This is a genomic window from Desulfogranum japonicum DSM 18378, from assembly GCF_000429945.1.
Taxonomy (GTDB): Bacteria; Desulfobacterota; Desulfobulbia; order Desulfobulbales; family Desulfobulbaceae; genus Desulfogranum; species Desulfogranum japonicum.
The window spans coordinates 57,672-113,027 of the sequence record NZ_AUCV01000020.1 but is presented as its reverse complement, the minus strand read 5'-3'; the positions used below and the strand labels follow the sequence as shown (position 1 = coordinate 113,027).

Below are 55,356 nucleotides of genomic sequence, written 5' to 3'. Positions count from 1 at the left end.
CTTTTTGAGTGCTGTGCACTCTTTGGCCCGCTTGTTTACTATTCAGTTTTCAAAGATCAAAGCCTCAACGAGGCCGTCCACGCTATGCGTTTTTGTTTCGGCAAGGAGTGTCTCTTGTAGAAAGATTGTTGATATTTGTCAACGTTAAGAGATCACTTCCCGTTGCTGATGTGAAGGGTTTGTTTCTCCGTCACCGTCAGCAACGAGGCGAGAATCTACAGGAGAGTCGTCTTCCTGTCAATAAAAAATATTTGGTTTATGTCATTTTTTGATTAGGGAGTGATGGGATAGGGGGTAACCGTTGAATAAAAAAGGTATTTTTCACTTTGAACACGAAGCCGATATATCAGTCTATCCATTCCTGGAGTGCTTCAATAATCTTTTTGGCTTGTGCAGCGCTTGAAATGTTGAATTTGGATTTGGGAAGATACTGGCCATTTCTTTTTTGGTAACGGCGAATGGAATATTTGTCAGGGCCATATTCCCCTGAGGTCTTGTTGAGGTCCTGATAACGAAATAATATAGTAGTCCAGGCACCTTTAGATAAAATGACTTTATCCACCTCTTTTACGATGAGTGTGCCTTCTTCTTCGTAATTCAATGTTATTTCATCGGGTGTTTCAGCCATGACTTCTCCTCTTTGGACAATGATTAATTATGAATTGGCGCAGACGGTATCGTAAATGGAAAGAAAAGGCAATCTCCTAGCCTCGATTTCATTTGGAAGTATTTTTTGAAACTGCTCACAGTGCACCTGAGCTTACCGCAAGCAGTCTGGATTATATATGACACAATTCGTTGCGCCAGCGCGTTTGTAAGATCCTTGGGTGTTTGTAACTGTCTGTAAATGTATGGAAGTTGTTGGTGTGGGTCACTTTCCCTATGAGCAGTTATTATTTTTTTTTCCAACCAGGAGATGGGCATGCCATTGTCGAGACCGGTTATACATACCGGGTTCTTTGTTGAACCCGGTATTTGCGTTTTTTCTCAATAACGAGTTATTCTAATTCGCGCCGAAATTGAAGACCTTCAACCGGGCTGCGATCAACCACAATTTGATCTCCATGACTGAAGTGTCCTTCAAGCATTTCCATTGCCAGGGGATCTTCGATATAACGTTGAATGGCTCTTTTCAATGGTCTTGCTCCAAATGTAGGGTCATACCCGGCGTCGACTAGGAACTGTTTTGCCTCTTCTGTAAGGACAACACCGAAATTTTGTTCTTCAAGTCGTTTCCTCATGCGTTTGATTTGAATATCAACAATTTGCAGAAGATCTTCCCGACTCAAACTATGAAAGGTAATAATTTCATCTACACGGTTGAGGAACTCTGGTTTGAACTGTCTGCGCAGGAGATCATGAATCTGCCGATCCATTTCATCAGGCGCGCTTTGACCCAGTTCCATGATGATATGACTTCCCAGGTTAGAAGTCATAATTAAAATAGTGTTTTTGAAATCAACGGTACGTCCTTTGCCGTCAGTCATGCGGCCATCATCAAGGACCTGGAGGAGTACATTGAACACGTCGGGGTGAGCCTTTTCTATTTCATCAAGTAAGATGACAGAATAGGGACGTCTACGCACGGCTTCTGTCAACATTCCACCTTCATCGTATCCCACATAGCCTGGAGGGGCGCCAATAAGGCGTGCCACTGAGTGCTTCTCCATGTATTCAGACATATCAATACGGATCATGGCTGAATCCGAATCAAAAAGAAAATTTGCAAGACTTCGGGCCAGTTCGGTTTTGCCAACACCTGTTGGACCAAGAAAGATAAATGATCCCAAGGGGCGGTCAGGGTCCTGTAATCCTGCACGTGCTCTCCGGACTGCGTTGGAAACGGCCTTTATGGCTTCTTTTTGGCCAATAACCCTGGTGCCGAGTTCCTTTTCTGCCTGAACAAGTTTTTCCTTCTCTCCTTCCAGAAGTTTGTCGACAGGAATACCTGTCCACTTTGCAACTACCGCTGCCACGTCCTCAGCAGACACTTCCTCCTTGAGCATTTGATTATTCTCTTGTATTTCGCCGAGTCTGGCATTAGCTCCTTCCAGTTCTTTCTCTAATTGAACAATTTGACCATATCGAATTTCGGCAACCTTACTCAGTTCACCACGACGTTCGGCCTGTTGCTCAGCTATCCTGGCTTCATCAATCTTGGCTTTGATGTCGCGAATTGACTGGATGATATCTTTTTCCAGGGTCCATTGACCCTTCATGGCATTCAGGGTGTCATCCAGATTAGCCATTTCTGCTTTGAGTTTGGCCAGTCTTTCCTGTGATGCCTGATCTTTTTCTTTTTTCAATGCCTCCTGTTCAATCTCCAGCTTGATTCTTTTTCGTTCAAGTTGGTCAATTTCCGTAGGCATTGAGTCAATTTCAATACGAAGTCGAGATGCCGCTTCATCAATAAGGTCAATGGCTTTGTCTGGTAAAAAACGATCAGTGATGTATCTGTTGGATAGCGTTACTGCTGCTACCGTGGCCATATCCTGGATACGTACCCCATGGTGCACTTCATACTTTTCTTTAATGCCTCGCAATATGGCAATGGTATCCTCTTCAGTTGGTTCCTGTACCAGAACAGGCTGGAATCTTCTCTCTAGGGCAGCGTCTTTTTCAATGTATTTTCTGTATTCATCCAGGGTTGTTGCTCCCACGCAGTGTAATTCCCCCCGCGCAAGTGCTGGTTTGAGCATATTTGAGGCGTCCATGGAACCCTCTGCGGCACCGGCACCAACCAATGTATGGATTTCGTCAATGAAAAGGATGATTTCTCCTGCCCGTTTTTCCACTTCTTTAAGCACGGCTTTAAGGCGATCTTCGAATTCACCCCGGTATTTGGCTCCGGCGACCAAAGAGCCAAGGTCTAGAGAAATCACCTGCTTGCCCTCAAGGGTTGCTGGTATGTCGCCATTGACAATACGTTGGGCAAGTCCTTCGACAATGGCTGTTTTCCCTACACCGGGTTCCCCAATGAGTACCGGGTTGTTTTTCGTTCTTCTTGAGAGTACCTGGATAATCCGTCGAATCTCTTCGTCCCGTCCAATAACCGGATCAAGTTTTCCTTGTCTCGCTACATCGGTAAGGTTACGGGCATATTTTTCCAAAGCCTGATACTTTTCTTCAGGATATGGGTCTGTCACCCGCTGGTTGCCTCGAATGGATGTGAGCGCTTTAAGGAACCTGTCGCTTGTTATACCAAGTCTGCTAAGCATGGAGGTGACTTTAAGACTTGACGTACTGAGCATGGTTAGAAACAGATGCTCCTGGCTGACATACTCATCCTGCATATTTTTTGCTGTTTTAAATGCGTCTTCAAGTAATTTCCTTAATTGCTGCGACGCATAGGTCTGATTGGCCGTAGAACCTGTTACCTTTGGAAGATGCTCTATCAATGCATTGGTTTCAGCCAGTACCGTACTCGGCGTAACGCCCATTTTTTGTAAAACCGGGACGACTACACCATCTGGTTGTTCAAGGATAACCTTGAGCAAATGTTCAGGCTGCAGCTCCTGGTTGTTAAGGTTTTGCGCAAGATTTTGCGCAGCTTGAATTGCTTCCTGTGATTTGACTGTGAATTTATCTATTTGCATGCTTCTCTCCTTTCTCCCTTTTGGTGTGCTACTGCACTGCGGGGATGTGCTTGTTCACATGAGAAGATAAGAATTTTGCAATGTGTGTCAAGATTTTGGCACAAGTGGTTTCGGAATTTTTTTACCTGTGCTCGCCGGGGTGAATGAATAAGGAGAAGGCAGCATGCATTTGCATGCATCAGGGAAGTTGTTATTGAAACAAAAAAGCCCCTGCTGTGATAGCAGAGGCTTGCAGAATGATGTGCTTCGATTCAGCCACACGAGCCTGAAGAGCATGATCCGGAACTGCATCCGCCGCCACCCACAGGATTAGTGGAGGTTATGGAAAATCCAGAGCGATATCCTGCTTCTATAAAATCAACTTTGATGGTACCGCAGGAGGTTAAGAGGCTTTCTTCGACCAGAAATGTTAAAGAATCTTCCTCAAAAGTTTTATCGGTGTCTTTTGGCTCATCCAGAGCCAATCCCAGAGAGGGGCCTGCTCAGCCACCCTGCATCAAAGAGATGCGAACAGCAGAATCGATGTTATTCTGCTCAAAATATGATTTGAGATTATCAATTGCCGTAGTCGTTACTTCAAACATTACAACCTCCTAGGTGTTCATCTCAACCATCAAGTTTGATGGAATGTTGCTGAGTTATACAACATAAATTAAGGACTGCTTGTACGATGTCAATGGTGAAGGTGTGCTCTTCTCCTGCATAGAGAGACATTATCACAAGCGAATCTCTTATCAGGATAGCATATATGACTGCAAGAAAAAAGAAGCTAAAATTGGAAAAACGTGACTTCTGTACTATGTTGTGAGGATTTTTAATAATAATTTTTACAAGGTGAGCCACGCTCTCTCCCGTGCTATTGGTCTGTAACTGTTCTCCTAAGGGTCGCGGAAAAGAATAAATAAACAAGATTGCGTAGGATATCGGTTTGGTAGCGTCATGGAGTCAATTGTTCCATACTGGCCGTATTCAGCCATTGACGCGACGACGTTACCGAGTTGAGAGACAAGCAAGATTGGATACTTTATTTTTTCCATAACCCTAAGGTAAAACAGTGAATGTTTCTTGTTCGCCGGCTTGTATCTGTAATTTGAATTGACATGCAAACAGGAAGCTTTGGTTGTATACCGTATGAACAGGATGAATAATTTTGATTTTATATTGTGGAGAAGAGTTGTGAGTGATTCGATTGATGTAACATTAGGAAATATTTATGCAAAAATGCATAAACACTTTGGGCCGCAGAACCGGTGGCTGGCAGAGACTCCACTGGAGATGATGATTGGAGCCATTTTAGGACAGAATAGCAGTTGGGTTAATGTTGACAAAGCTCTTGCCTCGTTAAGGGAAGCAAAGCTTCTTGAGGTGGAAAAAATTCTGACAACCCCACTGGACAGACTGGCTGACTATCTTCGTCCAGCAGGCTATTACAATATCAAAGCCCAACGATTACGTAATCTCTGTCAATGCATTAATGATCTTACTGGCGGTAATGTTGAGAAGTTTCTTGCTTTTGATCAAGTAGAACTCAGGGAGATTCTTGTATCAGTAAAGGGAATTGGACCAGAAACTGCCGATTCCATCCTTCTTTATGCGGCAGGGCAGCCTGTTTTTATAGTTGACAGCTACACGTTTCGAATCTTTTACAGGCATCAGTTGCTTGCAGATTCCGTGACCTATTACGAACTGCAGGAACTCTTTATGGATAATTTATCCCACGATGTGCAGACGTTTCATGAATATCATGCGCTCCTGGTACTGGTTGGTAAAAAATTCTGTCGTAAGTCTCATCCCTTGTGCAGTAAATGCCCATTGCAGGAATATGCAGGCTGGGTTCCTTCTGTGGAAGAGTGAAGTAACACCACTAAAATCTACAGTATTGCCCCATTAGCCTTTTGTTTTCTCATTTCCCTGATTAGGAAGAGAGCAGCTGGTCTGCCTGACTTGAGAAGCGTGCCAGAGAAATTTTCTACAGATTCCCCTAATCATACTCGCTTCTTTCTTTTTGATTCTGATGCGACTAAGAAACTGGCGCATACTGCGCATCCAGTATTCCTTATTCGTGCAATGAAGAAAAGTCACTTCGTCGAGGGCTTCCTCAATATGTTCATACATACCTTCCAGGTCAAAAGAATTGGCGTAGTCCTGAGCTGGTGCATGCCGGGGCAGGGCATGGGGAAAAGCGGTGTACAGTTCGTAGCAATGAATCGCTACGGCCTGGGCAAGGTTGAGCGATGAGAAACCTGCGGTTGGGATGGTTGATGTATATTGGCAAAGGTCTACGTCCTCATTGGTTAGCCCTGTATTCTCTGGCCCAAACATAAACGCCACATTGTTACTCGTAATCAGTGGGGTAATTTCCGCCATGACTTCCCGAGGAGTCTGTTCAACTGGTCGCTGTTTACCCTGCCTGGCAGTTGTGGCTACAATGAAATGAAAAGGTTCGGCTGCTTCTCGTGTGGTGGCAACCTGCTTCATTTCATGGATAAGGTGGGCCGCCTTATGGGTAGCCATTTTTACCATACGTTCCTTATCATACGGTTCTTCACTTACGACAATGAGTTGGTTTATGCCAAAGTTGAAAGCTATTCTTGCCGAGGCTCCTATATTTTCCGGATAACGGGGACGAACGAGAATAATGCCTGTGATGCCCGTGGTATTGGTGTGTATTGTTGAACTCTGCATGTAAGGTAACTAAGATGAGTTTGGGTGAACATAGAGTCAATTTGTCCTCATTTGATGAATCTTTCTGTTCTGCCTGCTTTTCAGACAAATTGACACTATGTTGATGAAAAATATCTGGGGAGGGATACCCTCTTCTGGAGACAAGAGCGAACTATTCGCCAGTGGATTGCTCCAACTCAAGGTGTTTTTTATCTGTCATGGAAGAAGAGCTTGACGTCATACGTTTAAAAAACGGAATAATACCTCGTTCAGCCTTCTGCATCTCTTCTTCTGCCTCTTTCAGGGTAATTTGCCAGGCTGGAGCAAAACCAGGAGATTTTTCAAACATTATTTCTACAGCTTTCTGGTACACTTGAATTTGACGCAACTCCTGGCGGCCGGGTTTTTGATTGAGCACCTGTACCATATTACGAAGGTTATCACGCTCTTGTTTGAGTTGATCTGTTTGTGCTTTGCGGCGTTCAGTCTCCTCGGCATCAATTTCCAGCTTGGTATGCAGATGATCTTTAAGTTTTTTGTAATTGCTGCCAAGTTGCCGTGCTTTGACAGCACCCCGAATCCAGAGGAGCAAAGCAACAACGAGTCCTATGAGCAACCCACGGTAAAATGGGTTGGCAAGAATATTGCTGATCCAGCTTGTATCTTCCATAACTGTACCTCAATAGAGTTTATCTTCCATCTGTGAAAAACAGGAAGAATCTGTTTTCCTCGGTTGTCAACAGCCGTTAAGATTTTGCAAAAGGCTGAAGATGGCTGCGGTTTTTACGTATTTTTTTTCGGTTAGTCTGATATTGATCGATCATCCAGATAGAGCCTGTTCATAAATGGTCTTTTCGGTGTCTCGTTCTTCGCTTATCTGTCTATTTTGTGCATTATGCTCAATGTGTTACCCTCGAAGCTAATAAGCGTAGACTTCGATATCAACTATATGCCTGCGGTGAAATGTATCGTATCTCCCGGAGTCTGAGCCAACCTCAACTTGAAAAATCCTCATTTATGGACAGCCAGATATCCATTTTTCTGAACAGAGCAGTTTTTTATTTGAAAAGGTGATGTTCGTCAAGTGAAACAACCTGCCTTTCAGTTGTTGATATCATTCAGTCAGGGGAAGTATGGTCTCTGGCAGGATAAAATTAATCCGTTTGCTGAGAATATCCACCCTGTCCAGAATGACCTCGATTTCATCTCCCAACTGGTAGAGTTTATTCGTTCGTTCTCCTATGAGACGATGTCTACGTTCATCATAAAGGTAGTAATCATTGGTCATGTCCTTGACCGATATTGCACCGCTGATATAGTAGTCTTGCAGTTCAACAAAAAGGCCAAAAGAAGTGACACCGGAAATGACCGCAGTAAATTGTTCACCTATTCTGTCATGAAGAAAGAGAACCGCCATTCGAGCATGGACATTCCGCTCGGTATCAATGGCTGTTCGCTCACATCGGGAAAGCTGCGTGCCACTCTCTTCCAGTGAGGGTACCGTTTCACCTTTTGCCAGAAGAGCAGGCGCATCCTCTTTTAACAGTAAGGCATGGAGAGCACGATGAGCAATGATATCCGGATACCGTCTGATGGGGGAAGTAAAGTGCAGATAGTATCGGGATGCCAGGCCAAAATGGCCACTGTTATAGGGCGTGTAGCGTGCCTGCTGCATAGTGCGCAGCAACAGATTATTGATTACGTATTCCCTGGGTTCTCCTTTGGCCTGTCTGAGTACTTCAGCGAACCATGCCGGAGAAAGTTCCCCTCTTGGCAGGTCAACTCCTAAAAGTTTACAGACTTCTCGAAAACTTTCCAATTTTGCCGAGTCAGGATCCTCGTGGATTCGGTACAAGGTTTGTCGTCCTGCCGAGTCAAGTGTTTCCGCAACAGCTTCGTTGGCTGCAAGCATGCATTCTTCAATCAGTTGATGGGCCTGGTTACGTTCTGTGAGCTTGATAGCAACAATCTGGTCCTCTTTGATGGAGGTTTTTGCCTCAGGAAGGTTAAAATCAAGGCTGCCTCTGTTCAGTCGTTGTTTTCGCAGGAGTGCTGCCAGCTGTTTGGCTACTGATAGCATTGGGAGAAACTCGTGATATTTCTCAAGTAGTTCCTGTTCGGGTTCATACAGTATTTTGTTCACCGTTTCGTACGTGAAGCGCTGCTTGCTGAGAATTAAACTTTTACAATATTTTTCCTCTGTTCGGTTACCCTCATCGTCAAATGAAAGTATGGCTGTAAAAGCAGGTCTGGGCTGGCAGGGTACGAGGCTGCACAGATTGTTGGAAAGCCTCTCAGGCAGCATGGGAAGGACTCTGTCTGGCAGGTAAACACTTGTTCCCCGCTGTAGCGCTTCACAATCAATTGCAGATCCTGGCCGAACGTAATGGGTGACATCTGCAATGGATACATAAAGAGTGTACCCCTGTTGGTCCCGTGTGACGCAGATGGCATCATCGAAATCCCTGGCATCTGCTCCGTCTATGGTCACGTGTGGCAGATCTCTCATATCTCTGCGATGTTTTTCGCATTGAGTTATGGGAATCAACTCCTCTGCTTCCTGCAGTACGTTTTCCGGAAAAGTGTCTCGTAATTTAAATTGTTGAATGGCCATTCGAATTTGAATTGCCGGATCTAAGGGATTTCCCAGAATTTCAAGAATTTTACCTTGAGGGCCGGAACGTTCATTACCGTAATCGGTTATTTGAGCCAGCACAGCCATTCCATCCTCACAACCCAGGGTGTCGTCCCTTGATATACCAAGGGTGTACGGGAGTTTTTCATTGTCCGGAGTTACATAGCCATGTTTCCCACTGCCATGGTAAATGCCGCAGAGCTTGCTGACAGCCCTTTTGACAATGTGGACGACGCGGCCTGTGCGTCTGCCCCTTGAATGCCCTGTCAGGGCAACCTGAATCAGGTCACCGTGGGAGGCGCCTCCCAACTCTTCAGGAGCAATAAAAATATCTTTTTCCGTATCTTCAGGATTGGTAGTCATCGCAAATCCAAAACCTTTTGAGGTTACATCCAGAGTAGCTTCTACGGTTTTGGTATGAATGTTCAGTCTGTATCCCTTACCTTTTTTCTGTATTTTGTTTTGTTCTGTTAATAGAGCCAGACTTCTGGAGACTGGTCCGCGCTCCTTTCTGGATAAGTGCAGCTCATTCATAATCTGCGGCAGCGCAATGGCTTCTTTGTGTGTGGCGAGTAATGCAAGAATTTTGTCTCCAAAGGGCGATACGTATTTTTGACTTTGTGTTGTGCGTCTGGAGCTTCGTGAAAGGGAACGTTTTTTCTTTACCCTGCAGTGTTTTTTTCTGGTCATTGTCATAAAAGAGGCTAATTATAGTGTTTATGCTTCCATAGCGGAAGATGGTTTGAGCCGGTTGTAAAGTGTTTTTTAAGGTATACTGGTCTGTCTAATGCGACAGCAAAAGCTTTTCACAGCGGGTTATTAGGGCCTGCAGGTGTAGAATGAAGTCTGTGAGGAGCCCCGCCGTTGTACTAAAGTGTCCATGGTTTTTGCCGTGTGCTACCTGATAAAAGGTAGATAGGTGTACCGAATTCGAGAATCTGCACATGGTTGCGGAAAAGACAACTACATATGTAAGTTGCCACAACATAGAGAGCAATGCAATATTCAACATTTGATCTGGATGCCTATAAAAAGGTGATGGCGGATTTTATAGGCCATGATGAAGCTTCGCAAGTGTTTTGGAGTGCACTGGATTTTGCCTTTGCCGCCCATGGAAATCAGTGGCGACGTTCAGGTGACCCTTATATCATGCATCCGTGCAGTGTTGCCCGGATCCTTGCTGAGGAGTTGGATATTCTGGACTCTGAAATATTAGCTGCCGCCTTGTTGCACGATACCATTGAAGATGTGGAGCGCGTAACAAGGGAAGGCTTGGTTAAGCAATTCGGGGGAAGGGTAGCAGCCATTGTTGATGGTTGCACCAAGGTAACTCATTATTCGGGTGACAGACAGAATTTTAAAAAAAGGGTGCATCGCAAAATTTTCAGTGGCGCGGCTGCACGTCCTGAAGTCATGTTGGTTAAACTGGCAGACCGTCTCCACAATTTGCGAACCCTTTCCTCCATGCCTAGACATAAGCGGCAGAAGATAGCCGCAGAGACGCTGGATATCTATGCTCCCATGGCCACCATACTGGGCTTGTTCGATATCAAACGGGAGTTATACAACCTTGCCCTTGCCTATAAATATCCCCGGCAGGGCGCTAAGTTACAGTCCAAAATCGATAAACTGCAAAAAGACCCTGAAGCTAACGAAATCGTCGAAAAGCTGCATGCTTTTTTTTATCAAGAAGGGTTGAAAACTACCGTAAATTTGCGCACCAAGGGGCTATGGGGATATTATGATTTCAGAAATCGTATTTTGATTAAAGAAATTGAGACCCCGCAGGAAGTGCTCATCCTGGTTGAGGATCGTAAGGACTGTTACAGTGCATTGGGAGCGCTCAATAAAATTTATCCCCCCATCCCCAGAACCATTCGTGATTTTATAGCCAACCCTAAACCTTCTGGATACCAGGGACTGCATGCACGGCACAATATTAATGGTCGTAAATATCTTTTCAAGATTCGAACCAAAGAAATGGCTAGACGTGCGCAGCGGGGATTGGTGAAAGATTGGAGTACAGACAGCAAGGCCCGTGGAAGGTTTGTTCGTGAAATTAAAGAGATGTTTGATATCCTCGGGCATGAGGAATCGGTGAGTTATCGAGATCTCATTGCTGCCAGGGGAAGAAAGGAAATTTACACCTATACTCCTCAGGGGGATTTGGTCTGTCTCCCTTTGAATAGTATAGTTCTGGATTTTGCCTTTCGTGTGCATACCGCCATTGGGCATACATGTACAGGGGCTATGATTGGTAACCGTCGGGTTGCCTCGGATGCTGTTCTTCAGGATGGGAGTGTTGTGAAAATTTTACGACAGGCAAAGCCTGTTAAATTTGCAGCCAGAATCCAGGGCAAGTGTCAAACACCTAAAGCCAGATCAGAGTTGGCTAAAACTTTTCGTGTGCGCCGGGAGGCTATAATGGCGGACATAGGGGCAGCCATTCTTCGCCAGGAGATGCGAAGGTATGGCGTGCCCTTTGAAGTATTGGAAAAGCCCGGAATGGAAGCGATTTTAGCATATTTCAATATTCCCGATCTGGATGCCCTGTTTTTGGAGTTAGGCATCGGCAGGCTTAGGTTACGTGAACTGATTTATGAGATCCGCAACGGGCTCTACGTTGATAGGCCGACCCTGTATCAGCCCACAGGTGTGTTTAATCGTGTGGACTTATCTACTCTGGATCCGGTGGTTATGAAATCATCAGCTTGCTGTAAACCGAGCCCGCTCGATAAAGGTATCATTGGCTTACTGAGTGAGCGGGGGCTTTCGCTTCATAGAAAAGATTGCGGACAGCTCCAGAAGATAACTTTTCAGCGGGAGGATGCTGTGGAGGTCCGCTGGAAAAGGAAACAGACAAAAATTGATAAACCGCAGAAACTGATCGTTATGGATGTGAATCGGAATCGGCTTTTTATGCTGCTCTCAGTCGCGCCGCAGGAAATGAAGGTGCTGGACACTATTTATCTTGGCAAGGGCGCTTCTGTGATAGGGGATTGGGAAGTTAATTTCCAGGTTCTTGATCTATACGGTTTGGTGAAAATCAATCGCCACCTCAGGCGGTCATCTCTACGTTACGATTTTGATTTGGAGTTTTAAAAATATTGTAAAAAACCCCTTGAACTTCCACAATGTGGTACTTATGGTAAGAGGTATGGTTGGGAATAATGATTTTTTGAGCGTAGTAACTGGCTCTCTTTATTGCCAAACCTATCACTCCTTGAAACGATATGTTGAAGGGTGTGGCGTATGTCCTTCCTCTTGGCGCCTTTTGTGGCAGGTTCCTCCTTACCTGATTACAAGGCGCCATTTTTTTTGTGGTAAACAGGTGTCGATATGCTCTTCAAGTCGCGACATAAACTCGGTCCGGGAAAGTTCTCTGGCTCCCATACTGAGAAGATGCGGCGTGGTCATCTGACAGTCTACCAGACGGAGGTTGAGGTTGTCGGCGTTCAGCATCAATGTGGCCAAGGCAACCTTTGAGGCATCAGTTACCCGCGTGAACATTGATTCTCCAAAAAATATTCCATCCAGGCAAACACCATATAGACCTCCTGCAAGTTTATTTTCAAACCAGGATTCGATGGAGTGGGCAAAACCAAGTTGGTGCAGTGTAATATAGGCCTGTTTCATTTCATCTGTAATCCATGTACCCTTTTCACCATTCCGCTCCGTTTCAGCACAGGCGGTTATGACCTGGTTAAAGGCTGTATCGGCTGTGACAAGAAATTTTTTCTGCCGCATGGTTCTTTGCAGCCGTTTTGAACAGTGAAATTCCGAAGGCAACAGGACCAGACGTGGTGATGTGGACCACCAGAGAATTGGATCACCTTCATTGTACCAGGGAAAGATACCCTGGGAATAGGCACTGAGGAGTCTAACGGGAGAGAGATCTCCTCCTATGGCCAGAAGACCATTGTCGTCAGCGAGTTCCGGAGCAGGAAAAATCGGGTCATCAATTAAACGAAAAACAGGCATTGAGTTATAGGTGTATCTGAAAAAATTGAGATGACTGTTCAAAGGTGTTTCTTGGCATGCTTTCCAGCCATTGGAATTGAAGCCTCAGTGCAGTTCAGGCCAAGACATCACGGGTAAAGAATTGGTCGTTGTACCGTCTTACCAAAAGCAATTATCCGCTTTATACATCAGGTCCCCAGGAGCCTGCCGGATAAAAATGAAGTTTTGAACTCTGCTCGCAATATTCGCACGCTTCCAATACTGGTGTCAGATATCGCCAGGATGCTTCCACCCCGTCCTGACGCCAGAACAGCATATGGTCACCGGCAATGCAGTCGTAGAGAACCCGGGCATAGGCATCTGGTACTGGTTTAGGATAATGCTCCTGGTAGAGAAAGTCCATGTCCATGGTTCGTAGGCACAGCTGAGGTCCGGGGTTTTTTGTTTGAAACGAGAGACGGATTGCTTCCTGGGGAAAGGTTTCAATAATAAGGCGGTTGGCCTGTATAGTATCTCCTATCCCTCCCTGGAAGATACGATGGGGAACATCTTTGAACTGAATGGCTATCTGGGTTTTCTTTTCAGCCATTCTTTTTCCCGATATCAGGTAAAATGGAACACCCTGCCAACGCCAATTGTCTATATAGGTTTCCAGGCGGGCATAGGTAGGAGTCTGACTGTTGGGAGCAATATCTCTTTCTTCACGATAGCCCTGCACAGCTTTTCCATTGATGGTTCCGGCTGTGTATTGTCCCAAAGTGATTTTACTTCCTCCACTGGGATTGAAATCCCGTAATGAACGGATAACCTTAACTTTTTCATCCTGAACATGTTCGGCAGAAAGGCGTGCTGGCGGTTCCATGGCTGTCAGTACCATCAGTTGCATGAGATGATTTTGAAACATGTCTCTGACAACACCAGATTTTTCATAATATCCGGCTCGGGTTTCCACGCCCAACTGCTCTGCCGCTAAAATATGAACTGAATCTATATAACGGCGATTCCAGACTGGTTCGAATATGGTGTTTGCAAAACGAAAAATTAAAAGGTTTTGGATGGTTTCCTTGGCCAGGTAGTGGTCAATGCGAAAAATTTGTTTTTCTCTGAAATGCTCATGGAGTTTCATATCCAGATTCAAGGCACTTTCCAGGTCATGGCCAAATGGCTTTTCCACCACAATACGCGACCATCCCTGTTCTTCATCTGCCAGTCCTGCAGTCCCCAGCAGTTGGGCGATGGTGGGGTAGAGCTGTGGAGGAACAGCCAGATAGAAAATTGTATTATTCCCGGTTTTCTGGTTCAGAGAGAGCTCATCCAAAAAAGTTTTGAGCAGAGAAAAATGTTTGGGTTCATATTCAACTGCATGATAATGAATCTGGTTCAGAAACTTTTCCCACTGAGCATTTTGGGTTACCTCTTCTGGTGCCTTTTGGGTGAGGTGAGCTCTGTACCTTTGGTCATCGAGCTGGGTTCTACTGACACCGACAATACGGAATGGAGGGGAGAGGCGCTCTTCACAAAAAAGGGAAAATAACGAAGGGATCAGTTTTCGACTTGTCAGATCTCCTGACCCCCCGAATATTACAATGGTGCATGGATCAAGGGCGGGTACGTGGAGAAGGTCACATGCATGGGTTGTCATTGGTTTCACCGAAAACGAAAGTGGATAGTATTGGGTTACCATTTGCACAGTTTTGAAGCAAATTTTAGGGAATTGCAAGTGCTATTCTGCTTTACAGCCTTCTGTATGCTTTTGCTCATGGCTGTATTTTTCATTGCTTCTTTCAGGATGGTGGCGATTAACTGGTTGAATGATCACCTTTTTAAGGTTTCTGGGGAACCTTCGTTTATTCAACCCAGTTTAACAACAGTAGCCTGTTTGAAAGGTGTTTTTTATAATGTATCCGAGTCTTTATCATGTTTCTGCATGGATATCTATACCAGCATGGCTGACGCTGTACATATAGAGCAAAACGCACTCTTGAAAAATACGGGCTTGGTTATCCTGATTGGAAAACCGTAAAAAAAGTCTATTACCTGTCAAAAAGAGGTTGCCAGGAGGGGCTAACTTATTGATAATCCCCAAGCGTATGTTACAATCAGTTCATAATTGTTTGCTGCAAGCAATACCAACCTTAGCCGCTAAGATAAAAAAACAATGTATCTGGAACATTTTCAGCTTAACCATTCGCCCTTCATGGAAGAACTTAATGCCCATATCTTTTATGGAGGTGGAGGGCGAGATACCGTCTATCAGGCGTTGCTTGATGACGTCCTGGGCGGTAAAGCCCTGATAAAGTTAACAGGGCGCGAGGGGTCTGGCAAAACTCTGCTCTGCCATCTTGTTTATGAAAATTTACCTGATGATTATGATGCGGTTTACATTGATAACCCCATTGGCTCCTTTGATGATCTGCTACGTATCGTCTGCCTCGATCTTGGAATGCATCCCACCAGTGGTGATGAACAGGTAAACTTTGTTGATGAATTGAGGCAACTGGTTGAACAGCGTCGTGCAAAGGGGCGAAATGTTCTCTTAGTGATCGATGAGGCCGAAAAACTGTTTCTTGCGACCTTGGAGCGTCTGGTACGGACAATATGCAGTGATGAGGCAAATGATACACTCAGCATTCTTTTATCCGGTCGGCCTGGGTTGGATGCCAATCTCGAGCAGTTGTCCATATTCTGTGCCAACGTCGATATCAATGCGGGATATACATTGCTGCCTCTTACCGAGGAAGAAACCATTGAATATATGATGTTTCGTCTCGAAAAAGCAGGGCTTTCCCGTGAGAAACATGCAGAAATTTTCTCAGAAGGAGCCCTTGGGAAGATCTTTACATCCTCCCGGGGCAATATGCGGCTGATTAATATCCTTGCAGAGGAATCCCTGCAGAACTCTTTTTCAGATAAATCCTTTATGGTCCTGCTTGATCATGTAGCAGTGGAAGAGGATGTCGCTCCAAATGTTACTGAAAACAAGGTGGAGCGTATCAAAGAGGGGTGTGCTATTGCCTTGGATTTTATACGTGCAAATAAAGTTTTGTCAGGAGCAATCGGTGCGGCCGTAGCATTGATTATCATCATTGGACTGCTCCTTACCACAGGCGGAAGCGAAGACAAACTGGCTCAGAAAAAGAAGCCGGCGGTAATTATAAGTTCTTCTGAATCTGCTGAACAACAACCTGATCCTCCTGTCTTTATTCAGGAAACAGCTGTTCAGGATCAGGATGAAAGTATAATGGTTTCTGAAGAACAGGATGTTTCAGTGCCAGAAGAGCCAGAAGATGCCATGCTTGAAGCAGAGGTTGTTCCTGAAATCATCGATCAGACTGAAGAGGTTTCGTTACAGCCTGTTGAACAGCCTGTAACAGTTGAAACTGAAGATGATCCCAATATAATCATTGAGCCTCTGGATACTCCGGCTCCTGAAGAAAACCAAACGTTTAGTCTCGCCCCCCAAAAAGAGCTAAAGCTTATTACTGTGGGGCCGGAAGGACGAAAAAGAGCGTATGGAGAGCCTCTCCCAACCGTTGAAATTCAGGCCAGCCCACCCGTTTTGGAGGTAACTACCAGTAATTCAAAAAAAACAGTTTCTTCCCATGGGCCAGCGCCGAGAAAAGTGAAGGAAGAGCCGGTAATCATCAATGGGCGAGACGGGCAACAACTCTTTCGTGAGAGAAGACGGGCAAGTGCGACATGGCTGGCCGAAGCATATCATGGAGCGTTTACCGTACAGTTGATGATGCTTTCTTCCAATCAGGCAGAGATGAACCTGATGAAAATGCTGACACAGAATGAGTATTTTGAAATAAAAAATAAGCTCTATATTCTACGCAAGAAAACCACACCACCAACGCTCTTTGTCTATTATGGCATTTATGATTCCATGGATCAGGCAAGAGACGCTCGAAACTCAATGCCTGTTTTTCTCCGTAAGCACCATCCTTACGCCCTGTCCATTAATGATGCTTTGAAGAAATCAGAAGATTGATACCTTCATCCAAGGGCTCTGTACTTAAGGTGAGAATACAAGAGCCCTTAGCTTCTTTGTGTACTAAGGGAGTTTTTTCCGGAAAAAAACCGGTTGCAGTCAGGGTCAGATACCTTTAATAGGCCATGTAACTCAATGATTTCAGTATCAGTGCAAAGCCCATGGCAAACATACCTGTCAATCCCATGCCACAGCTGAAACCTGCAAGTAGAACTGGGGCGTATTGTCTCCACATGGCGCCATATTTTTTGTGAAAATAGAATTTTCCAAGCAAAGCTCCGACAACTTCAAGGAGAATGCCATGTGGGGTTGACTGCCCCAGACCTCTCACAACTCCATAAATGAGCAGGACCGGCAGTCCAAAGAAAGAGAGTATCATGTATACCACCAGTCCCAGGCCAATTCCAGAGGCCACATAGCTGCCGTTGAGTGCCTGGTAAAAAAGAGAGTTCCCTTCCAGGGTGGATGTTTGCATCAGCAAGGTATTCAGCGCCTGAAGGTGCCAGAGTTCCTGAGCATATGGATAGCTGGCTGAGGGGATAGGCGCGAGCCTCCAGATAAACTGGGAAAATAACAGACTTGCAATCATAACAATGGGGAAAACCACCAATTCTGCCTTTATTATGCCCCGGAGGGAAGTGCCTGTCAGCTCAATTTCACGAAATCCTACAGTGGCTTCTCCATAGTTATGAATGGGGATGGGCGCATACCAGATCTCTATCCCCTGGTAACCGAAATATTTTGCACCGGCAATAAAACTGGCTTCTCGAACCAGAGGAAGGCTGACAAATTGGCCTGCTATTCCTTCCATGCGGGCCGTAATATAGGAGATAATGGGTGTGTATATGAACCCATAGGCCAGGAAAAATACCCAGGGAAAATTTGGGACCAGCCAGACACAGAGGAGTACGTAGGAGAGTGTTGAGAAAAAGTAAATGCCTATGGAGATCCAAAAGTTAAAATCGCCACGTCCCTTGGGTGGATTAAAGAGTGCCTGTAGATCTATGCGCCCGGCATTACTGTTTCGAAAGGAGCGAATCACCGACCATATTCCTATGATGCCTATGGATAAGCCCAATCCTATGCCAAAACTCATGTAAAAATCAAAATTATTGGCGAAAACTGTATCCACTGTTCCCATTCCCTGATGCCAACGGTGGAGGATGCCTTTATCCCAAAGTATAGGATTGAGGAAAATAGTGATAGCCAGCCCAATAAAACCCCCTATGACCGCCCAGAAAGGCAGTACCATGCCGATGAATACCAGGCCAAGGTCCAATTGAATACCGGTGGCAACTGCGGGCAGGACTTCTTCGGTATGTCTGGTTAACTCGATCCATGGTATGGGAATCAGATGGATGGGTTCTGTAAATACAAGTCCTGAAACCACTGGAAGCAGTACATAGATGCCACCAAACCCCAGCCCTACAACAGCTCCAATTGAAAAGACTCTCCATTTCCACCCTTTATCCTGTTCTTCAGCTGATTCAGCCAGAGCCATGGTTCCCAATGCCCCCACAGGTGCCATGGGAAAGGGCAGTTTTTCCACATCTGACGTTATGCGGTACAGGGCATATCCCAATCCGAAACGGTCAACACGCTGGATAATTTGAGCACCTATGAGGAGAAGGATCGGGATGAGCCAGTCTCGATGGAAAAAAGTACGTTCCGCAATGGATGCTGATGATGCCGAAGGAGCGACCCAGGTGGGAATATATTCTATAAGTCCGAGCATTTGGGCTGCATCTGACTGTACAAGATACTGATGCCACAGTAATCCCTGGAATGGAGACGCCAGGGCCGCACCAGCCATATAATACAAGAGGAAGATTTCCTGTTGCCGCAGGTTGGTATGGGCGCGTTTAGCGACTTCGGCAAAAAGAATAATGGTAACCCATCTTGCGGCCGGACCAATACCTGAACCTATAACCAATTGCAGGTACATTGACCCCGGCATCATTAAAAAGCCAATGAAAACTGCACCGACTATGGATTTCCAGTCAAATCCTTCTTCAAAATGGTCCGGCGTCTGCAGCAGGTCTCGGTACTCTTTCAATTCCTTATCGTCGTACATGGTGCCTCACTGCCTGCTTGTTTTCTGATGGAAGCATACGTTATGCATAGGGTCATTGGTGTAGTGCAATTTTATGTTGATGATCTGGTTATTCCTGTTTTTACGTTTATGCACAGCAGGTTTGTGATGCCTGGTCAATCCGGCAGAACCTGATAGCTACCGTCGGCAAATAACCCTACCAGGGCCCAGGTACCTCCCATGAGTAGGTCTCCAATTATGAGTCCGATAAACAGCAGCTGCAGTTTGCGGAAAAGTCCCACCCCTCCGTAGCGCATACAGAGTGCATTGCAGAGCCAGCCAATGAAAAAAGAAAACCAGAGGATGCGCATCGCTGAGGAATAAGCGGTCAGGTAGCCGATTGGATGGATAGGCCACCAGTAAAAACGGTGATAGCATGTTACCAGCAGGGCCATGACCACGGCGCCTATAATCACAAAAATTTTAACCCATTTCCCGGCCTCGACCCCTGTTTCATTCAACCGAACGATATTTTCATACATGGTCAGAGATGTTTGCGTAGCCCATTCCAGCTGCAGTTCCCTAATACCATATTTATAACACAGCATGATCATGGCCAGGAAAGAAGCCATTACTGCTGTGAGTATTGTCAGGCCAATGCCAAAGAGTAAAAGCCTTCTGTTTGCCATGGTGTGATGAATCTGGCGGGCATGCAGTAGTGAGGGACTTAAGGACTCTCGGAGATCGACAAAGAGCATTTTCTGTGCAGCTGCAGCGATTACCAAACCAATTTTACTGAAGATTCCAGGGCCGAATAGAATAAGTAATCCATCAAGGGGTGCAGCCGTGAGTGTAAAGTAGGCCAGACCTCCCTGGCAGATAACCCGTGATGCAACCAGAGTAATCATAAAAAAGGCACAGATGGTCAGCAATGCGGTTCCCGGTCTCATGCCAAAGCATACACCCCATCCGGCCAGGGCAACCATACCCACCGCTGCAATCCAGAAGGAGAGACGTATGGAAAACCATTCGGTATTGATGGACAGGGGAGTAGTGGTGAAGGCCTGCCTGACAATATGCCGTAGGTGATTGCGGGAAAGCCAGAGAAGGAAACAAAAAAATACACCATAAGCACCAATCATCTGCGTTTCTTCCACAAAGGCCAGAGTGGGCCCAAAGGTTACTCCCAGTGATGATGCGGGGATAGTATACCCCATGAGTGCAAGGATACCGAAAAGGAGACCGCCCAGAATGTAAAAGAGCCAGCAACTGAGCGAAACCTGTCTGGCTGTGAGAAAGGCGAACCCAATAAATGCAGGGTAAATGAAGATTTTGAGCTTGCTGAATCCCGATAATAGCCCGACTTTGGGAAAGTAAGGGCCAGCCAGAAGCAGGGTGGGGATCGAGGGTACTGAAGGATAGTAATAACTTAAACCATTGAGAAGATGCAGGCAGACGGGTAGAGAAAACCCCACAAGAAGGTAAGGGTGTAGAAAGAATGAGCCCATTTGTCCCTTTTCCAGACTGCTGCTTATCATCTGGGGAACCTGGAGCAGGGGAAAGTTCATACGTTCATTATGTATCCATTGCCTGGAAAAGAGATTGATCAGGCAGATGAGCACAGTGTAGCAGAGCAGAATAAAAATTCCCCAGAAGAGTATGGGAGCTATCCATGCTTGCCAGGGAATGGTTGAAAAAATCTCCAGCCAGTCCATCTGCCGGCCTCCAGCCAACCCATCGTAAAGTGTTTTGACAGCTTCCTGATCAGGGTAAAGTTTTTGGGGGAGCAATGGTTGGAGAGTGTCGATCCAGTTATTTTCAGATGTGGCAAATTGAAAGGGAACAGTCAGGTTGAGAAACATCGTTCGTGCCAGGCCGGTATATGCTATACCTGAGGCGATAACCATCTGAATCCATATTACCAGGAGTTCAGGGCCTGTCATCAGGCGTGAGTTCCTAAAAATATGGGTAAGGATGCCTGTTACCAGGATTGAGATAAGAAAAATATAAAAGGGTGCCAGAGGAAAGTGCCCTCCGCCAAGGGGCGTGGCGTGATGATAGATGTTGTTGACCGGCGTCAGAATGCAGATGCCGACGCTCAAAATAACACCAACCAGAATGGATCGAAGACGTATGCGGGATGCAGAGGTGTTTTTTTTCGATTTCATCATTGCTGGCCCTCCTGACCTGCAGTGTGCAGGAGAAGTTGGGCATAGTGCTTTTTATCGTTGTCATGCAGTGAACGCCAGATAAGCAGCTGTTTGCGCAGGCTGTGTACAAAAGAGGTATTGACCCTTTTCCACACACCGGCTTCACCTGATCTTCTATTGAGGACGACGCTTATTTCGAGAAAATCTTTACCTTCTCTTGCGTGGCAGAAGCTGAGGTCAACCCATTGCATAATGCCAAAATCAAAAGGTGCCAGCCAGACTTTTGCTCTGATGTGCAAGCAATCTTCGGCCATGGGCAGGCGTTGAAGGCCTAATGCGGTTAACTGGCATGTTTCCACAATTTCTATGGGACCTGTGGAAAATAACCCGTGTGAAACATCCTGATGGGTGCTGAAATACTCATAGAGGAAACCACATATGGAGTGGTGCTCATGATAACGCATGAGAAATGGCAGCGTCAGGGTTATTGCATCGTTTTCCGGAGCAGGCATGACCCAGCTTCGATTGACATCAGGGATGGCAATACTGGCAGCGACTTTGGAAGGGTATATAACTGAGAGTAAAACCACAGCCATGACAAGAAACATGGCCGCTACTCCGGCTGTGGAGGAATAATTGACAGTTATCCCCTGCCAGAGTGGGGTGTCTGCAAGAAATCCGGCAAGGGTTTGGGCCAGCAGGTATCCAAGTACCACGGAAATTATTGCAAAAGCCATGGCTTCAGCAATAAACAGAAATGAAACATGGCGGGGAGCAAGGCCCACTGACGTATAGATACCTATTTCTTTTTTTCGTTCAAACACAGAGCTGATCATAGTGTTAAGAACTATGAGTATGGAAATGAGCAAAGGGATAATGATGTTCGGCATCCCTGAATAGCTCATGGCATCGCTTGCGTGAAACACAGATACCCCGTTTTGATCACTGCGAAACAGAGTAAAATTAAAACGGTCAGAGAGAAAAGAGAGTGAGTTGTCTTTAGCTTGTTCCGGAATAATCAGGGCAATGCTTTTCAACATTCCACCCATGGCAAGCAAGGTGTCTGCCGGGATAATTGCAATCTGGTCCGGGTCTATATGGCGATATCTCCCCTGGTAAGTCTGAATGTCTTCCCCAGATTCCATGGCTTCCTGTTCTTCATCACTCAATTCACGTACGGACTGAGAGGGAAAGACAACCGGGGTTATAATCTCTTCATCCAGGTCTGGATGTTGACGAAAACCGTCTTCAGAGAAAAGACCGACCACCTGAAACGAAACACCCCAGAGAACAATGGAGTCCTTGCCTGCAATACCAGGATGAATGTTAGCTCTGTGCGCAAGTTTTTCCGGCAGGAGAATGACGTTACGTTCGTCTGGATTGAACCATCGACCAGCAACCAGGGTTTCATGGAGACGGCTGATTTGAGGCTCCTGCGAGGAAAGCCCTATCAACCCCTGGATGGTGAACTGATTGTTCGTCATGCGCAGCTGAATATCTGCGCTTCTGGTCAAATCTTCGTTACTGTACCATATTCTGGGGCCGACCGTGACCTGTGAATCAAACAGGGAAGAAAACATCGTGAGTGTCTGCCTGGGCAGGTCGTTCCAGGCCATATCTTTAAGGAGATAACCAGTATAGCTCCCCTGCTCGGCAAAATGTAATTCATTTTGGCGTCGGGTGGAGCTGACACTGGTAAAACTCATGATGGTAAACGTGAGAATAATCAACGTCAGGCAAGTCAGGCCGGTGCGCATCTTTCGTCGATTAAGATTTGAAACGCCAAGATAAAAAGCTGCTGTAAATGCTTTCCAGCTTGAGAGTTCCGTGGCTTTGGTCATGGAAGCCCTGCGTTGCAACATGATCATCTGTTGTTCAAAGCGAAAGAAAATGATCAGAGTGACCAGAAAAGACAGTCCTATGATAAAAAACGCGATAATTACGACCGTAGGGCTGTAAGCCAGCTTGAAAGCAGGATGGACATTGGCTATGAGGGCGATGAGCAGAACAAGGATGCCCGTAAAAGCGATGATACGTTTATAAATTGAGGTATAGGCAAAGAGCAGCCTTTCCATGCAGAAGGCAAAGGGAACGAAAAGAGCTATATAGAACAAGACGCCAAATAGGACATCTTTCTGGGTTTGTTCAACGTGTGTGTACACACGATCTGCAAGTGCCCAGGATGCGGTGGCATTGGCAAACATACGGTCGTAACGCTTATCCTGCAGCGCCTGATGACTTTTTTTGAGTGCCGCAAGCCCTTGTTCCTGCAGGGCGTTAATGTATTCGTCAAAGATGCCATGCTGCTCCAGATTCCGAATTCTCGGGGCGAGCAGGGCCCACATATCACGTGCCACGAGGTAACTGGTATGATGCAGGGAGGGGTGTGCTGAAACTTTATAACCGTTACCCATCGGAGTCTCTGACGAGCCGTTTGTCAGGATAAGTTTTTTATCCAGTAGTGTATCAGAAAGGGTCAGTTTCATTCTTGTTTCAGGTTCGAGAAACAGAGAAGCTATGGTGGAAGACCTGGTGTCAATGCGGCTATACCAGTAACGTACCGGCGGCGCTTCTCTGGCACCGTCTATAAGCTGAAGTTTGGTCAGGTATCTCAGGCTCCGCGGTTCCAGGAGATTAAAAATGGTCGTCTGGGAGCAGTTGAACATGATCAGGTCAGTACGCATGTCCTGCCGCTGCATTTTCAGACGATAGGCCGCTTTGCCTGTCAGTTTTTTATCAATGGCCCCAAGCACGGCACCATCCTTGGTGGAAAAGATGTATCCCTCAAAAATTACTTTGTCCTGTACATGTTTTTTGTCAGCGACCCCCTTCAGGAGGAATTGCCCCTGACTGTTTGCCTGCAAGTGATAACGAGCCGGCCCCTGATAGATCAGCAATATGGATCCCGGTGCTGGTTGTTCGGCAAATAATTCACCGTGAAGAAGCAGGCTGGTTTTACCCGTAACTGTTGCAAAACCATTGCGTAAAGAGTTGCTGACAGAGAGGTCAGACCGATCCAAAGCAGTTATCAGATGTTCTAGAACCTGGTGCTGTTGAGTAACCTTTTGCCATTGGATATTATGTATCTGGTCAAAAGGTGTTCCCCACCAGCAACGTGAATCACCTGTGGTAGCCAGGGTGATTCCGGGCAGTCCTGCAAGGGCTGTAACTTCTCCACCCAGATGAGGTTTATCCGGCAGGAGATCCTCCCAGGGATGCAAGCGGTCGGGTCTGAGGGTTGATATAAATGGAAATGGTGTTTTTTCTTGAGAAACAGCCTGATGCAGAATTTGATGGAATTCCCTGTATGAGCCGGTTCTGTTAATCCGTTCACGAAGGGGATACATGAAGCCCTGGTTAAAGGCGGCCAGGCCGTCACCGTGGCTTGAGAGGTGAAGCGATACAAACAGTCTTGGTTCATATTCCAACACAAGGGAACGGAATTCTCGTTGTTGCTCAAGTCGTTTCCTGTCAGCCTTCAATTCCCTGATCACTCCTGTGTGAAGCTCTTGAGCTTTTTGAGCCAGGCTGACAAGAACCTCTAGTTCCTCAGGATTTAGAGAGCTGAAGTCTTTTTTCCAGGAGATCCGTCGGAGTTTAATCCTGGTATCGGCCAACTGTTGTACCTTCGCGGTTATCAGTGACGACTGCTCCTGCATGCGCATTGACATAAGGCGATTGGATAGTTCGTCAATTTTGAGTTTGAGAGACTCACGAATACTATCTCCAAAGGAGGTGCTGTTTTCAGCTACAGCTTTGTGCTGAAGAAAGGCGGACAGGGTTTTTAAGTAGGCCGTCCGTGTCTTAAGCTCCTGCCTCTGCTGTTTCGAGATAGTGCGGAACATTTTTCCTGTGCTCGTCAGCGACCATACCATTTCGCGCATGCCGGCCAACTCCTGATCGTGTCCGCTTGTAGCCAGCAGGAGAAAGGAGTGTTGAGGAGGATGATTATGGAGGTAATCAGCAAGTTGAAGGAGGGAGGCTATGGACAGTGCCTCATCTGCTCCGGGAGCAGTGTCAGCAACATTTTGTGATGCATCAAAAAAGGCTTCCACCACAATGAGCTGTTCTTTTTTCTGTGCATCTGATCCTTGGAAAAATGCATAGATATTGTCTGATTCATGTTGCTGCCATTGTACTGCACTTTGCAGGCGAATCTGTTCAGCAATTTTTCCAGGGGCAAGGTCAGGATAGAGTTGGCTGAGGCGTTTTTTTGGTATCCAGAAACAAGGAAATTGGATAGGCGTAAGTTCCTGTTTTTCTGTAAACAGTTCCTTGAAGCTTTGCCCTGAATCCAGGTAGATCAAAGCCTGGGCGCCGAGGTTGGCGGCATTAAGCCAGTTTGTACCGGAATCGAAGTCCATGAGGACTATGGATCCACGAATATCCAACCCGTTGAAATCACGGAGTTCCCCTTTGCCCACATACAGAAGTGGACCTTGAATGCCTTCAGCAGGAAGGTTTTGCGGGGTAATGGCATTATAATACAACGGATGAAGTTCCATACGCTGTTCACCAACCATGAGGGTTGATCCGCCATGTTTTCTAACAGGGAGGGTAAAGGGGAGTTTGCCTGTCTGCCCAGAGGTTGCCAGAGAAAAACGGTGTAGGATATATTCAGCAGCTCGTTTTTCTCCGCTGCTTCCTGTGGATCGATCACCGTAACTGGCCAGCTCGGTGACGGTCTGTTGAAGATCAGCAAGGTGGGGTGCGGGCATCTCTGCGAGGCAGGATAGAGGTCTGCCAAATACAGTGAAAAGGCCGATGATCAGGAATGCTATGCAGGACTGTCTGAAAAGGATATCACTTTTCATCAATGGTCCCCACGGAAATGTTCAGCTCATCCCTTTGCTCGATTTTGTCAATACGACCGTCTCGAATCCAGATTACTTCATCTGAGACATTGAGCATCTTGAAGTCGTGGGTTGCTGAAATAACAGTGACACCACGTTCAATGCTCATTTGTTTGAGCAGGGTAATAATTTCTTCTCCAGTGGTGAGATCCAGGTTTCCGGTGGGTTCGTCAGCAAGGATGATGGCAGGAGTGTTGGCCAGTGCTCTGGCAACGGCCACCCGTTGCTGTTGCCCTCCTGAGAGTTCAGATGGCTTATGATGATATCGCTGGTCCAGTCCAACCTGTTTAAGGAGTTCCATACCTCGTTCATTGGCTTCATCACTCCCTGTACCGGCAAACGTCATGGGAAGGGTGACATTTTCCAGGGCTGTCATGACAGGAATAAGGTTAAATGTTTGAAATATATATCCTATTTTTCGGCACCGCAGCCAGGCAAGTTCGTAGGCATCCAGTTGGGCAACATCAACTTCATCTATGAAGACTTTTCCGGAAGTTGGTTTATCCAGACCTCCGATCATATTGAACAGGGTGGATTTTCCCGAACCAGATGGCCCCATTATAGATATATAGCGACCAGTACTTATGGTTAAACTGATGCCTTTAAGAACTTCAAGGGTGTGGTCTCCCAGCTGAAAACTTTTTGTGACGTCTGTGGTCCGCACAATGGCATGTTCCATGGAATACCTCGTTTTCCTGTCTATTGTTCCATGCGCATGGCAACTACAGGTTGCATGCGGGCAGCTTGAAGCGCTGGATAGAGTACACCGATCAGGCTGAGCAGGCAGCCTATGGCTACAGCCTGAGATGCAGTTTGTAACAATTCCACTACGGGAAACGTACTCCAGATAAGGGAGCCGAAAGTAAAAAAAGACTGGAGAAGGCCAGCGATACTCCCCAAAAAGGCACCGGCAAGGGAACCGGCCAGCCCCTGCATGCCCGCTTCAAGTACAAAAAGGAGCAGTACCACTCTGTCAAGAGCTCCCAGACATTTCATCGTACCGATTTCTCTGAAACGCTCGGTAACAGCCATCAGTTGTGCATTGATAATACCTACCACACAAACAAGCAGCGCCAGGGTCATCAACCACTGTTGTTTGGGGCTTTCCCCAATAGCCTGTGTGTTTTCGTTGATGTCAAATCCTGTTTGGATGAGTTTTTGGATGGCAGCCTGGTTATGAGAAAGGAAAAGACTGTTGGCAAGGTCGTTCCAGGTTTGGGTATAGCTGAGAAACGCTACAGCCAGCACCAGGCTGGTCGTCGTCACCAGGGAACGAAAAAAACGCACCCGTATAGATTGAAATGCTATTTCAAGGGATTTTTTCAGGGGCAGAGGAGGCAGTCTTTCCATATCGTTCTCCTGGCATACTATGCAAACGCACTCATCTTACGGTCTTTCTTATGTACATTGAGTTGATTTAGATATATGTATGTCTCTTTTGCGAGTAGAAAACAGCATTCGTCGTTTTTTTTGGTATATTTATCAGCTGATGTTTCATCCTGTGATGTATCTCCTGCCAGATACCAGCCAGAGGGATATTTTGACACCTGTGGCAAGATATCTCTGCAAGGGCTGTTTGCGTGAAACAACACCTCTTTTTTTTATACCAAAGCCGTACATGAATTGAAATATAGGATTTTGTTAGGATGACTGAAGCGGGTATGGCAATGTTGCGGACCTGCTCCGAGTCATCTGCAGGGGAAAGGAGGAAATACAATGCAGGTTATGCTGGCACAACCTCGTGGCTTCTGCGCCGGTGTTAATCGGGCGATTGCCATCGTTAACAAAGCTCTTGAGCGGTATGGCGCACCTGTCTACGTTCTGCACGAAATAGTTCATAACACCCATGTTATAGCAGAGCTGACAACCAAGGGAGCTGTATTTGTTGAAAAACTTGAGGATATTCCCACAAGCTCCATTGCCATTTTCAGTGCACATGGGGTTTCCATGGCCATTCAGGAAAAGGCAAGAAGCCTGGATCTGCGAACCATTGATGCCACCTGCCCCTTGGTTTCCATGGTTCATAGACGGGTAACACGTCTGAATAGATTAGGGTATGACGTCATTGTAATAGGACATAAGGGGCATCCTGAAGTTGAGGGAACCTGTGGTCATGCGGTGGGAGCAGTGCATGTGTTGTCACGACCTGATGAAGTCTCCTCTCTGCAGGTGAATGATAGAACGAAAGTCGGATATGTGACGCAGACTACATTAAGCCTTGATGATACCAAGGATATCCTTGAGGCACTGTATCAAAAGTTTCCAGAGATGACGGCACCGGAGCGCACAGATATCTGTTATGCAACTACGAACCGTCAGGAGGCCGTTCGAAAACTGGCAAAACAGGTTGACATGGTATTTGTGGTTGGCTCGAAAAACAGTTCGAATTCAAATCGGCTTCGGGAGGTCGCTCAGCAAGAGGGGATTCCCGCCTACCTGATTGATCAAGCTGATGAAATTAATCCTGACTGGCTGATTAACGTGGAACATGTAGGGATAACAGCAGGAGCCTCGGCCCCGGAACATTTGGTTGGTCAGGTCATTGACTGGTTGCAGAAATTTGGATCTGTGACTGTAACTGAAATGCAGGGAAAAGTTGAAACTATTGCGTTTCAGATTCCAGATTTCAACGTTTGAGTTATAGCTGACCTGTTGCTTTGCCCTTGTGTTTTGTAGACAGGATATGCCTGGGAATATGAGGGCTTAATTGTGTTACTGGGTCCACACTGAGCAGATGCCCGGTATTGTTTTAAAAAATCGTTTGATGTTTTTTCTACGAGCTTGCCCTTCGTTGCATGGGGGGGCGTTCAGTATAAATACCGTGATTGCCTTTTCCGTTGTTGAAATCTATGAACTGGTGCTCTCCAATATCTGTACGTTGATTTTTCATCTAAACCACCGCGCTGATCAGTATCATGCATGAAAAGCGGTTGTGCACTTTACGGTAGCGGTGAACGTTTGCAGGTACGGGCTTATGCTGATATTTTTTACATACCGGCAAATTGTTTGTATCCTGATACCGGTATTTGAGCCTGCTGGATTATCTGCAGTAGAATTTCCATAAATTGAAAGGCATAGCTGTTCATGCGCTGATGATGGAGCATGAAGCCAAGAGTCCCAGTTTGCCCTGCTGTAACTATTTCATTCAGAAGATTTTTCCAGCCTGAAGGGGCATCAAGATCCGTTCTGGTATGCAGATCCACGTTGATATTCACCTCTGTAAGTGATGCCTTATGCTGGTTGCGTGGATCGTCAGATCTGGAAAGGATTTGGAACCCGTATTGCTCAAGGGCTGTCAGGGTATCTTCACTGCACCTGTTCCATGGAGGGGTGAACATGGGACAGAAAGCTTCTCCCATGATATTTTTTAAGATATCTCTTCCTTGTTGAATGTCTACAGCTACTTCCTGGGCAGTTCTGCTTGATCCGAATTCAGATTTTTTCCCTGTAGTTTCATGGTTGTGATGGGTATATCCATGTTGGTGCCAGCTCCAGAGAGGATTATTGGGCTCAAAATGGCTGTAGGAGTGCCAGCGTTTTTCATTGATCCAGGCAGGTACTACGGCAAGGCAAAGTGGAGTCTGGTAGCCCATGAAGAGTTCCATGAGCTGAGAAAACTGTTCTGCATCATCGCCGACATCATCAACACGAAAGAAGATGGAAGTTGCGGGCGTGGTGGAGAAAAGAGTTTCCAGTTCGTGTCTAATGTTTGCAGGAATCGTTTCATTCCAGAGTGTTGATGGAACGTATTTCATAGGATTTTCCTTTTGTCAGCAGCGGCCTGGCGCAGCGTCTTAGCTGAGTTTACAGCGCCGTTGATGTTGATTTCTGCAATCGTGGGTTGACAGGCCAGTGCCTGTTCCATACAACCAGCAAGCATACCTGGATCAAGATCTCTTGGTTCAAGCAGGAAAAAATGTGCTTTTTTTGAAAGCAGGCTGGCACGCATGTGCTGCTCGTGATTTTGGCTGAAAGGGAAAATGAGCGCTGGGCAACCAGCCTGCAGTAATTCCATGGTCGTATTATATCCGCCCATGGATACAGAGAGGGATGCCTGACGAAGAAGAGCCGGGAGATCCTGACAAAATGATTGAATCTCCACACTGTCTCCAGCAATATTCCGAAGGTGTGCCACGTCTTTCTGGTTGGCGTATGGGCCGGTAAAAACCAGCATTCTGGCGGGGATTTTTTTTTGCAGTATCTTCTGTGCTTTTACTGCAGCCATAAGGAGGTCCATACCTACGGAACCACTACCTGCACTGACCACAATATGCTGGATACCGGGCTGTAGTTTCTCTGTCTTGTGTACGGCAGAAATACTCTGGGTACGGCAGACATAACCAGTATAATGGATTGGTATGAGGATATCGTCAATTCTGGAAAAGGTTGCGTCCAGTGTAATGATAGATGCGTCTGCATGCACGAGAACCAGGTCAAAGAACGCATTGAGTCGGTCTACAGCCCGTTGTTCAAATTTGGTGGCGTTATCCCGTTCCACCAGAATATCCCGTACACTGCAGGCCACCAGACAGTCAGGAGCATGGGCGCGGGCATACCTGAGCAAAGGTTCCAGCTCAAACGTGAATGCATTACGGCCAAAGGGATAGAGCTCAATGAGTAGAATATCAGGCTCGATTTCTTTAAAGGACTTGAGCAGCATTTCTTTTCGCTGCTCTTTGGTCTGCATGAGGTTATCTGTTTCAGATGATGTCTGCAGGCCTGAAAATGTAGCATCCATCATCAGCGAAGGAAGTTGCAGGAGATGAATGTCTTTCGGAAATTCCACGGTTGTTTGCCTTCCGCCGAGGGCAAGAAAGACCTCCATATCAGAGCAGGCTTTTATCAGTTCCAGGGTGCGAATCAGGTGACCGATTCCAAGAACGTGCTGGCAATATACAAAAAGTCGCATTGGTTTATTGCTCCAGACCGAGGGCGTTTAATCTGTCCAGGAAAAGTGTTTGTGGGCTTGCCTTCAGAATATGCAGAGAATAGGGACGGATAATAGCAGGCTCTGTAGGAAGGAATTGTCTGCCTAACAGATGGTAGAGGATGCATTTGAGAACCCCCTGATGACTGACCACCAGCATATGTTTTCCCTGGTGTAGTGCCGCTGCCTGCAGGAGGGCTTTCCGCGCTCTTTTCAGTACCTCCTGCCTGGATTCTCCTTCAGGTGGCTGGAATTGCCAGCCCCGGCTTACTGCCTGGTTAAGCTCTATCAATTGCGTGTGTTTGAGTTGCCTGAGAGTTTGCCCTGTCCACATTCCCCAGTTTTGTTCCTGGAGCCCCTGGATGGTGAAAAACGGAATCTCAAGGGTTTGCTGAAGAATACGTCCTGTTTCTCTGGCTCGTTCAAGGGGACTGGTGATAATTATGTCCCATTGATAGGGGCGTAGAGTTTCTCCCCAACAGGCAACCATTTCCCTGCCTTTGGAAGAAAGTTGTATATCTGCTTGCCCCTGGATTCGCTTCTTACTGTTCCATGCAGTCAGACCGTGGCGGATAAGTCCAATGTGTGTCATGTTATGCATGTTTCTTTCGATACTCTGCAACTGTTCGTTGAATAATTTGTATTACCTGGAGATTGTTGCGATTTCTGTCATGTCTGTTCTGCACATATGATGTAGCCTTGAAGCCCATCTGTTTACGCAAACCAGCGTTTTCGAGCAGAAGTCGAATGTGTTCGCTGAAACTGTTCTTGTCTTGGAGGGGAATGAGAAAACCGGTGCGTTGATGCTGCATGATTTCAGGTATGCCTCCATTCTCACAGGCAACGACAGGTAGACCGCAGCATTGAGCCTCGAGGAATACCATACCAAGAGATTCGTTAAAGCCTGGAAAGGCAAAAAGATCGGCAGCTGAAAAATAGCGAAACATTTCCTGATGTGGCACTCTGCCCACAAAACGATATCGTCCGGCAGGCAATTGTTGCGCGTATGTGTGCAAACGGTTTCGTTCAACCCCATCACCTATGATCAGCAGGTGAAAATCAACCTGTTGTTTTACTAACTGCTGGCAGCAATCAATGATCCACTCTATTCCCAGGCTCTTGACATCTGCCCTGAACATGGCTGCCGTGCAGATGATAGGGGTTCCTGAAGGGATCTGCCACTGGCTGCGAAGCTGGTTTCTGGACTCCTGGTGAAATTGAAACTCACTAGTGGAAATCCCCGGCTTGACCATGTGGATTTTGTCCTGAGACACCAGTCGCTTGAGATTGAGATAATCCCGTTGCCTGTCTGTAATCAGCGTATCAGCTTTTTTCAGTGCATATCTGTTGAGCAGAAATCCAGGTAAAGTTTTCCATTGGCGGGAAAATTTAGTGGCATAACTTCCCTGTTGAATGATGTAAGGGCATTCTACTTTTCTGCTGAGAATAGGACCCAGGATATCCGGGGATTTATAATAGGAATGGTATGTAAACCAGCAATCCAGCTTCTGGTCCGCGAGACTGGAGGAAAGGCGACGGAACTCTTTGAATGCCCGGAGCAACAGGCGGGGACTTCTATAAATCCAGCGACAGCGAAGATTACTGGTTATAGTGACACTGTTCCCGTGAGACTCAAAGCTTTGTACAAGCCCCTTTGCAATGATCTGATCTCCCGAAGGATGAGGGTGTCCCAGTGGTTTGAAAGGAGCATAAAAGCCTATATGCATGCCTGAATTTCTGTTGGGACAAATCATATACCTACCAGATTATCAGGTCCCTGAGGCCAGAGCTGGAATATGATTTCGGTAAAGTCCTGAGAGTTGGGCAATGAGCTTGCTGTTGTCAAAATGTTGTTCCACATGCCTCCTTCCTTCTGAAATGAGTACATCACGAAGGGAATCTTCATGCAACACTTTTGTCAGAGCATTGGCTAAGGCCGCATCATCCTCAGGTTCTACCACCATCCCTGTTTGTTTGTTGATCAGGATTTCAGGTAGGGCTGAAACCCTGGTACCAACAGCGGGACAGCCAACGGCCAGACTTTCCACCAGCACATTGGGAATACCGTCTCTGTCCCCGTTTGGGGCGATATGGCACCCCAGAACAAAGACATCGGCTGATGCCAGTTCTTTGATAACCTCTTCGTGGGGCAGGGTGCCCAGGAGTCTGACCCGGTCACTCAGGCCAAGCTCACCAATCAATTCCAGAATCAGGCCACGGTCATCTCCGTCACCGATGAGTGTATAGGTGAAATCCATTCCCTGTTTGTGCAGTCTTGATAATGCCCTTAAGATAAAGGGTATACCCTTTTTTTCTGTCATTCGTGCCACTGTGAGGATGTGGAAGGGAGAATGCACAGGCTTGTTCTCGCGTTGCTCAAAGAGTGACAGGTCAATGCCATGATAGAGGCAGTATAGTGGTGTGGAACAACACAATTTACTCAGATAGTCCCTGTTATGGTTTGTACAGGTAAATACCATAGATGCCTTTTCAATTTTTTCACGAAGTTGCTCCGGCTTGGAGGTGTAGATATCCTTGGCATGGGCAGTAAAACTGAAGGGCAGGCCACTGAGTATGCTGGTGAAAAAGGCTACAGAAGTGGGGGAATGAGCAAAGTGGGCATGGAGGTGGACAATTTCCGGAGATGGCTGTAGCAGACGTTCCGTTACATAACAGGCTTGGAGGAGGTGTTTGATGGTTCCCAGATTCTGACTTCTCTGAAAACGTTCACCGGCCTTCCGAAGACCCTGGAGAAACGTGTGCGGTTTCCTCACTGCACAAAGCGACGCAGCTGCAAACAATCGATTGAATTCATGAAAAAGATCTGTCGGTAAATAATCGACCTGAGCCTTTATACGGGTCACTGATTCATGGCAGAAGGGTTCCCTTGGGTGTCGCATGGAAAAAATGCGGATGGGGATACCATGTTGCTCAAGGCGCAGAATTTCGTTGGAAATAAAGGTTTCCGAGATGCGTGGAAACCCCTTGAGAAGCATAGCCAGGGTCGGTGTCTTGATAGTTTCTTTCCTATTGGACGAGCTCATGAACTCCAACCAGATGAACGGATTTAAGAAGAGACGGCGCACACTGATCAAGAGCATTGAGCGTAGCTGTATTCGGGTGACCGATTCCGATCGCTGATCCTTTTTGACTGGCGATGTGCGTGAGTTGTTTGATTTGATGGCAAATTTTATCTGTTTGGTGCACGTTGTCCAGAAATACATGCCTTCTTGCCGTTGGTATATGCATGGCACTGGCCTGGGCAAACCCGACTGATTGGGCGGAAGTAAAAGAATCAACGAAAAACAGGTGATGCCGGGCAAGAACAGTCAGAACATCTTTCATTGCAGATTGCTGTTCTGTAAAAAGGGAGCCCATGTGATTGTTGACGCCTATGGCATATGGAACTCGGCTTATAAGTGTGCTGGTTTTCTGTTGGATTTGAGCTGGGGATTCCTTTAGCATGAGGGCATCCTGACCAGGGTTCCATTTTTGTCCTTTGGGTTCCATGGGGAGATGTATGAGAATATCCCTGCCGTTTGCATGTGCCATTTCTGCCAGTTCTAAAGTGTGCGGAGCGTTGGGCAGAAAAGAAAAGGTGAGATTGAGTTTCAGATCAATCAGTTTTTTTCCCAGGGACTGATGGTGGCCCATATCATCAATGATCAGGGCAATGACAGGAACAGTATCACCTTTTTCAGGCAAAACAGTTGTCTGCTGTTGCAGCAACTCCTGAAGCACACTGTGACTTGGAGAATTGGGTTCCTCAAAAATTATGGAATGTTCCATGGGCGATTCCGTGGGAGAATCTGGATATTCGTCTGCAGACTGCCCACAGGCTGAAAACATAGCTCCCTGAAGACACGTCAAGAGCACCAGTATGGAATATCGGAAAGAAGTTCGCATGGGGATTATTTATTACGCGCCAGGATATAATCAGCTAAGCCGAGCAGAATCGAGAGTTGTTCTGCGTGTTGTGCAGGATCGAAAAGGGAAAGAGAATTCTTGGCCCGCTCGATGAGTTCGTTTGCAGTTGTACCTGCAGATTCAAACCCCTGGTACGTGTTGATAAAAGTAAATATCTTTTGATATGTTTGGGGCAACTCCCGCTCATGTCTGATAAGTCGCTCCACTTCCAACCGTTCGTTTTCTGAGCTTTTTTGTAAAGCACGCAGAAGAGGCAAGGTGATTTTGCCTTCAACCAGGTCATTGCCGACAGTTTTACCTGTGTTTTTCTCTTCACCCTGATAGTCCAGGATGTCATCGATTATCTGGAATGCTGAACCAAGACATTGCCCATAGAGTCCAATGTTAGCAAGCTGCTGTTTATCTGCCCCTGCATAAAGAGCACCTACCTGGCAGGCTGATGCAATGAGATTACCTGTTTTGCATTCAATAATCTTGAAATAATTTTCTTCGTGCAGAGAGATGTCTCGTACGTATCTGTTTTGCAGAAACTCACCATTTACCATGCCTTCAGTTGCCTTACAGAATATCGACAATCCAGGAGGTCCTGTAAGTTCAGCAATGATAAACATACTACGTGAGAGGAGCCAGTCGCCGGCCAGTATTGCTTTTTCCTGACCATATTTGGCGGCAAGGGATAATCGTCCTCTCCTTTTGGACGCATTGTCAATAATATCGTCATGTACCAGGCTTGCCACGTGCAGATATTCAAAGGCTGAAGCAAGGCGGTAAAGGGAAATGTCATCTCTTCCGCACAGGCGGGAGCAGGCTGCAACGAGGACAGGACGAACTTTTTTGCCCCCCCCAAATAATGCGTAATTGATAATTTCAATGAGATCAGGATCACAACCTTCCAATGAGGCTGAGATGTCCTCACGCATGGCGATATCAATAGGGGTATGTATCTCCTTCAGGAGGAGGGAAAGGACGTTCTGGTTTTGTTCACTAGTATTCTTGTTCATATTCTTTCTGGAAAAAATCAGCCACCAAGCGGTATTCCCGCACAAGTGGACTTGGAGGGAGGCTTTTGAGAAAGCGGCGACCATACCCTTTTGTAAAGAGTCTGATATCAAGAATGGCTATGACGCCCCTGTCTTGTGCCGTTCTCATGAGTCTTCCCGCTCCCTGTCTGAGACTCAAAATCGCTCGTGGCACCTGAAAATCAAAAAAAGGATTGCCTCCATTGGCTTTGATGCGGTTAACACGTGCCATAATAACAGGGTCGCTGGGGACTTCAAATGGTAATTTGTCCATGACGAGAAGACTTAATGATTCTCCCGGTATATCCACCCCTTCCCAAAAGCTCGAAACAGCGAATAATACAGAGTGGATATCTGTGGTAAATCGTTGCAATAGAACTTTTCTTGGTGCTTCTCCCTGCATATGGAGGGGATACGGCAGACGGTTTTTCAGAAACTGATAGGCCGTTTCCATAGCTTTAAAAGAGGTAAACAGCAACAGGGCCCGCCCGTCGGCCAGGGTAACCAGCTTTTCCAACTGTTGATGTACTGCATCTGAATACCCCTGAGCTGTAGGTTCTGGAAAAGGTTTGTTGGGCACATACAGCCTCGTCCGATTGGCATAATCAAATGGGGAGGGAAAAGAAAGGGTTGTTGTATCTGCAGGCAATCCCAGGCGGCCAAGAAAATAGGAAAAGTTTCCCCCAGTGGTCAGGGTGGCAGAGGTGAAAACACAGCTTTGTACCGATGCAAACAGTGTGCTCTGCAGTTCGTGGGAGATATCTACAGGAGTGGCATGCAGAGAAAGATTTTTCTCTGTTCGGTCATACCAGTATGTGTAGTAGGAGGGTGTATTCTCCTCTTCTGGTGTTGGAATCGCAGTGATTTGTTCCAATCTTGCGTTCAGTTCAATGCTGCGTTGTCCGTAATGCTCCCACGGGGCATCGCCTTTGGGAAGGGCCTCCAGGCATTGTGTAAGCTTGTCCAAATTGGTTTGTATACTTTGTGTGGCCTCTCTTACAGCCTTTCGGGTGAGAAAGTCGGGGTCAAGGGGGAAGCGGCCTCTCTCGTTTGGGAAAAGAAGGGAGAAGGCATCCATTGCTCTGATGCATCTGGTGGTGTGGCTGAAAACTTTTTTTCGTTTGTCTGTTCCCAACTCTGTATCTGCACTACGTTCTATGTCATGAACAAGATCTGCCACCTGGTAACGCGAAAAAGTATGCCCGAAAAAAGTTGTTGCCACCTGCTCAAGGTGATGCGCTTCATCGAAGATAACGCCTTCGTATCTGGGAAGAACCTCTCCGTAACCGCTCTTTCTGACCGCCAGATCAGAGCAGAGAAGATGATGGTTTACAATGAGAATGGAACAATTGGCTGCGTCTTTTCGTAACCTGGTCAAAAAGCAACTGGCGGTATCAGGACAGTCTGCACCCAGGCAGGTGTGGGATTGGCAGCAGATTCGCTGCCAGAGTGGAGCGGAAGAGGGGAGCCACGCTATTTCCGTTCGTTCTCCATACTCGGTTTCTTCTACCCATTCTTCAATCTGTCGGATATCGTCATCTTCAATGATTCTTCCCTGATGGCTACTTAATTCCTGGTGCCATCGATGCAGGCAGAGATAGTTTTGCCTTCCCTTGACGGACATGGCCCGCAATCCGGGCTGGATATGTTTTTGTATAAAGGGTATCTCTCTTTCAAGTATCTGGTCCTGCAGGTTTCTGGTATTGGTGGAAATAATAATTTTTTTCCCGCTGCACGCTGCCGGCACCAGATACGCAAGCGTCTTGCCCAAACCGGTCTCAGCTTCAATCACCAGGCATTCTGCCTGGTCAGTGCTGTCATATTGGTTCGGAATGTGGGTCAGGAGAGATGCAACCGCATCTGCCATTTCTTGTTGACCTGGGCGTGGTTCATGGTGCTTCAGGTTTTTTGCGAGGATCCCTTGGGGACCGAAGTACTCATTCATCGGGTGTGTTTCCTAAAATATCTGCAGCAATTTCCCTGACCTGCTGGTCTGAGTCGTGTTTTATCGTATTTATCAATTGCAGGGCGTCCGGGGTGTTGATTATTCCGAGAATATTGGCAGCCTCTCCCCGGACCCAAGGCTGCTTATGTTGCAGGGATCTGGCAAGGGATGGTAAGGCGAGGGAAATTCTACTTGAAGAATCTGCAAGGAGATATTCGAACAGAACCGCTACCCCAAGGCGGACGGCAAATCGTTCATCCTGGAGAAGTTTGCCCACCCATTCGAAGTAACGATCTTCCTGCCTGAACATGGCTACAATATTTTCAACATGTCCCATGGCAAGAAAATCAGCCATAACATGGAGCAATTCTTCGTCACTCACTTCGGCCTGTGGGGGGGCGGGGTCAAGGGCCGCATCTCTTTGATTAGTGTTTGCAGTATTCACAGGGAATCCATCTCCTTGTTGTGAAATAAAGTCGTGAAATGTATTTCTGATTTTCCCGGAACTTGACACATACTATATTCGAGAGTAGAAGAAAAGAAATGGCTTTTTATCATTCTTTCATTCTATCCTTCCAGGTTAATGCACGATTCACAAAACCATATAGATGAATCTCTCGAGCAGACGGATGAACTGCTGAGCCAGGGAGAAGTGATCCTTCTTGTTGACGACTTCCCTGATATCGTTGACTTGATTAAGGAGTTTCTGGATAAAGAGGGCATGCCAACCATCACTGCCGGCTCTGCGGCAGAACTGCATCATCTGCTTACCCAGCAACATGTAGCTCTGGTTTTGCTGGATATCGGTTTACCCGATGCAGATGGTAAAGAGCTTATACCTGTTCTTAAGGAAACCGATCCCGATCTGTCCATCATCATGTTGACTGCGGTCAATGATTTACAGACAGCTCTTTCCTGCCTGCGCCACGGAGCCGATGACTATTTGGCAAAACCCGTCCACTTTGCAGATCTTCTTACCACCCTGCGCAAGGTACTTGAGAAAAGAAGGCTGAAGATCAACAACAGGCGTTATCAACGTCAGATTGAGCAGGCGCGTTTTCGTATACAGCTGGCCCATGAGCTGGCCATTAAAATGAATACAGCCTATCTCAGCCTGGTGGAACTCGATGAAATCCTCCAGGCAGTATTGGTAGGAATCACCGCCGATGAAGGGTTGCAGTTTAACAGAGCCTTTCTGCTGTTGTTTGATGAGGAGGGGCAAGTACTGAAAGGGCGAATGGCCATTGGACCGGGAAGCAGGGAAGATGGCGGTCGCATCTGGAACAATATCCGTGAACTTGATTTGGGACTACATGATTTGTTGAGCCAGAGTGATGTCCTTGTCAGTGATTCTGAAGTGAATCGTATTGTAAAGTCATTGCGGATTCCTGCTGCGGATGAGGAAAATATTTTTATTCGCTCGGTCAACCTCCGAAAAACCATCAATGTTGTCAACGGTCAGGCCGAATATCCTGTATCAATTGAACTGATGGGGCAATTACAGGAAGAAAGTTTTGTCATTGTTCCACTCTATTCTTCCAGCCGTTCGCTTGGAGTATTGATAGCAGATCATTTCGTTTCCCACAGGCCTATTACCGAAGAGCGAATCAAAGCTCTGGAGAGTTTTGCCAGCCAGGCCAGTCTGGCCATCGAACATTGCCATCTCTATATGGATATGGAGCGGAAAATTAAAGAGCTCCAAGCCATGGCAGAAGAGTTAGAAAAAAATAAAGATCTTTTAGTTGAGGCAGAGCGTTATTCTGCTGTCGGCCATATGGCAGCTCAATTGGCACACAATATCCGCAATCCCATAACCTCCATTGGGGGAACAGCACGTCTTTTATCTAGAAAAACAGATGATCCTAGTTGGCTGCAGTTTCTCAACATGATGACTTCTGAAGCAGAAAAAATAGAGCGCACCTTGGAAGATCTGTTTAACTTTGTCGAGCAGATCAGGCCGGAAAAACAAGATGTTGCCTTAAATGATCTGCTGGAGAAATCATTGCTTCTGCATTACCAGACATTTACCGATTGCGGCATTCATTATAAATTGGTGACCGAGGAGGGAGAAGAGCCGAGGGTCTTTGTCGATCCGCGATTATTTCAACAGGTGATGGTGCACCTTATCCGAAACAGTGTGGAGGCTATGCCTTCAGGGGGAGAGTTGGTTGTTCGGGTTGAAAAAATGGAAGAGTACATCCAGGTCAGTTTGCGTGATACCGGTATTGGTCTTACCTCAGCAAACCTTGAACATGCGACAGATCCATTTTATACCACTAAAACCTTTGGCACAGGTATGGGACTGGCTCTGGTGAAGCGCATTATTGAGGACCACCAGGGTAATTTTTACCTACAGGACGCAAATGGAGGTGGAACCGAGGCTATCATTCGGTTGCCCCTGTGACCTGTCTGAATAAAAGCTCCACTCCGAAGGTTGCGGGTCCCCTTTTACAATATTGACTATTCACACCATCATAACCTGGTAAGAAGACGTTGCCTTTATTCTTGTTTCGCCTCTATTGAAGTTCGCTGTGGATGTTTTGTGAGATGTTTTTTGGATAAGGATAAAAAAAGGCGGATCCTGCTAAGCAGAATCCGCCTTTTCACTAATTTAGACTTGATGTCTGGCTACTATAGGGAAAATTAGAAGCTTACTTCGAATTTACCATAGGTAGCAAATGCACCGTCGTCTTCCAGTGTGGAATCGTCGAAATCAGGCATCAGGTAACCAGCGTACCATGAGAAGGTAGCGCCTTTAGAGATGTTGTATGCCATTACACCGGAAATTTCAAAGAAATCAACGTCTGCATTGTCTGCTTCAGCATCAACGGTGGCGTAAGCCAGGTTACCGGTCAGGGCAAGGGCCTCAGAGACAGCATAGTTGGTGCGAACACCCATGATGAGCCAGTCTCCGCCTTCACCAACATTAACAACGGTGGTAGGCTCGTCGACACCCATCATCTGGTAACCATAAATGGCGTCAGGCATGAAGCCGTCCTGGGTCATGGCAATGTCCAGAGCGATGGAAAGGGCATCCATTTTGTAGGTACCTTTTACGTATCCACCCCAGCTGTCATCTTCAGTTTTGTTCCAGTCTGTCAGACCTTCTTCGACATATGCGATTTCAGTATCGAGAGCAAACATACCTAAATCAGCATTGGCATATACGGAACCGAAGAAACCTTCGTTCTCGTTGTCTGTGTAGAGACCCCAGATGCTTCCATCTGCGAGAATGTACAGTTCTTCACTTGTGGTGTCGTCACTTTGGTAACCAGCGATGAAACCTGCGCTCCAGTTATCCATTTTAACGGTCAGAGCAGTACCGAAACGTTCTGTGTCGTTGTCTTCCATGTAGTCATAAGCGTTACCATCATGACCTTCTTTCATGATCTCCCAGAAAGGAATGATTTCCAGGGTATCGGTGGTGTAGAAACCACGGATACCTGACATTCCGATATCTTCGAGAAGGAAGAGGTTACCGTAGTTAACACGGTATTTACCAGCTTCGATTTTAAAGTTGTCACTAAAAGGAATACCCAAGTAACCGTAATCAGACCATACGTTGTAATCGTTACTTGCATCAGGTCCGCCATTGAAGTCTGTGTCAACCAGACGGATACGAGCGGTTACGTAGGCACCACCAGCAGCCTGGCCTTTGAATTTCAGACGAACACGGGAGTCCCATTTGTCGTAATTATAGCCGTTGTTGAAATTCCCGAAATACACATTGTCCAGATACCTGAGACGTACACGGGAATCACCGCTGATAGTTACACCGGTTTCGTCTTCAGCGAAAGCGTTGTTGGCAACAAAGCAACTACCAGCCATGAGCAGTGCAGCACTTGTGGCAATTATTTTTTTCATCTTCATCTCCTTTGCAGGGTTTAAAAAGTTCCTCGTTCAAGCAACAATATAGATCGTAGTTACAACTTCATCTTACGCTTGTAGAGTAAAACGAGGCGAGACACACGTCAAGTTTTTTTTACTGACGGTATAAATTTTTTTACTTTACCTGCCTACAGGTTGAAACAATTACAAAAAAACAGCAGGACTATGTATGGAAAAAAATATTTCTCCGGAAAAATAAACTTTTTTGTATCGTTCCGGTATCATTGCTTTTTATTGTTTGCCTTCTCCGTGATATTTTCAAAGGTGTAGTTGTTGAGCGTCATTGATGATGACTCCCAGAAAACAAACGGGTAACTGGTTTTGGATTCACCAAAAACGAGTTGATAACGATCATCCTGCTGAGAGAGGATTTGGGTATTGATGATATAACCACCAAGTTTCTGTGTTTCCCACAAAGGTTTGAGCCTGTTTTTGTCCCATTTCATAGCAGTAATGGTGCTACCGTCAAAGTAACGAAGTCTTGGCATAAATGGAACGTGCTTGGCCCTGTTACGGACTACGATTACTTCTTCAGAACCATCCTGATCAATGTCATGGGCAATGATACGGGTTTTGATATATTTTTGTGGGATATCTTGATCTTCATTTGAATGTAACGTGCCAAAAAAGTTCCGGCCAGCACCGTATTGATCCTGACTGCTCCACATTGACTGTCCACTCGCATCCAAGACCTGGAGAAGATTGGCTGGGCTGATGACAATGGTTTCCAGATTACTGTCACCATCCACATCTGCTCTTTTAAAATCATATACCGAGACATCTTTTGGCAGGGAGAGGCGTTCTGACGGAGTTAACGCGTAATTGGCGTCGATTTCCAGTTTAAAAACAGGGCCGCCATAAGGTACTTTTATGCCACTACGTTGGCCATAGATCACAGGAGCCCCATGTTCCTGGACAACATTGAGGTAATAGGGAATATTGATGGCCAATTGCCGTACATTTCCGTCTTTCCATTCCATGATGCTTGAGATTGCATCTTTTCCATTATTGCCGCTGATATAAAGTTCCTGGATGCCATTATTATCTATATCAGCGGTTGTTACTGCATGTAAGCGTAAATGATTGGAGAGGGGAATCTCATCGACTTTAACAAAACTTTCCTCGATAAACTGATAAATAAACAGTGTGGTATTGCTTAAGAGGAGTATTTCGGTGGTACCGTCGCCATCAAGGTCCTGGCTGTTTATATCCATTATATCATAATTGATTGTAGGTGACCTGTGGGTAGACAAGAGCTTGAACTGCCCTCCTGATATAAAATCTATGCTGGCAGTGGAGAGTAACCCTTCGCGGTAGGTGCGATCTGGATGGCTGGTATGAAAAGCTGAGACACCTGAACTGGTATCCACGAGATTTCCAGACTTTTCAGGTCGGTTGCGGCCAAAAATGGTCTCGCTTATCTCCCAGGAAAGGCTGTCCATCGCCGTCATGCTTTCATCAATTGAGTTGATGGGTTGCTCGAACGAATGCGGTCCACTGGCCATATCGCGGCTAAATACATAAGTGGATATGCGTAATCCGTTTTCAGCGGAATGGAGTGAGCCAAGGATGAGGAAGTCCGCTTTTGTATGGTTGAGTTCTCTGGCAAAAGCCTCAAGCTTATTGTTTTGCAGGTTACTCCATAGACGTTTGGCGCTTTCACCACTGCTCACAGGTACAATGTCTGCACGCGATGCAAGACGGCTTTTAAGCATGGAGCTTAAACCGTTTTCCAGATAATCATATGGTCCGTTGACCTGAATGGTAAAAGGAAGAAAAACAACCTTTTTTTGCTGGGAGGCTGCCGGTTGAGACGCTGCGAAAGCAACAGGCTGAATTGTCAGAAATGCCATGCACAATAGGAGCAGGCGGATATGCAAATGAAAAAAATGATGAATACGTGTGGTAAACATGGGTCAACTCCACGGTTTTCAAGCTGATTGTAAAGGTAACGACTTCTTGAAAAACGAAAACTAGTTTATGTAAACTGCACTGACAAAAAAACTGAGATAGCTACCGGTAAAGCCGTTTCCATACTTCATAAAGTGGCTTGCTCCAGGAGGTAGGGAAAGGGAGTGTTTGCCGATAGGGCAATCAGTTGCCTGCTACTATACCTTATTTTGTTGTTGAAGAAAGGTGTAAGTGGTGAAGAGGTGTGTGGTCAGGTAAAAAAAGCGTGACTGAGTTTACAGGAATTTTCTGGGCAGCGCCAGGTTTGAGTATATCGTCGGAATGAAAAACATGAAGGTACTGTGTAGATGCAAGTTGAGTCTTCAGGAGAGACCAGAAAGCGTCGTGCTTTCATGGTTCGTTGGGCTCCAGCCAAGCTGGTTAGTAGGAAAATGATACGGAGACACCACCATAGAAAATATTTTCTCCAATATCATCTTTATCTGATTCAGGACTTGAGGAGATATGTTCCTCATCGGCAGGCAATGTCCGAGACCATTGTACCTGTGGTGTTATGGTGATGTAGCTTTTATATGATATGGGCATATTAAAGAGGATGGAAAAAAGTTTTCCCTCTTCGGTTTCAAAAGGATTTTTCATCAACATGGTTTTACTGCCAAAACCGAAATTGATATTTTCATCATACGCATATGATCCGGAAAGATCAAATGCCATATACCAAGAGCGGGTCGGATTGAACCTTTGATATTCAACAGGATCTATGCCGAGGAAAACCGTTCCCTCTCCCTGCTGTTCATTTGCATAGATATACCCGGCAGAAAATTCGAGTAATCCTGATGAGCCATCGTAGGAAAAAGTGATAGCGTGTCCGTTAAGCGTCGCCTGGTCTGGAGAAAGACCCTTGTAGAGATCCTGGGCGTTCTGAAATTGTATGGCCAGCCCTGTCTTTTGGCTGTCACCTATACCGTACATACCTGTAGCCAGCAGGCTGTTGACGGTATTATCCCATCCAGTTTGGGAAACATTGTTGCCGTCAACCGCGAAACTCGCCTTACTTTGGCCTAGAACTAGTGTTACAGCCAGTATACAGGCGATATATAAATATCTGTCGGTGTTCATATCGCATGTTTAATTATCGTATATATAAAATGTACCTCGGGGGCAGGGGAAAAGCAATCTAAAAAACAGGGGTGCAATGTGGTACATAGGGGCCTGTCTGTTAGAGGTCTCGAAGAAATTTATCTCTTTCACACATAGAACCAGGCAACGAATAAGGTTGGTATACCTCTATGATTCCAGGTTCAGGGACGCGAACAGTGTTTAAGGTATCTTTACCATGCCAAAATCCGACATATGCCCCATCTTCGGCAATGATAAAGCCGCCGTTGTAGGGACATCCCATGCTGTGATCCAGTGAAAAAGAGAAATTCCAGGATTTCAATTGGGCTGGTGTCAAATCTATGGGAATCCAAATCCTCGAACGTAAAGTATAGTTTTTATGAATGGCAATTACACTGTCCGGTTCAACTTTTGATCCCAGGTAATAGTAGCTGTGATCTTTTGCGATTTTACCGTTGTTAAAGTCTTTCACTGCAGATCTGCTGACCTTCCACTGGCCATAGGGAATGGTGGAAGCGCATCCGGTGAGCGTGAATAAGAGAGATGCGTAAAGAAACAGGATTCGAGGGATACTATGCAGCGACATGGAGCCTCCTCTTTGTAACAGTGAGCAGCCGATAAGTGTGTGACAGGAGCTGAAATATGGAAAAATGTAGAGCATAACTTTTTCATCGTATACATCTGCCAGGCCCAAGATTCCCCGTGTGCCTTGATTTTGCTTGAACCTTTCTCCTGTACACGTTAGGCTTGAATTGTTCTCATAAAGTTTTTTCTTGCACACGACTTCATCCCATATTTTGTAATAATCATTAATCCCTTACATTGGTAGCCGGAATGGCTGGTCTTTATAATATACTCATCTATTCCCATGATACCTATGGCCTTGGTCATATTCGTCGGACTATGGCCATTGCCGGGCATCTTCGCTCTAAGAACGTCAATGTGCTTATTCTCACGGGGTCTCCCATTGCCGGACGGTTTTCCTTTCCTGAAAACGTAGATTTTGTTCGTATCCCTGGGATGATAAAAAAAACAAATGATGAATATCATTCTCTGTCCATACGTATTGATCCGGAACATGCATTGAACATTCGGCAGTCTATTATCCTGACCACAGTACAGACCTTTCAGCCCAATCTTTTTTTGGTTGATAAAGAACCCTTGGGACTGAAGAAAGAAGTTCTTCCAACTTTGGAATGGATACAGCAGCACAGTCCTCAGACCAGAACGATTCTGGGGTTAAGGGATATTATGGATGATCGTGATACAGTGCGCACTGACTGGCAGAATAAGGACGTTTACCGATTGTTGGACACCTTGTATAGCGAAATATGGGTATACGGGTGCCAGAATATATATGATGCTGTCAGCGAGTACGCCATTCCTGAAAATGTTCGTAATAAAGTACATTTTACCGGATATCTGCCACGTCAGGTCGCCAGTGTGAAAGCCATTGCCAAGGCAAGGAAAAAATTCTGCGTCAAAGATGATGAGCAGATGCTCGTCGTCACCACAGGAGGTGGCGGAGATGGCTATGCCATGATGGATGCATATATGAAGATGTTTGAACAGGGGTTGTTCGATAGAGGAAAAAGCATCCTGGTGACCGGGCCATTCATGCCTTTGTCTCTGCGAAGGAAATTAGCTAAAAGGGGGCGGAAAGCGCACGTTAAAGTGTTGCCTTTTTATCCTCGTATGGAAGAATTGATTGGAGCTGCAGATGTTGTTGTTTCCATGGGAGGATATAATACGATGTGTGAGGTGCTGAGTCAGCGAACACCTGCATTGATTATCCCTCGCGAAACTCCCCGCCGGGAGCAATTGTTGCGCGCCATGGCTTTTAAAAGGGAAGGGCTTATCGACTATCTGCCCTGGTCGGATCTTGACGAACATCATCTTGCACAGAAACTCAATGAAATGTTTGACGCCTTGTCAGCTTATGAGGATGTCATCCGTGCCTTTCCTCTCAACGGCATTGCCACCATAAAAGAGCGTTTGGCTTGCTTTCGTGCCAGTTAACTTTGAGTTGTAATAGTGTACAAACATGGCGTTTGGGTTATTGCTTTTCGATTAAACGGTTTCGGATCAAACCATAAAAATAATCTTCCTTCCCGGTATAAAACCATCCCAGATGTGCTCTGCAGACTTTGCACAGAGCAATTTGCCATAGATACCCTGAGAACCAGGTAAATTCTCCGGTTGCAAATCCTTCCGTGTACACTCCTGGCGCTGCTCTGAAACAAGCTATTTCATAAATCACTCCAGCTGGGTTGAAAAAAGCATGTTCATGGGTTCCAGCGATAGCTGTGCGCGATTCAGGGGATGTTATGGCATGGGAACAGTATGCGCAAATAATGGTGTTTTCACGGTCAGACTGCTCTTCCCCTGAATCACTCTTAGAGCGTTTTTTGGTTTTCAGGGGAAGGAGGTCTAAGCGAAATGCAAAGGGTAGGGGGGCCGACTTATGGTTGCTCGGTTTGGTAATAGCGAACAATGGCACGCACCATGTCTGCAATGGTATAACGTTCGGGTTGAATATGTACTTGCAGGCCAGCTTCGCGTATGGTTTCTGCTGTAATCGGGCCAATGGCGGCTATGGTTACTCCCTGCATGAGTTGTTTTAGTTCTTCCTCGTCCTCCGGGGCGACCATGGTAATGAAATTGGTTACCGTGGATGAACTGGTAAAAGTTACCAGGTCGATATCACCCTGAACAAGCTGTTGCCGGAGTTCTTCCTTTCTTCCCTGCGGAGGCACGTTTTGATAGACCGGCACCACATCTACTTCAGCGCCTGCATCGGTCAGGGTCTCCGGAAGCACCTCGCTGGCACGTAGCGCTCTGGGGAGAAGTATTTTGGAACCTTTGCCAACTTGGGATTCAAGCAGAGACTGAGCCAGGCCTTCTCCTGTGAAGGTATCTGGAAGCAGATCTGCACGGATGCCGTATCTGCCGAGTTCTTCAGCTGTGGTTTTTCCAACTACAGCAATTTTAGGACCAGCCAGGCTTCTGCTGTCCCTGCCTGTGGAATGCAAATGGTTAAAGAAATATTTGATGGCGTTAATACTGGTAAACAATATCCAGTCGTAGGAAACAATGTTTGCCAGAGCCTTATCAAGAGGTTGATAGTCGGCAACCCGCTCAATGTGAATGGTGGAGTATTCGAAGCATGCTGCCCCGTTTTCTTCGAGCTTGGCTACCAATTCACTTGCCTGCTCTCGTGTCCTTGTAACAACGATGCGCTTACTGAACAGCGGTCTTTTTTCAAACCAGTCAATAGTACTGCGCAGCTTTACTACATCACCAATAATAACCAGGGCAGGCGGTGTTATACCAGCATCTTTGACTACCTGGGTAATGGTTTCCAGGGTGCCTTCAACTGAACGTTGTTTCGGCGTGGAAGCCCAGCGAACCACCGCAACCGGTGTGTCAGGTGAACGGCCATGGGTTATAAGTTTTTGAGTAACAGAGGGGAGATTTTTTATTCCCATATAAATAACAATGGTACCGGCGCCTGTGGCAAGCTTGTCCCACTGCAGGTTGGAATATTTTTTGGTGGGATCTTCATGACCGGTCACAAAGGCCACAGATGCTGTATATTCTCTATGGGTGATTGGTATTCCAGCATAGGTGGCCGCTGCCGTGGCTGAGGTTACACCTGGAACTACTTCAAAGGGGATTCCTTCTGCTGCGAGTTCTTCAATCTCTTCACCACCGCGGCCAAAAATAAAAGGATCACCGCCCTTTAGCCTGACCACCATATTTCCTTCTTTTGCCTTTTCAACCAGCAGACGATTAATTCCTTCCTGTGTGAAAGCATGCAGGCCGCCACCTTTTTTTCCCGCATAAATAAAGGTGGCAGACGAAGGAACATGTGTAAGCAGTTTTTTATTTGCCAGGTAATCGTAGACAACGACGTCTGCCCTTTCCAGCAGGTATTTTCCTCGCAGGGTAATAAGGTTGGGATCTCCAGGACCGGCACCGACCAGATATACTTTGCCAGTATTCTTTTTTGGGGTTCTTGTTTGTTCAGTCACGATATTTCTAAAATATGTAAAAAGAAGAAAATGCAGCAGGATCAGAGGGACGCCTGATAGACTTCCTCCAGGATTGCCTTGCCCCCCTGTTGCAACAGGGATTCTGCCAGTTTTTTGCCAAGTTCCGCGGCCTGATGTGTTGGTGCAGCGCCGGTTTCCTTGAGTAGGATTGTCCCGTCTATACTGGCTATCAAGCCGGTCAGAGACACCTGCTCTTTGTCAACCACAGCATAGGCACCGATGGGTACCTGGCAACCACCCTCGAGGCGGAGGAGAAACGCTCGTTCCGCAGTTACCGCAATCGCCGTAGTATGGTCATGCAGGGTCTGCAGAATTTCAAACAGTTGTGTATCGCTTTTGCGTAATTCTATGCCCAGTGCTCCCTGACCTATGGCTGGTAACATTTGTTCCGGTGAGAACAACGTACGGATGTGAGCTTGCATGCCCATCCTTTGGAGTCCCGCACCGGCAAGGATAATAGCGTCATACAGGCCATCTTCCATTTTTTTCAACCGGGTCTGCAGGTTCCCTCTCAGGTCAGTAATGACAAGGTCTGGACGCAGAGCTGTAAGCTGTGCTTTTCGCCGCAGACTGGATGTTCCAACTGTGCTGCCTTCCGGGAGTTCAGCAAGGGAATTATATTTGTCTGAAACAAAAGCATCTTGGGGGATTTCACGCACAGGGACGATAGGTACATGGAGTCCGTCGGGCAATTCTGTCGGGACGTCCTTCATCGAATGAACGGCAAGGTCAACTTCTCCTGCGAGCATGGCATCTTCAATTTCTTTGACAAACAACCCTTTGCCGCCAACTTTTGCCAGAGGCACATCTAGAATCTTATCTCCTTTGGTTTTGATTTTGACCAATTCAATGGAGATTTCAGGATAAGCGGCAGTGATTTGTTTACCCACCCATTCGGACTGGGTAACAGCCAGTTCACTGGCCCGTGTACCGATACGTAAAAGAGATTTCATGAGATTAAATCAACTTAAGTTACCATTTATTTATTGGAAAAGCGAAGTTCCCTTATACTGGTTCCAGTATTCAGTGTCTATCCTGAAATAGTCTTTTTTCGTCAATTTTTGTGTTGTGCTCAAAAAATAGCCTTTAGGGAGCGTGTAATCCCTGTAGCGGGAATGTGTCTGTGTTGAAGTTTGGTGCACGTTCCGGACGTCTGCGTCTGCCTGAAACTGAACAATACAATTGTTTCCGGGCAGCCATCAGCACTGGCATTGGAAACGCCAGGGTCAAAGAGGGTATTTCAGTTCTAGGGTACTAAGCCTTATCGATTGCATCTAAAAGCGCGGCAGCCATTAGAGGCAGCATCAATTCATGATGTCCTGTGAAATTATATCCCTTTCCTCCTTCAAGATTTGGCCGGTGTACCACGTTTGTCGCTGGCCGATAATGTCGGATAAAGTCAAAATTTGCCGTGGTGAACTGTTTCACTTCAAATCCAAGGTTACGAACTACAGTCAAAGCCTTTAAAAAGACCTCCGGCAACAGAACCGCGGAACCGACATTCAGATAAACCCCTTGCTGTAAGCTGCTGACCAGGGTGCAGAAAAGACGGAAATCCTGGTGGCCGGCTTTTCCTATTGCAGCTCCGTCAGCTCCCGGATGAATATGAATAATATCTGTGCCCATGGCAACATGTACAGTAACAGGAATGTGTAAACGGTACGCCATTGCAAGGAGACTTTGGTCATTATGGGGAAAGTTGTTGTCGTTCAGCACTTTCCCTACTGATTCACCAATTCCCAATCCTTCATTTGCTCCCATAACAATGGCCTGGTTCAGGATCTCTCCAGTTTCCCTGGCTGCACCGAAAGCTCCGGCGCCAAGCACATCAGCCACTTCTTCCGATGTCCTTCCTGCCATGGCGATTTCTGCGTCGTGGATTATTCCTGCTCCATTAAGGGCTATACCGCTCAATATGCCCCGTTGCATAAGGCCAATGAGGATAGGATTCAAACCCACTTTTATGACGTGGGCGCCCATACCCAGCAGGATAGGCTTATCAGCCTTAAATGCCTCGGCTGTCCTGCAGATAAACTCAGGAAAATCAATGCCCATGAGTTGTCCTGGCAGGCACTTCACTAATTCACTGACAAGCATTCCAGGGCGCAACGGTGTGGCAAAGTCGTCCACAGTCACCTTTGAATGACGATCATGGATGGAATAGGTGTTGAGGTTGCCAAAGGTAAGGGGCGATATGGAATAATGAGACATGATCAGAAGAAATGATAATCTTGAAAAGAGAAGGTCTGCTAACAGGGAGGAAACATTTCCTGTTCTACAATTTCGCAGACAATATGTTCCAGCCAAAGGTGGGTTTCCTGGATATGGGGTGTGGAGTCAGAGGGGACATTAAGTGTAAGGTCACAGAGTGCCTTGAGATCTCCACCGGGCCGTTTGGTGCCACCTGTGAATGCAACCGTTCGCAAGCCCATATCTTTAGCTGTCTCCAAACCTTTAACCACATTGACCGAGGTGCCGGATGTTGATATTCCCAGTGCCAGGTCTTCAGGTTTAGCCAGCGCCTGAATTTGTTTGACAAAAATCAGGTCATAGGAAAAATCGTTTCCCACTGCGGTGAGGATGGATGTGTCTGTAGTCAATGCCAGAGCAGGTAAAGGTCTCCGGTTGATTAGAAAGCGATTGACAAATTCAGCAGCCAGGTGCTGTGCATCCGCGGCACTGCCGCCGTTACCAAAGATCAGCAGCTTTCCACCATCTTCAAAGGTTTCCTTAATCCAGGAACAGAGAAGAATGATATCGTCGATGGATTGATGCGCAAAGGACTCCTTGGCCATAATAGACTGAACAAGGCTGTTTGAGATACGTGTTTTCATACTCTTCACAATGAAGAAAAAATCTCGGTGTGTCAAATAAAAAAACGTTTTCGCATCCTGGATGCGAAAACGTTTTATACAAAAACAAGGAACAGACCAATCAGGGCAGATCCTTTATGATGGATTCAGATACTTCTTTGATCGGCAGGGAACCGTCAACAGAGATGACGGGAATGCCGTCCAGATTTTTGAAGTAATTCACAGCAGCCATGGTGCCGGTGTTGTCATCGTAGTAGATATTGTGACGTTTGTTGATGGCATCTTCATCCTGGTCATCTGCGCGTGTGGAAAGTTCACCGCCACAGACGCGACATACGAGCTTGCCGTCTTTTTCTACAGGTTTGATGGCTTCAAAGGCAATATGGTTAGGGTGGTTGTTGTCATTGGCGCACAATCTGCGACCCATGATACGCTCTTTTGCAATTTCGCGATCAAGAACGATTTCAACTACGCAGTCAAGCTTCATATCAGCTTCTTTGAGCGCTTTGTCAAGAGCCTCAGCCTGGGCCAGGGAGCGAGGGAAACCGTCAAGCAGCCATCCTTTTTCTTTTGATTTATCAAGGGTTTCTAAAACCATGGGGATGGTGATCTCATCGGGAACCAGGTCTCCGCGATCAATATACTCCTTGGCTTTTTTACCAAGATCTGTACCGCCTTTGATGTGTTCACGGAAAATTGCACCGGACTCAATATGGTCAATGCCATATTTCTCTTTGATGATAGCGCCTTGGGTGCCTTTGCCACTACCATTGGGGCCGAAGGTAAGAATGTTCATGCCGTTCTCCTTTGTAATTGATTCAAACGGGAAAGTCGTATAACACCTTATATTTTCAGTTAAAATTAAGGTGAGAAAAATGAATGACTTCTCATTAATCGGGCGAGTATACAGTAACTTTTCCGGTTTGGCTATGAAAATGATAGCTGGTCCTCTGATACGGATACGGCAATACAGTTATATAGATATGCTATGGTCAGCTTTTCAGCGTTTAAGGAACAGAAGGGGGATTCCACAATCTATACTTTTTGACAAGCGTCGGTAAAGTGGGTACAAAGGCCCATACAAGGCTGATCTGGTGTCTTGCCGGAAATGTCCTGGGGGCACCTCATAAGGCTGTCTGGGATTGTAACATCTTTTCCGGTTGTATAATTGACATGGGAACATTTTTCCGTGCAGAAAAACCTTTAATTTCCAGTATGTCGGCCAGACACAATCACAATAAAATACCACGGATTATGCACATTATGAAACAGATCAAAATAGGTATCATAGGTTTTGGCACTGTTGGCAGCGGACTCGCTGAGGTCCTTTATTCTCAAAAAGAGAGGATGACCAAACGAACTGGTATGTCCATTACCCTGAGTAAAGTTGCTGACCTGAACCTGCCTGAATTACCTGATAAATTTCAGGGTGTGACTCTGGTTCGTGACGCCCAGGAGATAATTCATGATGCTGATATCGATATTGTTGTTGAGCTCATTGGCGGCATAGAACCGGCCAAGACCTTCGTTATTGATGCAATCAATGCAGGAAAACATGTGGTGACTGCAAATAAGGCGCTTCTCTCCCAGGAAGGCAAAGATATTTTTGCAGCTGCTTCGAAGAAGGGAGTGGAAGTGGGGTTTGAAGCCAGCGTAGGGGGAGGTATTCCTGTGATCAAGTCCCTGCGTGAAGGCCTGGTAGCCAATAAGATTCTTTCTATTATGGGGATTATGAATGGTACTGCCAACTATATACTGACCAAGATGACCGAGGAAGGGGTGCCTTTTGACGAAGTACTCAAGGAAGCTCAGGATAAAGGCTTTGCTGAAGCGGATCCAACCTATGATATTGAGGGTATCGACACCGCACACAAGCTTGCGATCCTTATGAGTATGGCATATGGAATGAACATTACCCATAACGAAATTGTCACAGAGGGAATTTCTCAGATAGAGCCTCTGGATATCCAGTTGGCCCATGAGTTCGGGTGCCGTATAAAATTATTGGCCATCAGCCGTAACCATGGTGATCATGTGGAAGCACGCGTGCATCCAACCATGGTACCGGAATCGCACCTGCTGGCCTCCATAAACGGAGCGTATAACGCTATCCATTTTACAGGCGATACCGTAGGTAACGTTCTGCTCTATGGACTCGGAGCAGGTATGGTTCCTACGGGCAGTGCCGTTGCCGCGGATGTAATCGATATCGCCAGAAATATTAAGGCGCAGTCTATTGGTCGTGTACCGCCATTGTCATATCTGCCAGAGCATATTCAGGCTCTACGGGTAACCCCCATGGACGAGCTTTACGGTCCCTATTATTTCAGATTTACTGTTAAGGATGAGCCCGGTGTTCTTGCGGAAATAGCCGGGATATTAGGCCAGCATGACATAAGCCTGGAGTCTGTTGTGCAGAAAGGGCGAAAGAAAACCGGATCAGTTCCCCTTGTGATGCTAACCCACGATGCACGTGAGTCGTCTGTGAGTGAAGCACTCAAAGAAATCAGTAAGCTCGATACGGTACTCGCCCCTGTGGTCAAAATACGACTTTTAGGCGATGAGGCGTGAAAAAGAGGGAGTGCTATGAAATATGTTCTGCTTATTGGAGATGGTATGGGTGATGTTCCTGTACCACAATTGAACGACCAGACCCCTCTGGAGGCTGCCAGAACTCCAACCATGGACAGGTTGTCAGTAGAGGCTGAAAAGCTACTTTTACACACTGTTCCCGAGGGGTACCCACCTGGAAGCGATGTGGCCAACCTTTCACTTCTTGGCTATGCACCGGAACGGTATTATACCGGTCGTGCTCCGCTTGAAGCAGCCAGCATGGGAGTTGAACTCGCCTCCGATGAGGTCGCTTTTCGCTGCAATCTCGTGAATATTCAACAGCAAGCCGATGAATGCCTGTTGATGAAAGATTACAGCGCCGGGCACATCACCACGAAAGAGAGTACCCAGCTGATTAACAGTATTCAGGAGCAATGTGGAAATAGTGTGATTCGTCTCCACCCGGGCATCAGCTACAGGCACCTGCTGGTGTATTCAGGCACACCTGCAGCAGGGGTGGACACTGTGCCTCCCCATGACTACTCGGAGCAGGAGGTTACAGCTCATTATCATCGCTATAAAAATGACTCACATCTTTTTGCCTTGATGGAAAAGGCCCGTATCGTCCTGGCTGATCACCCTGTCAACAGACAGAGGGTTATAGACGGCAAACTTCCGGCCAATGCCATCTGGCTTTGGGGAGAGGGCAAACGACCTGCAATGGAAACCATACCGCAACTGTATGGTGTGCATGGAGGAATGATCTCGGCGGTGGATTTGCTCATGGGCCTTGGAGTCCTGAGTGGGTTGGAGGTCGTCAAGGTAGAGGGGGCAACCGGTTACCTGGATACCAATTATGCTGGAAAGGCCGAAGCCGCAATTGGTGTACTGAAAAACAGAGATCTGGTAGTTGTACATGTTGAAGCTCCGGATGAAACCGGTCACCAGGGCCTTGCAGCGGAAAAAGTGCAGGCCATTGAAGATTTTGACGAGAAAATTGTCCGGCCGATAGTGGAATCTCTGGAAGATCAGGGAGAAGAATTCCGAGTTGTCGTTACCATGGACCATTACACCCCCATACACCGTCGAACACATGAAGGCTGGCCTGTGCCGCTTTTTTTGTATGATTCACGGAAGAATCCCAATCCTGATGGCATACTTTATAGTGAAAAGAATGTCCTTGGTGCCATGGCCAATGGAGGAAAGGAATTTGTGTCTGGTACAGACTTTTTTCGGTATTTTCTTGAAAGGGGATAATACATGGCAAGGCAACTGTCAGTCTCCCTTGGAGAAAAGGTCTTTCACACGCAGTATC

General features: G+C 46.4%; 40 protein-coding genes (1 of these 40 cut by a window edge). 9 read left to right on the top strand and 31 right to left on the bottom strand.

Annotated elements, in window-relative coordinates:
- Positions 1 to 346: 346 nt before the first annotated feature.
- The 3 genes from G493_RS0110960 to G493_RS28860 form a co-directional block, all read right to left on the bottom strand.
- Entirely contained in the window at positions 347 to 628 is a 282-nt protein-coding gene (locus G493_RS0110960) for a hypothetical protein (RefSeq protein ID WP_028580419.1), read from the bottom strand.
- Between the two features lie 370 nt (positions 629 to 998).
- Positions 999 to 3,596, bottom strand: coding sequence for an ATP-dependent chaperone ClpB (gene clpB, locus G493_RS0110955; RefSeq protein ID WP_028580418.1), 2,598 nt, complete (start codon positions 3,594 to 3,596; stop codon positions 999 to 1,001).
- A gap of 251 nt (positions 3,597 to 3,847) precedes the next feature.
- Positions 3,848 to 4,180 carry an IscA/HesB family protein gene (locus G493_RS28860; RefSeq protein ID WP_408608812.1) on the bottom strand — a complete coding sequence of 111 codons (333 nt, stop codon included), beginning with the start codon at positions 4,178 to 4,180 and terminating at the stop codon, positions 3,848 to 3,850.
- 592 nt (positions 4,181 to 4,772) lie between these two features.
- On the opposite strand from G493_RS28860, the gene G493_RS0110935 reads away from it, so the two are divergent.
- Positions 4,773 to 5,450 (top strand): endonuclease III domain-containing protein, encoded by a 678-nt coding sequence (locus G493_RS0110935; protein ID WP_232363745.1) that lies wholly within the window; start codon positions 4,773 to 4,775, stop codon positions 5,448 to 5,450.
- Between the two features lie 33 nt (positions 5,451 to 5,483).
- Here G493_RS0110935 and G493_RS28855 read toward each other — a convergent pair whose 3' ends face one another.
- The 3 genes from G493_RS28855 to rnr form a co-directional block, all read right to left on the bottom strand.
- A complete protein-coding gene (locus G493_RS28855) occupies positions 5,484 to 6,281 on the bottom strand; it encodes an RNA methyltransferase (protein WP_051309229.1) in 798 nt (265 codons plus the stop codon).
- Positions 6,282 to 6,432: 151 nt separating this feature from the next.
- On the bottom strand, positions 6,433 to 6,930 hold the full coding sequence (locus G493_RS0110925; protein ID WP_028580413.1) for a hypothetical protein: 498 nt from the start codon (positions 6,928 to 6,930) through the stop codon (positions 6,433 to 6,435).
- Positions 6,931 to 7,374: 444 nt separating this feature from the next.
- The gene (gene rnr / locus G493_RS28850) at positions 7,375 to 9,591 is read right to left on the bottom strand and encodes a ribonuclease R (RefSeq protein WP_084813531.1); all 2,217 of its coding nucleotides are present in this window, start codon (positions 9,589 to 9,591) and stop codon (positions 7,375 to 7,377) included.
- Between the two features lie 300 nt (positions 9,592 to 9,891).
- Here rnr and G493_RS0110915 point away from each other — a divergent pair, with 300 nt between their 5' ends.
- On the top strand, positions 9,892 to 11,997 hold the full coding sequence (locus tag G493_RS0110915) for an HD domain-containing protein (protein WP_028580412.1): 2,106 nt from the start codon (positions 9,892 to 9,894) through the stop codon (positions 11,995 to 11,997).
- 189 nt (positions 11,998 to 12,186) lie between these two features.
- On the opposite strand, the gene aat is transcribed toward G493_RS0110915, so the two are convergent.
- Together aat and zwf are read right to left on the bottom strand one after the other, a co-directional pair.
- Positions 12,187 to 12,876 carry a leucyl/phenylalanyl-tRNA--protein transferase gene (gene aat / locus G493_RS0110910; RefSeq protein ID WP_028580411.1) on the bottom strand — a complete coding sequence of 230 codons (690 nt, stop codon included), beginning with the start codon at positions 12,874 to 12,876 and terminating at the stop codon, positions 12,187 to 12,189.
- A 160-nt stretch (positions 12,877 to 13,036) separates the two neighbouring features.
- Entirely contained in the window at positions 13,037 to 14,497 is a 1,461-nt protein-coding gene (gene zwf / locus G493_RS0110905) for a glucose-6-phosphate dehydrogenase (RefSeq protein WP_035274213.1), read from the bottom strand.
- 516 nt (positions 14,498 to 15,013) lie between these two features.
- On the opposite strand from zwf, the gene G493_RS0110895 reads away from it, so the two are divergent.
- Complete coding sequence (locus G493_RS0110895) at positions 15,014 to 16,849, top strand: AAA family ATPase (protein ID WP_028580408.1); 1,836 nt, start codon at positions 15,014 to 15,016, stop codon at positions 16,847 to 16,849.
- A 115-nt stretch (positions 16,850 to 16,964) separates the two neighbouring features.
- On the opposite strand, the gene G493_RS0110890 is transcribed toward G493_RS0110895, so the two are convergent.
- The 5 genes from G493_RS0110890 to G493_RS0110865 form a co-directional block, all read right to left on the bottom strand.
- Complete coding sequence (locus G493_RS0110890) at positions 16,965 to 18,923, bottom strand: peptide transporter (RefSeq protein WP_028580407.1); 1,959 nt, start codon at positions 18,921 to 18,923, stop codon at positions 16,965 to 16,967.
- 134 nt (positions 18,924 to 19,057) lie between these two features.
- Complete coding sequence (locus G493_RS0110880; protein ID WP_232363743.1) at positions 19,058 to 21,052, bottom strand: DUF6785 family protein; 1,995 nt, start codon at positions 21,050 to 21,052, stop codon at positions 19,058 to 19,060.
- The gene (locus G493_RS28845; protein ID WP_051309227.1) at positions 21,049 to 25,845 is read right to left on the bottom strand and encodes an FtsX-like permease family protein; all 4,797 of its coding nucleotides are present in this window, start codon (positions 25,843 to 25,845) and stop codon (positions 21,049 to 21,051) included. Before G493_RS28845 ends, G493_RS0110880 begins: the two co-directional genes overlap by 4 nt.
- On the bottom strand, positions 25,835 to 26,563 hold the full coding sequence (locus G493_RS0110870) for an ABC transporter ATP-binding protein (protein WP_028580405.1): 729 nt from the start codon (positions 26,561 to 26,563) through the stop codon (positions 25,835 to 25,837). The genes G493_RS28845 and G493_RS0110870 overlap by 11 nt, the downstream gene beginning before the upstream one ends.
- A 20-nt stretch (positions 26,564 to 26,583) precedes the next feature.
- Positions 26,584 to 27,234: an ABC transporter permease gene (locus G493_RS0110865; protein WP_035274211.1), complete on the bottom strand. Its 651-nt coding sequence runs from the start codon at positions 27,232 to 27,234 to the stop codon at positions 26,584 to 26,586.
- Between the two features lie 366 nt (positions 27,235 to 27,600).
- Here G493_RS0110865 and ispH point away from each other — a divergent pair, with 366 nt between their 5' ends.
- The gene (gene ispH / locus G493_RS0110855) at positions 27,601 to 28,521 is read left to right on the top strand and encodes a 4-hydroxy-3-methylbut-2-enyl diphosphate reductase (RefSeq protein ID WP_028580402.1); all 921 of its coding nucleotides are present in this window, start codon (positions 27,601 to 27,603) and stop codon (positions 28,519 to 28,521) included.
- 350 nt (positions 28,522 to 28,871) lie between these two features.
- Here ispH and G493_RS28840 read toward each other — a convergent pair whose 3' ends face one another.
- Genes G493_RS28840 through G493_RS28825 form a run of 9 tightly spaced genes read right to left on the bottom strand, consistent with a single transcriptional unit; the run spans position 28,872 to position 38,147 of the window.
- Positions 28,872 to 29,639, bottom strand: a complete 768-nt coding sequence (locus G493_RS28840) for a DUF2334 domain-containing protein (protein ID WP_051309226.1) — start codon at positions 29,637 to 29,639, stop codon at positions 28,872 to 28,874.
- The gene (locus tag G493_RS0110840) at positions 29,636 to 30,793 is read right to left on the bottom strand and encodes a glycosyltransferase family protein (protein ID WP_028580400.1); all 1,158 of its coding nucleotides are present in this window, start codon (positions 30,791 to 30,793) and stop codon (positions 29,636 to 29,638) included. The genes G493_RS28840 and G493_RS0110840 overlap by 4 nt, the downstream gene beginning before the upstream one ends.
- A 4-nt stretch (positions 30,794 to 30,797) precedes the next feature.
- Positions 30,798 to 31,403 (bottom strand): histidine phosphatase family protein, encoded by a 606-nt coding sequence (locus G493_RS0110835; protein WP_028580399.1) that lies wholly within the window; start codon positions 31,401 to 31,403, stop codon positions 30,798 to 30,800.
- A 1-nt stretch (position 31,404) separates the two neighbouring features.
- The gene (locus G493_RS0110830; protein WP_051309224.1) at positions 31,405 to 32,565 is read right to left on the bottom strand and encodes a glycosyltransferase family 4 protein; all 1,161 of its coding nucleotides are present in this window, start codon (positions 32,563 to 32,565) and stop codon (positions 31,405 to 31,407) included.
- A 15-nt stretch (positions 32,566 to 32,580) separates the two neighbouring features.
- Positions 32,581 to 33,855 carry a glycosyltransferase family 4 protein gene (locus tag G493_RS0110825; RefSeq protein WP_051309223.1) on the bottom strand — a complete coding sequence of 425 codons (1,275 nt, stop codon included), beginning with the start codon at positions 33,853 to 33,855 and terminating at the stop codon, positions 32,581 to 32,583.
- Positions 33,839 to 34,717 carry a divergent polysaccharide deacetylase family protein gene (locus tag G493_RS28835; RefSeq protein WP_084813530.1) on the bottom strand — a complete coding sequence of 293 codons (879 nt, stop codon included), beginning with the start codon at positions 34,715 to 34,717 and terminating at the stop codon, positions 33,839 to 33,841. The genes G493_RS0110825 and G493_RS28835 overlap by 17 nt, the downstream gene beginning before the upstream one ends.
- Positions 34,718 to 34,722: 5 nt before the next feature.
- Entirely contained in the window at positions 34,723 to 35,739 is a 1,017-nt protein-coding gene (locus G493_RS28830; RefSeq protein ID WP_051309221.1) for a polyprenyl synthetase family protein, read from the bottom strand.
- Complete coding sequence (locus G493_RS0110810) at positions 35,723 to 37,702, bottom strand: ATP-dependent DNA helicase (RefSeq protein ID WP_028580396.1); 1,980 nt, start codon at positions 37,700 to 37,702, stop codon at positions 35,723 to 35,725. The genes G493_RS28830 and G493_RS0110810 overlap by 17 nt, the downstream gene beginning before the upstream one ends.
- Complete coding sequence (locus G493_RS28825; protein ID WP_051309220.1) at positions 37,695 to 38,147, bottom strand: HEAT repeat domain-containing protein; 453 nt, start codon at positions 38,145 to 38,147, stop codon at positions 37,695 to 37,697. Before G493_RS28825 ends, G493_RS0110810 begins: the two co-directional genes overlap by 8 nt.
- 138 nt (positions 38,148 to 38,285) lie before the next feature.
- On the opposite strand from G493_RS28825, the gene G493_RS0110800 reads away from it, so the two are divergent.
- The gene (locus tag G493_RS0110800; protein WP_028580395.1) at positions 38,286 to 40,106 is read left to right on the top strand and encodes a response regulator; all 1,821 of its coding nucleotides are present in this window, start codon (positions 38,286 to 38,288) and stop codon (positions 40,104 to 40,106) included.
- Positions 40,107 to 40,345: 239 nt separating this feature from the next.
- On the opposite strand, the gene G493_RS0110795 is transcribed toward G493_RS0110800, so the two are convergent.
- The 4 genes from G493_RS0110795 to G493_RS0110775 form a co-directional block, all read right to left on the bottom strand.
- On the bottom strand, positions 40,346 to 41,566 hold the full coding sequence (locus G493_RS0110795) for a porin (protein WP_028580394.1): 1,221 nt from the start codon (positions 41,564 to 41,566) through the stop codon (positions 40,346 to 40,348).
- A 245-nt stretch (positions 41,567 to 41,811) separates the two neighbouring features.
- Entirely contained in the window at positions 41,812 to 43,503 is a 1,692-nt protein-coding gene (locus tag G493_RS0110785) for an FG-GAP repeat domain-containing protein (protein WP_028580393.1), read from the bottom strand.
- 418 nt (positions 43,504 to 43,921) lie between these two features.
- Positions 43,922 to 44,620 carry a hypothetical protein gene (locus G493_RS0110780; RefSeq protein WP_028580392.1) on the bottom strand — a complete coding sequence of 233 codons (699 nt, stop codon included), beginning with the start codon at positions 44,618 to 44,620 and terminating at the stop codon, positions 43,922 to 43,924.
- Positions 44,621 to 44,720: 100 nt separating this feature from the next.
- Positions 44,721 to 45,206, bottom strand: coding sequence for a hypothetical protein (locus G493_RS0110775; RefSeq protein WP_153306480.1), 486 nt, complete (start codon positions 45,204 to 45,206; stop codon positions 44,721 to 44,723).
- A gap of 248 nt (positions 45,207 to 45,454) precedes the next feature.
- Here G493_RS0110775 and G493_RS0110770 point away from each other — a divergent pair, with 248 nt between their 5' ends.
- On the top strand, positions 45,455 to 46,639 hold the full coding sequence (locus G493_RS0110770; protein ID WP_028580390.1) for a glycosyltransferase family protein: 1,185 nt from the start codon (positions 45,455 to 45,457) through the stop codon (positions 46,637 to 46,639).
- Positions 46,640 to 47,082: 443 nt separating this feature from the next.
- Here G493_RS0110770 and cobA read toward each other — a convergent pair whose 3' ends face one another.
- The 5 genes from cobA to G493_RS0110735 form a co-directional block, all read right to left on the bottom strand.
- Positions 47,083 to 48,654, bottom strand: coding sequence for a uroporphyrinogen-III C-methyltransferase (cobA, locus tag G493_RS0110760; RefSeq protein WP_035274207.1), 1,572 nt, complete (start codon positions 48,652 to 48,654; stop codon positions 47,083 to 47,085).
- 41 nt (positions 48,655 to 48,695) lie between these two features.
- Positions 48,696 to 49,628: a hydroxymethylbilane synthase gene (gene hemC, locus G493_RS0110755; protein ID WP_028580387.1), complete on the bottom strand. Its 933-nt coding sequence runs from the start codon at positions 49,626 to 49,628 to the stop codon at positions 48,696 to 48,698.
- A 301-nt stretch (positions 49,629 to 49,929) separates the two neighbouring features.
- On the bottom strand, positions 49,930 to 50,982 hold the full coding sequence (locus tag G493_RS0110745; RefSeq protein ID WP_232363742.1) for a hypothetical protein: 1,053 nt from the start codon (positions 50,980 to 50,982) through the stop codon (positions 49,930 to 49,932).
- Complete coding sequence (locus G493_RS0110740; protein ID WP_028580385.1) at positions 50,925 to 51,509, bottom strand: D-sedoheptulose-7-phosphate isomerase; 585 nt, start codon at positions 51,507 to 51,509, stop codon at positions 50,925 to 50,927. The genes G493_RS0110745 and G493_RS0110740 overlap by 58 nt, the downstream gene beginning before the upstream one ends.
- Before the next feature lie 100 nt (positions 51,510 to 51,609).
- Entirely contained in the window at positions 51,610 to 52,284 is a 675-nt protein-coding gene (locus G493_RS0110735) for an adenylate kinase (RefSeq protein ID WP_028580384.1), read from the bottom strand.
- Between the two features lie 467 nt (positions 52,285 to 52,751).
- Between G493_RS0110735 and G493_RS0110730 the strand changes: the two genes are divergently transcribed.
- The 3 genes in view from G493_RS0110730 to G493_RS0110720 are tightly spaced (at most 15 nt apart) and all read left to right on the top strand, a layout consistent with a single transcriptional unit that may run on beyond the window.
- On the top strand, positions 52,752 to 54,059 hold the full coding sequence (locus tag G493_RS0110730) for a homoserine dehydrogenase (RefSeq protein WP_028580383.1): 1,308 nt from the start codon (positions 52,752 to 52,754) through the stop codon (positions 54,057 to 54,059).
- A 15-nt stretch (positions 54,060 to 54,074) separates the two neighbouring features.
- Complete coding sequence (locus G493_RS0110725; protein ID WP_028580382.1) at positions 54,075 to 55,298, top strand: cofactor-independent phosphoglycerate mutase; 1,224 nt, start codon at positions 54,075 to 54,077, stop codon at positions 55,296 to 55,298.
- A gap of 3 nt (positions 55,299 to 55,301) precedes the next feature.
- On the top strand, positions 55,302 to 55,356 hold the 5' end (the start) of the coding sequence (locus G493_RS0110720) for an acyl-CoA thioesterase (RefSeq protein WP_051309218.1). It continues 401 nt past the right edge of the window; the window shows 55 of its 456 coding nt (coding positions 1-55); its start codon is at positions 55,302 to 55,304; the stop codon falls past the right edge of the window.

Bases quoted from the DNA above. Each gene is read 5' to 3' on its own strand.
- G493_RS0110960 (WP_028580419.1), bottom strand. From the start codon at position 628: ATGGCTGAAACACCCGATGAAATAACATTGAATTACGAAGAAGAAGGC.
- clpB (WP_028580418.1), bottom strand. From the start codon at position 3,596: ATGCAAATAGATAAATTCACAGTCAAATCACAGGAAGCAATTCAAGCT.
- G493_RS28855 (WP_051309229.1), bottom strand. From the start codon at position 6,281: ATGCAGAGTTCAACAATACACACCAATACCACGGGCATCACAGGCATT.
- G493_RS0110925 (WP_028580413.1), bottom strand. From the start codon at position 6,930: ATGGAAGATACAAGCTGGATCAGCAATATTCTTGCCAACCCATTTTAC.
- rnr (WP_084813531.1), bottom strand. From the start codon at position 9,591: ATGACAATGACCAGAAAAAAACACTGCAGGGTAAAGAAAAAACGTTCC.
- G493_RS0110915 (WP_028580412.1), top strand. From the start codon at position 9,892: ATGCAATATTCAACATTTGATCTGGATGCCTATAAAAAGGTGATGGCG.
- aat (WP_028580411.1), bottom strand. From the start codon at position 12,876: ATGCCTGTTTTTCGTTTAATTGATGACCCGATTTTTCCTGCTCCGGAA.
- zwf (WP_035274213.1), bottom strand. From the start codon at position 14,497: ATGACAACCCATGCATGTGACCTTCTCCACGTACCCGCCCTTGATCCA.
- G493_RS0110895 (WP_028580408.1), top strand. From the start codon at position 15,014: ATGTATCTGGAACATTTTCAGCTTAACCATTCGCCCTTCATGGAAGAA.
- G493_RS0110890 (WP_028580407.1), bottom strand. From the start codon at position 18,923: ATGTACGACGATAAGGAATTGAAAGAGTACCGAGACCTGCTGCAGACG.
- G493_RS0110880 (WP_232363743.1), bottom strand. From the start codon at position 21,052: ATGATGAAATCGAAAAAAAACACCTCTGCATCCCGCATACGTCTTCGA.
- G493_RS28845 (WP_051309227.1), bottom strand. From the start codon at position 25,845: ATGAAAAGTGATATCCTTTTCAGACAGTCCTGCATAGCATTCCTGATC.
- G493_RS0110870 (WP_028580405.1), bottom strand. From the start codon at position 26,563: ATGGAACATGCCATTGTGCGGACCACAGACGTCACAAAAAGTTTTCAG.
- G493_RS0110865 (WP_035274211.1), bottom strand. From the start codon at position 27,234: ATGGAAAGACTGCCTCCTCTGCCCCTGAAAAAATCCCTTGAAATAGCA.
- ispH (WP_028580402.1), top strand. From the start codon at position 27,601: ATGCAGGTTATGCTGGCACAACCTCGTGGCTTCTGCGCCGGTGTTAAT.
- G493_RS28840 (WP_051309226.1), bottom strand. From the start codon at position 29,639: ATGAAATACGTTCCATCAACACTCTGGAATGAAACGATTCCTGCAAAC.
- G493_RS0110840 (WP_028580400.1), bottom strand. From the start codon at position 30,793: ATGCGACTTTTTGTATATTGCCAGCACGTTCTTGGAATCGGTCACCTG.
- G493_RS0110835 (WP_028580399.1), bottom strand. From the start codon at position 31,403: ATGACACACATTGGACTTATCCGCCACGGTCTGACTGCATGGAACAGT.
- G493_RS0110830 (WP_051309224.1), bottom strand. From the start codon at position 32,565: ATGATTTGTCCCAACAGAAATTCAGGCATGCATATAGGCTTTTATGCT.
- G493_RS0110825 (WP_051309223.1), bottom strand. From the start codon at position 33,855: ATGAGCTCGTCCAATAGGAAAGAAACTATCAAGACACCGACCCTGGCT.
- G493_RS28835 (WP_084813530.1), bottom strand. From the start codon at position 34,717: ATGCGAACTTCTTTCCGATATTCCATACTGGTGCTCTTGACGTGTCTT.
- G493_RS28830 (WP_051309221.1), bottom strand. From the start codon at position 35,739: ATGAACAAGAATACTAGTGAACAAAACCAGAACGTCCTTTCCCTCCTC.
- G493_RS0110810 (WP_028580396.1), bottom strand. From the start codon at position 37,702: ATGAATGAGTACTTCGGTCCCCAAGGGATCCTCGCAAAAAACCTGAAG.
- G493_RS0110800 (WP_028580395.1), top strand. From the start codon at position 38,286: ATGCACGATTCACAAAACCATATAGATGAATCTCTCGAGCAGACGGAT.
- G493_RS0110795 (WP_028580394.1), bottom strand. From the start codon at position 41,566: ATGAAAAAAATAATTGCCACAAGTGCTGCACTGCTCATGGCTGGTAGT.
- G493_RS0110785 (WP_028580393.1), bottom strand. From the start codon at position 43,503: ATGTTTACCACACGTATTCATCATTTTTTTCATTTGCATATCCGCCTG.
- G493_RS0110780 (WP_028580392.1), bottom strand. From the start codon at position 44,620: ATGAACACCGACAGATATTTATATATCGCCTGTATACTGGCTGTAACA.
- G493_RS0110775 (WP_153306480.1), bottom strand. From the start codon at position 45,206: ATGTCGCTGCATAGTATCCCTCGAATCCTGTTTCTTTACGCATCTCTC.
- G493_RS0110770 (WP_028580390.1), top strand. From the start codon at position 45,455: ATGGCTGGTCTTTATAATATACTCATCTATTCCCATGATACCTATGGC.
- hemC (WP_028580387.1), bottom strand. From the start codon at position 49,628: ATGAAATCTCTTTTACGTATCGGTACACGGGCCAGTGAACTGGCTGTT.
- G493_RS0110740 (WP_028580385.1), bottom strand. From the start codon at position 51,509: ATGAAAACACGTATCTCAAACAGCCTTGTTCAGTCTATTATGGCCAAG.
- G493_RS0110735 (WP_028580384.1), bottom strand. From the start codon at position 52,284: ATGAACATTCTTACCTTCGGCCCCAATGGTAGTGGCAAAGGCACCCAA.
- G493_RS0110730 (WP_028580383.1), top strand. From the start codon at position 52,752: ATGAAACAGATCAAAATAGGTATCATAGGTTTTGGCACTGTTGGCAGC.
- G493_RS0110725 (WP_028580382.1), top strand. From the start codon at position 54,075: ATGAAATATGTTCTGCTTATTGGAGATGGTATGGGTGATGTTCCTGTA.